We start from the raw sequence: 57,671 nt of genomic DNA on the forward strand, positions 1-57,671 counted from the left end.
ACCCAGCGCTGCCTGCATCTTCTCGAAAGCCTGGCCGTCGATCAGCGGTCCGACCAGCGTACCGCTTTCCAACGGATTGCCGATGGTGACGGAGCCATAGGCCTTCTGCAGACGCGGCACCAGCTGGTCGTAGACGCTGTCATGGACGAAGAGACGGCGCAGCGTCGTGCAGCGCTGTCCGGCCGTGCCCATGGCGGAGAACGCGACGCCGCGCAGCGTCAGGTCGAGGTCGGCCGACGGGCAGACGATCGCCGCGTTGTTGCCGCCGAGTTCGAGAATGGCGCGGGCAAAACGCTGCGACAGGCGCGGACCGACGGCGCGGCCCATGGCCGTCGAGCCGGTGGCGGAAACCAGCGGGATCTTCGGATGATCGACCAGCACTTCGCCGACCTCGCGGCCGCCGATGATCAGCGTCGACAGATTGGCCGGTGCGGTACCGCCCTCGGCGACGAAACGCTTCAGCGCCTTTTCGAACAGTGCCTGTACGGCAAGCGCCGTCAACGGCGTCTTTTCCGAAGGCTTCCAGACGGTGGAATTGCCGCAGACCATCGCCAGCGCGGCATTCCACGACCAGACGGCAACCGGGAAGTTGAAGGCCGAGATGATGCCGATCACCCCGAGCGGATGCCAGCTTTCCATCATCCGGTGCTCGGAGCGTTCGGTGGCGATCGTCAGGCCGTAGAGCTGACGGGAAAGGCCGACCGCGAAATCGCAGATGTCGATCATCTCCTGCACTTCGCCCAGACCTTCCGAAGTGATCTTGCCGACCTCGATCGAAACGAGACGGCCGAGCGCCGCCTTGGAGGCGCGCAGTTCCTCGCCGAGCAGGCGGACCAGTTCGCCGCGCTTCGGCGCCGGCACGGCACGCCATTCGAGGAAGGCCTGGTGCGCCGCTTCGATCGCCGCCTTCGTTTCGGAAACGGAATGTTCCCTGAGTTTGCCGATTTCCTTGCCGGTGACCGGCGAGGTGACGGAAAGCGTGCCGCCGTGATAGCGGCCGGCATCGACGCCGAGTTCGGCAAGCAGCTTGGCGGTTTCGGTGGCGAGATCGAGGACGGCGATGGTCATTGTCGTGTTTCCAATCTTATAATTCTCAGAAGCGGGCATCGGCGAAATGGGCGACCTGAGCGCCGGCTTCGTACCATATTTCCTTGAGTGCACGAAAGCTCGGCTCGGTGGGCGACGTCAGCGGCAGCGGCAGATCGGCTTCCGGAAGCCGGCCGAGGATATGCTCCGCCAGCGTACGGCCGAAGACCGTACCGGGGGCAATGCCGCGGCCATTGTAGCCCGAAAAGCCGATGACACCAGGCGCGAATTTGTGGAAGCGCGGCAGCGCATTGTCGGTCATGCCGATCTGGCCATACCATTCACACTCGAATTCGACATCACCGATAATGGGGAAGAGCCGCTTCAATGCGCGCTTGGCCCAGCCCTTGTGTACGGCAAGTCCGGTATTGCGTAGCGCCCCGACACTGCCGAAAACGAGGCGGCCGGCCTGGTCCATGCGGAAGGAGGAGAGGATTTCCTTGGTATCCCATGCGCCTTCCCGCCCGGGCAGGATCGACTGGCGCAGATTATGGCCGAGCGGCACGGTGGCGAAATTGAAATAGGGCAGATGCACCTGTTCGTTGCGCACCTGCTCCCATGGGCCGGTGCTGTAGGCATCCGTCGCGACGATGATCCATTCGGCGCTGACTTCGCCGCTTGCCGTCTTCACGGTCCAGCTTCTGCCATTGCGTTCCGTTGAAACGACCGGGCTGGACGTATGAACGGCGACGCCAGCCTTGACGGCGGCATGGGCAAGGCCGCGTGCATAGGCAAGCGGCTGCAGGGTACCGGCGCGTTTGTCGAGCAGCGAACCGGTATAGGCATCGCTGCCGATGCGTTTGGCCGTTTCCGCCGCATCGAGCAGCGTCACGGCTGCGCCGCGGGCGGCCCATTGCGCGGCGCGATTCTCGATCTCCTTCAGCCCGTTTTCGCCGACCGCGCAATGCAGCGTGCCATTGCGTTCGAGTTCGCAGGCAATCTGATGCTTGTCGATCAACTCCATGACGAGCTTCGGCGCGTTGCCGAGCAGATCGAGCAGACGTTCGCCATGCACCGGACCGAGCACGCCGGGCAGATCGTTGGGCATCACCCACATGCCGGCATTGATCAGGCCGACATTGCGGCCGGCGCCGCCGAAGCCGATCTCCTTCGCCTCCAGCAGCACCACCTTCGACCCGGCTTCGGCAAGATGCAGCGCGGAAGAGAGGCCGGTGTAGCCGCCGCCGACGATGACGACATCGGCCGATACGGCGCCTTCGAGCGACGAGGTCGCCGGCGGTTCGGGTGCGGTCTTTTCCCAAAGTCCGTGGGAGCGCGGATCATTCAGCATGGCTCAGTCCGATCGGATCGAAATCGCGCTACTTTAGTGCATAAAACCAAGACTTGAAGCGGCCCTTTCAGGCAACGGTCTTCAGCAGCAAGCCGGCGAGACCGAGCGCCTCCATCGCTGCATCCAGCGATGCCGCCTGACGTTCGGCATAAAGCGCCAGCTCGTCCTGAACGGTCGCACCCAGGGCCGCCTCGAAGGCGTCGCGGTTCGAGCGGGTTGCGTAGTTCTGCTGCTGATCGGTGCCGAGGTTAGACTGGAAGATTCCGGCTGCGCTGACGGGCAGGAAGTCTTCATAGACGATCGGGGCAAAGGCGAGATAACCCTTGGCGATCAGCGCCTCCGGATCATTCGGCAGCGTGCCGCCGGCCGCGGCGGCAATGCCCGCAGGCGTCGCGGAATAGCGGAAGAAGGCCAGACCTTGCCCGCGCAACTCGTCCCAGCTGTCCGGCAGCGCCTTGAAACGCTCGGCAAGTTCCTGGTCGTAGGCACCGGCCTTGGCGCCACCGGCGCCCACCTGCACCTCGCCGCGAACCGAGGCGAGCAGCCGGTCGTAGAGCGCCCGGCCCTTCGCCGTCAGCGCCGCGCCGCGCTGTTCGATCTCGCCGAAACGCGCGGTATGCGTTCCTCGAACCGCGCCGTCGTCATCACCGGAAAAGGCGATCGTTTCTTCGAGCGCCTTGAAGCTCGTTTGCCGCAGCAGGATATCGCAATTGCGGCGCGGCGGCCCTTCGATGACGGCCTTCGGCGTGATGCCGCGCTCCGGCATGCGGGCCTGGACCGCGTCGATATCGAGCGTGCGCGGCGTCAGGTGGTTGATATGCGGTCCCTTGAAGCTGACGACGTCGGCGATCAGCCGATGGGCGTCATGCAGCCGCTTGTAGGTTTCGGCGCTGACCGTCGCTTCGCCATGCCAGCGGAAGGTTTCAAGCGCCTCGGCGACGAACTCCGTCGCTTCCGCCTCGGTCAAGCCGCCGTTTCGCTCGTGGCGCTCGATCAGCGCGACGGCGCGCGGCGTATAGATCCGCCGCTGAGCCAGGATGGTTTCGGCTTCGCCACGCAGCTTCTCGTCCTCGATCAGCTCCAATCGCAGCAACGAGGTGAAGACCCGGAATGGATTGACGTTGAGCGCCGCCTCGTCGATCGGCCGAAAGCTGGTGGAATGAACCGGCACGCCGGCGACCGAGAGATCGTAGTAGCCGACCGGCTGCATGCCCATGACCGCAAACAGCCGGCGGATGGTGAAAAGCTCCTCTGCCGTGCCGAGCCGGATGGCGCCGTGGCGCTCGACATCGATGCGCTCCAGCTCGCCGGCTTGGGCCAGGCGCTGGCGCAGATCGGGATCGTTTTCGAGGCAGCCGGCATTCACGTCCGCCACCAGTTCGATCAACGTGCCGTATTGCGGCACCTCGGCCCGGTACATCTGCGACATCGCCTCGGTGAACAGCGATCGGATGCGGTCTGTGGAAACGAAGGCTTGCGGCATCGGGAAACTCCGGATCATTCCGTTTTTGCAGGATGAGTCTCTTTACACGCGTGACAAAGCCGAAAATATCGCTATTTCGGAAATAGCCCATTCTGAAATGGAATGACCATGCTGACATCTCGACGTTTTCTGCCATCGATTTCGCATCTTGCCGCCTTCGAGGCGGTTGCCCGCACCGGCAGCGTGACGGCAGCGGCGCGCGAACTCGATCTGACGCAGAGCGCCGTCAGCCGCCAGGTGAGCGCGCTGGAGGAGCAGCTTGGCGTCGAGCTCTTCCTGCGCGAACGCCAGACCATGCGGCTGACGCTTGCCGGCGACGGATATGCCCGCGAAATCCGCGAAGCGCTGCGGCGCATATCGAGCGCTTCGCTGAATCTGCGCGCCAATCCGCATGGCGGCACGCTCAATCTCGCCATCCTGCCGACCTTCGGCACGCGTTGGCTGGCGCCGCGCCTCGGGCGCTTCCTCGCCGCCAATCCCGGCGTGACCATCAATCTGGTGACCCGGCTTTCGCCCTTCGATTTCCGCCTCGATTCAATCGACGCCGCCATCCATTTCGGCCATCCCCACTGGCCGGGCGCCGAACTCGTCTTCCTGATGTCCGAGCACACAGTGCCGGCCTGCAGCCATGATTTTCTGGAGCGATACGCGATCAAGACGCCGGAGGATCTGCTTGCCGTTCCGCTTCTGCATTTGACGACGCGCCCTGACGCCTGGGAGCAATGGTTTGCCGGCAACGGCGTTTCCTTCGAAAACGTCCACGGTATGCTCTTCGACCAATTCGCCACCGCCGCGCAGGCGGCGATCGCCGGCCTCGGCATCGCCCTGCTGCCGACATTCCTGATGCAGGAGGAGGTCAGGCGCGGCGATCTCGTCGCCGCTGTCGACCGTGAAATGGAAAGCCGCGAGCGCTATTATCTCGCCTTTCCCAGAGAGCGCGCCGACTATGCGCCGCTTGCGGCCTTTCGCGACTGGATCGTCGCGGAAGCCGCCGCCAATCCGGCCGCGTGACGAACGGGTTGCATCGGCATGGCGCTTTCGACCATTATGCCGGCCAAACAACTTTGCAGGAAATCTCCATGAAGCCGATCTTCGTCCAACTCCAATGCGCACCCGGCAAGACCTATGATGTCGCCGACGCCATCTACCAGACCGAACTGGTCTCGGAGCTCTATTCCACAAGCGGCGACTACGACCTGCTGCTGAAGGTCTATATCGAGGAAGGCCAGGATATCGGCAAGTTCATCAACGACAACATCGCCAATATTCCCGGCATCGTCCGTTCGCTGACGACACTGACGTTCAAGGCCTTCTGAAAGCCCATCAGATACGGTTAACCTTTTTCGCGAAGAATCGCCCTCTCAACAGGCCGCTTAAACCGCGCCTTAACGCCGGGCATATCTGGTCGTTGCTAGTGTAAGCCCGCGTCAACACGGGCCGGCGGGCAGCGATAGGTGAAAAATGGCGATCGTCGAGGCAGATAGGGTGCGCGAGAACCCGCAGTTGGGAGAGGCCCCGCTGATCGTCCATGTCGTGCGCCAGTTCCTGCCCAATCGCGGCGGTCTGGAAGACGTGGTCGCCAATCTCGGCCGCCAGACCGTGCGCCGCGGCTATCGCGTCCGCGTCGTCACGCTCGATTCGCTCTTCACTGCGCCGCAGGACAAGCTGCCGCCTCGCGAAAATATCGACGGCATCGAGGTGGTGCGCATCCCCTGGTCGGGCAGCAGCCGTTATCCGCTGGCGCCTGAGGTTTTCCGCCATCTCGGCGATGCCGATCTCGTGCATGTCCATGCCATCGACTTCTTCTTCGATGCGCTCGCCTGGGGCCGGCTGCTGCATCGCAAGCCGATGATCGTCACCACCCATGGCGGCTTCTTCCACACGCAGAAATACGCGGCGATCAAGAAGATCTGGTTCCGGACGCTGACCCGCGCTTCGGCGATGGCCTACCGCCGCGTCGTCTGCTGCAGCGCCTCCGACCTCAGGCAATTTTCCGAGATCGTGCCCGATAGCCTGCTGATCGAAAACGGCGCCGATATCGGTAAGTTCGCCGACATCGCTTCGCGCCGGCCAAAGCGCCGGATCGTCACGATCGGCCGCTTCTCGGTGAACAAGCGGCTCGACCATCTGCTCGATGCGATGGCCGCGCTGACGACCCGCGACCCCGAATGGCATCTAGACATCGTCGGGGCCGAATCCGACCTGAACCGGGCCGATGTCGAAGCCGCGATCGAAGGCCGCAGCCTTTCCGGCCGCGTTACCCTGCATGTATCACCCGACAACGGCGCCATCCGGCGTATCATCACCGAGGCCTCGCTCTTTGCCTCCGCCTCGGAATATGAAGGTTTCGGCCTGGTGGCGCTGGAGGCGATGAGCGCCGGTCTCCTCCCGGTGCTGAACGCCAACGATGCCTTTGCGACGCTTGCCGACCGGCATCCTGTTATCGCGCTTGCCGACTTCACCAATGCCCAGACCGCGGCGACAGTGATCGAAACGGCCTATGAAGACCTTTCGCGCCAATCGGACATAGTGCGCGCCGAGCTTCTCGACGCCGCACGCGGTTATTCCTGGGACATCGTTGCCGGGCGTTACATCGGTCTCTATCGGTCGCTGAACGTCGCCGCCGAGCAGAACTGATCCTGCTGAACGGTTGACAAAGAACTATTCTCGCTCTCGAATGGTTCGGGGTTGAAATGGTCAAAGGCCTCTTTACTGCAGAGACGCCGTCTCCTATGCGCGTTGGTCCTCAGGACGACAAGCCACTGGCAGTTCCCTTGAGCGGCAGACGCAACGCGCCCGTGAGTATTGCGCGAAAGCGGAGCGGCGACTGCGCCCTTTTGAAACGGATGATTGCTAGCGTCGTGCGCTCGATCCACCTTCAGCTCTTTGCACGTTGGGACTTGAATGTCGCACAGGTGGAATTGCGGAGCGGAGCGGTAACCAACATGGTTTTTGAAGAGAGCGCATTCGAATAGGTGTCGGCCAACCACAGCCTGATACGTGCACTTTCGGGCAACCCCAGAGCCAATCCGGGAGACCTCCAATCGTTGCAGTTGCTTTACCCGCCGATTGCGGTCCATAACGCACAAAACCAAACAAGGTCATCATGATCGTCGGTTTTATCGTGGCTACCGCGCTTTTGTCGCGAGACTAGCAGAATGTCTCTAACCTTTAAAAATGATTGCGCAGCTCTCGGTTGCATGCTCTCTACGTGGTGATGGAGGGACGAAATGCGCAATTCATTTTCCGGATTTTATCCATTGACCGAAGGTGACTTCGATAAGCTTTGGGAAGAGGCGCTTATTGTTCTCGATGCCAACGCCATCCTGGATCTTTACCGTTTGCCGCCGATGGCTAGGGACGATTTCTTCTCCGTTCTAGAGCATTATAGGCAACGCCTTTGGATACCATACCAAGTCGGGATAGAGGTTCAGCGTAACCGATTCAGCGTGATCGCTGATCGTCAAAAAAACACCGACAGCGCAATGAAACAAGCGAGCGCAGCTTTTGAAAATCTAAAGGAGACGGTCCAGAGGCTTAAGCTCGACCGTTATAGGACTGATCTGAACCCCTTGGAAACGGTAGCCAAATTGGAGGGACCTTTCGAGGAATTGCTTCAGGCTATACGTGAAGCAAAAAAGGACGAGCTGCAAATCTCCTCTAACGATCCTGTGCGCGACCGCATCGATAAAATCTTTGAAAATCGGATCGGTGCTGAACCTGTTTCACAGGACGAAATAGACACGTTCTGCAAGGATGGCGACAAGCGATACGAGGACGCAATACCTCCGGGCTTTCAGGATTCCGTCAAGAAGGATCAATTCTTTATCCATAACGGCATTCGTTATCTTTCGAAGTTCGGAGATCTGATACTGTGGCGTCAACTTCTCAAACACCTAAAAGAACAAGGCGGGATAACTTCAGTCATGCTAATCACCAGCGACAAGAAGTCTGATTGGTGGTGGAAAGTTACGGAAGGGGGCAACAGGACTATCGGCCCTCATCCCGAACTAAAAAGTGAGATAAAGCGGGAAGCGAAAGTTGACCTATTTTGGATGTACACCGCTGACGACTTCCTGGAGCGCTCCGCCGAATATCGAAACGAAAAAGTGGCTGAAACCTCGGTGCAAGAGCTGCGAGATATTGTGAACCGAGATGACGGCGTCGTCAGCGGCGGAACCTATGACCTAGATATTTACGCGGAACCCGAGGAGCCGGTCTTAAGCGGACGAGCGCCTGACTGGGCACTCGCTCGCACGAATCCGCTGATTGGCATGTGGCTACAGATAAATCGGGGCGACGTAACCAACTCACTTTACGGGCCTGATTTCGCGGTGAGCACGCCTGATGGCATGGATATAGGTTACATGGTGATGCGTATTCCGCACTTCACTAGAGACGGACATATTCCTCAGTCGATGGTTGAGCGAATTTTGACCGTTAAGCGGTCGATTAATATGCGACAGCAAGCGCACCTAGCACTCATATTGCTGATCGATGGCAAGCCCCTAAATCTGGTTGAGGGCTCGAAGCGGCGGAGCCAAATCAAGTCTGCTCTGAAGACATGGGCAAGCGCAATAGGACTACATGAAATCATTGTCGGTACGATAACGGACCACCGTTTTCATTTCGTCATGGAATATCCCGAAGTTGGAGATACACCCACGTCAGGCCCTTCCATTTTCGATTAGCGCTCAAAGCTTGACCTCCCTCTGGACATCCCGCGTTCCAACTGCCGATTTGGCGAAATTGATAGACGAAGAGCGGCGCCAGACAAAAGACAAAGATGATCGTGGACCGGCCCCCGATTACCATCAATGATCGTTGGCGCGGCGGATGAAAGCAACCAATTCATCGACTCTTTGTCTCAAGTCCAATGGGGAGAAGTCAGTACCTCGGCTGCACACGAGTTTTGCCACTTTCACCTTATCAACGTCAGCATGTAAGAGTTTTTCCTCCGACCGTGCATTTGCTCTCCTGATTTTCTTCGGTGTCTTTCTCCAAAAATGTAGCGCATGGTCGTAGGCGCCATCCTTGTCGGGGCGGTCGTACACCTCGCCGTAAACCTCAGAAACCGCAGATTGGAGTTTATTGTAGTCCACGTAATTTTCGATCTCACGTCCTTTGGTCAGCCAGCACAAGCCGCTTCCCTTCTGAAATTCACCTTGCAGTCTCTGCTTTGTATCGTTGATGGTGTCGCGAGCACTTGTTTTGTCGCTATCCATAATAAGCGCAAGGTTCTGATTGAGGGATCGGAGCGCGATGAACTCGCCAATCTCGTCTGCATCAGCGCTCAAGTGGCTGAGTAAACGACCGCCATAAAACATGATTGAAAAGTGAATGCCCTCGCTTAGGTCAGGTGCGGCCTTGACGAGCCAGTGTTTCAGATAGATGCGATCGGATGGTCCTTCGACCCATATGACCGCGTTAGCCTGCACTATGTCGGACGCCCGATATCCTAGGTCCGCGCATATTTGATATCGCTCGCTGCGTAGAATACTCTCAGATATCTTGGTCTGCGTCCCATCGTTCGATACGTGGAAAATCGCCGCGCCCGGGGTGTCGATGAAACTCGCGGAGTGGGTGGCGATAAAGTATTGGTTTGAAGTGTATTCCTTCAAATACTTAATAAGCTTCCGCTGGAGAATGGGATGGAGATGTATCTCTGGTTCCTCAATGCATATTATCTGTCTGTCAAAGAGCGTGCAGAAAGATGCCAACAGTACAACTTCATGAATTCCCGTGCCCAACGAAGAAAGCGGCAGAACCTTATTGTCCATATGAACGAGAATGTGCTGCCTATTATGCGGGATCTCAATTAGTGCATCGTCGCGGTCTGTGACGCTCTGTAGAAATCGGTTTATGTTGTCGAAAACAACTCTGTCTGCCCGTTTGTCGTGATCCGGACTTTGTACTTCCATCAATCGGTCGATTAACCCAGCGCCGCTAAGATCGCTTAAAGTTGCACCTGCTGGCCCGATTTGGCGCTTAGCGGGAATTAGCCTGGTTGCCGGAAGTTTCAGGCTTATCACTTGCTGCAGCCGCGTAAGGATTTCGGGGATCCAGTGCTGATCCAAGCTGCCATTTGTCTGACCGGTCAACGCATTCCAAAGGTAATACCACTCCTCGCGGATGAGCACGGTTGCAATTCGCTCTTGGAGGCCGGCTTCCGCAAAAACCGGTTCGGTTACCTTCCCGTTTCGGCCCATCCAGATAATGTTTCTGTCTGGCAAAGCTTCAATAAGTTTAACTAGCACTGGCCATTGGGAAGACTTTAAAGTTGAAAATTTTCTGCGAGCCGAGTCCACGAAGATGTCTAGCGGAAAGCCAATCAAAGCTTGAATCTCACCGGTTTTTGCTCCCCGGTAGCGCTCTATTGACGCAGTAATTTCGCTGTCCACGACATTATCCGCACGAAAAGGCAAATACTTTGACACGAAATTGAGGACGGTCGATTTCCCCGAATTGTTTACGCCGATGAAGAAGTTGAAATCTCGAAATTCGCGAAGCTTTTGTTCTTCTGCGCCTATTCCTCGGTAAAACTGTAGGGAAAGCGCGTGGAGGAATACTGTCATCTTAATGCCCAATTGATGCGTCTTTAAATCGTATCTTCCACACGAGACAACGCGAATCCACGCCTATCATGCAGTCGGACGCAGAAACTGGTTGATTTCGTTTACCGTTCGCTAGGGCTGATCCTACCCGCCTCACGCCCTCGCTAAGCGAATGATCTCGTCGAGCACGAATTTGCGCGATTGCGGCGGCGTCAGATTGTGATCGGCATCCGGCAGCATCAGCAACCGCACGTTCGGATAGCGCGAAAGCCGGGCGCCGCGCGGCCCGAAGTGGAAATAGACGTGGTCGAGCCCGACATCGCCCTCGCTGTAAATCAGCGTCAGCGGCACCTTGCGCTTGCCGAACAGCGCAAAGGAGTGCCGGACCTCGCGGGCGATATGGCGCCGGTCGGGAAGCAGCTCGAGCAGCGGTGCGATCCACGGCGATAGCCGGCGGCCGGCGGCGATGACGATATTCTGCAGCGCCGCAACGACGTCCACCTGGCCGCGCAGCAGCCGCTTCAGCGTGTCGAGCCGCGCCATGCGCTGGCCGTAGTCGTCAAGGCTGCGCGGAACGGAGACGACATGCTCCCTACGCACCGGTATCTTCGGATCCCAGTAATAGACGAAGGGATTGATCGATACGACAGCCTTCAAGCGGTCGTCGGCGACACCGGCGCGGAAGGCGACGTAACCGCCGCTGCATCGGCCGGCGACCATGACGGGACCGGCGACGACGCTTTCGAGCAGATCGAGCGAGGCGACCGCATCCGCGGTCTGGGTATCCGAATAAAGCACCTGTTCCGGCGCGTCCGGCCGCGGCGGGCTGTCACCGACATTGGCGGAATCGAAGCGCAGCGAAACGACGCCCTGGCGGGCAAGTGCGCGCGCCATATCGACCGTCGTCCGTCCCCAGCCGGCATGCCGGTCATAGGCTGTCGACAGAAAGAGCACGGCATTGCCCTTGATCTCACCGAGTGGCCGGCTGACGACGCCGATCAGATGATTGTGGCTGCCGAAACGCACCGGCGTTTCGGCAAAACCCTCGCCGGCAAGCGGCGGATTCTCGATCACATCAGGCGAATGCGCCGCGGATGTCTCCGTCGTCGTCGCCTCCAGCCAGGTCGTCAGCAGTTCGACGACGGCCATCGGCGTCTTGGCAAACAGCGGATTGGTGGCGAGCTCGTCATAGCCTTCGAAAGCCTTCTGCTCGACATCGGCGCCAAGCGCCTTCAGTGCATCGGCAAAACCGGTATCCTCGGCCTTCGCGGGACGTTCGAGGATCAGATAGCGGGAGGCTGCGAGCCCCTGTGGCGAGGCGATGGTAAGCTTGCCGAGCTCGGCGGCAATCTCTTCGGGCATGACGAGCCCGGCAATCTGCACCTTCGCGGTCTGGACATGTTCCTTGCCGAGGCCGAGATCGGCATCGATGATCTTCGACCACATGTTGAGTTCGCGCAGATAGGCCCGGCCGCTCAGCACCGGCGCCAGCATGACGAGGCTGTCGACGCCTTCGATCGAGGAACCGATGCGATGGGCAAGCGTTGCGCCGAGGCCCTGTGCGATGAGGATGATACGGTCGCAGCCGCTCAGCGATTTCAGCTTGACGGCGGCGGCGCGGATCGAATTTTCCCAGGTTTCCAGCCTTGCCGGCAGCGCATCGAAATCGAGCGCATCGCCGGTGCCGCGATAGTCGAAGCGCAGGCTCGGCACGCCGATATCGGCGAAATGCTCGGCCGCGACGCGGAAGAATTTGCGGCTGCACATCTCCTCGAACCCCCAGGGGCTGACGAAAAGCACGGCGGCCGAACGTTTCTTCACGAGACGATTCTCCGGCATGAACAGCCCGATCGTGCCGTCGAAGACAACCGGCAGGGCAGCACTGCGTCCCGCGCCCTCGGCTGGTTCGAGCGAGAATTCGCCGGGCGCGACCTTGGCGCGATCGGGATCGCCGGGAAGCCGCGGCGCGATGAAATTGATCGCGTGGCCGACCGGCCGGCGCAGCAGGGACGGCATCTTGTCGAGAATGGAGTGCATGACGTCGACATCCTCGCCCGGCACGGCGCGCAGCACGCGCAGTGCCGCGAAATAACAGAACGCACCGGCAATGATCGCGCCGATGAGACCGGCCGGACCCCCGACGAATTCCAGCACCGAAATCGCTCCGCAAGCACACAGCACGGAGGCGAGCGTCACCTTCGTCAGGCTTGCGTAGAGACCCGATAGTTGGGATCCGAATCCTGTCTGTCTGATCATCATCACCGACATCGCAACGAAGACGAGGATGCGCACGAGTGCGGCACCCTCGGCGGCAAGCCTAGGTACGATCAGTAAACAACCCGCTACCATCAGTAGGCCACCTATGACACTGATATTCAGGCGGGAGCGGGCCCTGTCCATCGACAGCAAATAGAGGCTGAGGATCTGCATGAACGTATAGGCGGGCGCGACCAGCGCAAGCAGCGCCACCACCGTCCCACTGCGGCGGAACGCTTCGCCGAACACCACGATCACCAGTTCGCTGGAGATCGCCGCAAGCCCGAGGCTCATCGGCAGCACGATATAGGCCATGGAGCGGGTGACGGCGGCGAAGACCTCGACCGGCAATGTCGAGTCGTCGCTGTTATGCCGCCGCTCGGAATAATAGGGCAGCAGGCTGCCGGTCATCTGGATCGGCAACTGCAGCGCGATATTGGCGATCGACAGGCCGACGGCATAATAGCCGACCATCTCCACCGACCAGAACTGCTGCAGGAAGAGCAGTTCGAGCCGGTTGAGGAAGATGGAATCGATGATGAACTGGATCGACAGGATGGCGGAGGAGGAGGCGAGATATTTGAGCGAGACCCCGCACCAGTCGCGCCGCGCAAGAAGGATCGGCAGCGTGGCGAAAAACAGCACGAGCTGGCCGAGCGCATAACCGACGAGGACGCCTTCGACGCCATAGAGAACGGCGCCGACGGCAACGCCGGCAAGCTGCACAATCGAAACGGCGACCGTCAGCCGAAAGAAGGCGCCGAGTTTCTTTTCGCCGATCAGGTAGAATTTGACGAAGGAACCGATCGCCTGGACGAAAAACAGCACGCCCGTGACCAAAGCGACGGATGGCGCGGTCTCCGCCCAGTGCATCTTTTCCGAAGTCAGGAAGAACAGCGCATAGAGCGCCAGCAGCGCGACGGTCGAGAACATCATGAAGCTGACGAGGATCGCGGCAAAACCCCGCCGGCGGCGTGTATCGTAGCCCTCCGCCGAAAGCTGCGGCAAGGTCTTCAGCAGCGTGATGCTGGAGCCGAGTTCGGCGATCGAGGCGCCCGTGACCACCAGCCAGAGCGAGAAAGCGACGATGCCGTTGGCTTCCGGCCCGAGCAGCCGCGCAGTTATGATCGAGGAAACGAAGCCCGTCAGAAGCAGCAGCATGCCTGCCGCCGCATTCATCACCGAGTTTGCGATAATACCCTTCGACATCTATCCATCCGTCAGCATCGGCCTAAAGCGCGTCACGATCTTCAGATCGCTTCTCGCACTTTAGGTTTTTGTTTTTACCCATGTCGTTATCGCAAAACCGCTGCACACTTTTGCGCGCCATGCTCTAAAGCCGCATACCCGCCATCTCTAATGCGAAAATGTTAAAATAAAGCGGAGTGACGACCTCACCTTAGCTGGCTTGCATCGCCGACAGCCTCTGGAGCGCCTTCTCATAGCTGTTCTCTGCGAGGTATTTCAGCAGGAACTCCCGCGCCTTCTCGGCCTTCTCTCGTGCACGCTGGGGCGCGAGGAAGATGTCCCGCAAGTGCGCAGCCGCCGCCTCTGGAGAAGGGTCAGCCCAGACCGCGCCCGCGAGCCCGGCAAATTCGGGATGGGTATCGATGACCCGAATGAGCGGAGAGGCGACCATCCAGCTATTGTCGGGATCGCAGAAATCCACCGTGCCCGACCAGGCGGTAGAAATCACCGGCGTGCGCTGCATGATCGCCTCGGCCACCGTCAGCCCGAAACCCTCGGAACGATGCAGCGAAAGATAGGCGTCTGAACAGCGGATGAGGCCGTTGATATCGGCGTCCGACAGCCTGTCGGTGACGATCTTGATCCGGGGGTTGCCGGCGACCGAAGCGATCAGTTCGCGCAGGCCTTCATCCCTATCGATATTGCCACTGGCCTTCATCAACAGGAAGGCGCTTGGGGCTTCGGCGACGAAGATCCTGAAGGCCTCGATGATGGCCTTCGGATTCTTCCGGTTGATCGAGGAGCCGGCACTGAAGATGAAGCTGACGAGAAAGGCGTCTTCCTCGATGCCGAATTTCTGGCGCATGCCTTCCGTCGCCGGCTTCTCCGTGACGGGATGCGGAACCACGATGACGGGTGCCGCGGTCAGCGGCGCAATCGTCCGCCGGGTGAATTCCGACGGCACGAAGACCGCATTCATGTAATGCATCGCATTGCGCCATTCCGCCGGCACAACTTCGAGCTCCCAGGCGAAATAGCCGATGTTGAAGGCGCGGGTGAAATTTCCAACGCCCTTCTTCAGGATGGCGCGCGGCAGCATCGGCGGATTGAGATGCCAGATCCGGCTTCCCGCGGGTTCGGTGGAAAGGTGCGACGGCATCCATCCGGCGAAGGCATTCTCGTCGGGATGCGTGCTGACGTCGGAAAGCGCAATCGCCCGCCCCGCCTCCGACAACGCGCCGGCGCAGAGCCTTGCCGATTCGCCGACGCCGACCGCCATCGAGAGATAGCCGACGATCTCCACCGGCTTGCGCGGATTGAAGGCAAGACGCGCGCGTGGAATCAGCCGCTGCAGGACATGGGCGCGCAGAAAGCGGTATATCGTTCTCAAATCACGGTCTTTCCAAATGGATCGGCATCAGCCCCAGAGCATGATGCCGAAAAGTGTGCGCGGTTTTCGGACGGCAGCATGCTCTATCTCTTTTCTAGAACGCGACACGATGCGAACTGCCTAAACTTCTGATCTCACCCGTAGGCGGAACATCGCTTTCCGCGCTCAGGAGCGCATGCAGCTTCACGCGCCACGCCACGCCGGGAGCGAGATGGAACCAGTCGTCGTCGGCCCGATAGCCTTCGACGTCGATATGCACCGATTGCGCCAGCCGGTCGGTCCTCAAATCGACGAACCAGTCGTCGCCATCTCTGCCGAGTGACGCTTCGATCCCTGCGTCATGGAGCGCCTTCCCCCGGCCGCACGGGAAGTGGAAGCTTTCGGCGAGAATGGCGCCATCTGCCAGCGAGCGCAGACGCGCCACGCTTGCGTCGTGCGATGGTGGTCCAAAACGGAAGGCATAGGTCGTATCGAAGAAGGCGCCGAACAGCGTTGTGCAGGCAAAACGCTCCGTGCTCCTTGCCGCCAGCTTGAAGGCCATGCTGCCGCTGACGACCTGTTGCTTGCCGTCCCGCAGGCAGACGACCTCGAGCTCCACGTCGAGCGCGGCGTCCGCCTCGTTGACGACATGCACGTCGAGACCGTTGGTTCCCTCGTCGGTGAAGACCACTTGCACCGGCCGGAAGGCACGGCGCATCGCATACCAGACGGGCTTCGGCTCTCCGGTGGAATCGATCACCCCCAGCCGGGACCGGGCAACAGGTCTTGCAGCGTCCAGACGAGCGCGCCGTTGCAGCCGGAGCCCTTGCGCCGCCATTCGGCAAAAGCCTCCTCGATCACCTCGCCGGTGACGGCGCGGGAGAGATCGAGATAGTGTTCCGGATCCTCACGGCGCAATTGGGCCGGATCGAAACCGTAGAGAAGGTGCAGATAGAAGTCGCGAACATCCTCGAAATCCCACGATGCGCTGCGGTCGCGCGGCACGCGGGCCTTCCAGAGCGGGCTATGGACGGCGGGCACGTCGAGATGACGCTGCAGCGTCCTTTGCTGCGGCACATGCGCGAAGGCGAGGCCTTCGGAGGCAAACCGCACATCGGCGCGGCGCGCATCGGCAATCGGCCGCATATAGGCGCCGACGCCGTAATAATGTGCAATTCCGGCATTGGGCGAAAAAGGCATGGCCCCGCCATAGGGCGAATTCGGGACATAGGGCACGTCGGGACGCATGCGCGCGACGACCGCCGGGATGATCTCGTCGGTGACCGGCCCGCTCCAGAATTCCGCCGGCAGGCCGAGCATCGCCGCCTGCTGGTGGATTTCACTGCCGCCGCAAAGCACAGCGAGGGAGGGCGACGCCTGGACACCGTGCAGAAATTCCTCGACCTCCGCATGCACATGGCCAAGAAAGGCCTTGTCGTTGCGCGGATAATCGAAATTGGCGAACATGAAATCCTGCCAGACGAGCAGGCCGAGTTCATCGCAGAGCGCGAAGAAATCCGGCGTCTCATAGGCCATGGTGCCGCCGATGCGGATCATGTTCATCCCGGCCTCCGCGGCAAGCCGCAGGAACGGTTCGTAATCCGCCCGGCCGCCCGGCAATCGCACGATATCGGCCGTCGTCCACACCGCGCCGCGGCAGAAGATGCGTTCGCCGTTGACGGTGAGCGCGAAGTTATCACCATCGGCACCGCGGTCGACATCGATCCGGCGGAAGCCAGTCGTGCCGAGCGGATATTCGACGCCGTCGGAAACCAGTGTCAGCTCGTAGAGACGCGGAGCGCCGTGGGTGTGCGGCCACCATGGCTCGATGTCGGGAAGCTTGAGAATAGCCGAGTAATGACTGTCGCCGACCTTCTCGAAAGGCTGCTCCATTCCGCCGCAGCGCAGCAGCATGGCGGGATCCTCGGCATTGCTATGCAGCGATACGCTGAGACGGCCGGCGCCGCTCTCCGCCAAGAGGGCGCGGATGGAGACGTTGTCGATCGAGACGGGATTGCGCCGCACCATGGAAATCGGTCGCCACGGCCCGATAGCATGAATATCGGGGCACCAGCCCGGCATATGGCCGAGCAGCGTCGTGCGAAAATTCTTCAGGCCCGCCGGCGTGATCATCTGCGGCCGCCAGCGCGCGCGCGGGCCGGGCTCCGACAGACGGGGGCCGAGCGCCCGGAAGCAGAGCGCCAGTTCGTCGCCGCCCGACAGCGTCACCGGAATCTCGTGCGCCGTGAACATGCTCTCGGAAAACAGGATTTCCTGGCCGTTCAGGAAGACATGGCAGAGCGTCGCGAGCCCTTGGAAATGCAGGATCGCTTCGCCGGGCTCGGCATCGAAAAGCCGGCAGAGATACCAGGCATCCCGCGTGTTCAGCGGCTCGGGATTTTCACGGTCGAAGAGCCCAGCCTTTTCGAGCGCCGCGGCGACAGTGCCGGGAACGGGCGCGGGAATGAACTGGGCGGAAAGGTGAATGTCGTGCGGCACGGCGCAGGCGCCCGGCTCCGTCAGGATCAGGTTCCAGCCTTCGGAAAGCAGGCTTTCCTCGGCACCGATGCTTGCCAAACGCCCCCGCATGGTCAGATCTCCGGCTTCAGATTCGCCCCGCAAGCGACGCCATCATGGAATCCCATGCATCGGCGGCCGGATCAAGTGCTGCCTGCAACGGCTCGAACTTCCTGCGGGTGACGGCGCGGGCAAGCTGGAACTGCACCGATTTCGCCACCTCGGAAATGCGCCTGGCATGCTCGGCGGCAGCCGCGAATTCACCGGCGGAAAGCCAGGTGAGGTAATCGGCCGCCAGCTCGAAATTGGCGCCTACCTGGCGAAGCGTGTTGAAGGCGTATTTGTGGAAGAAGCCGAACGGCCGTTCCGCTACCGCTTCGACCTGCTGCGGAAAGACGCTTGCAAAGGCGCGGATCGGGTTTTCGCGGGGACGCCTGATGAAATGAAAGCCGGCAAGCTGCCGCGCGGTCTTCCGCAGATGCGTTTCATCAGCCGGCTTTTCCGGAAACCGCGCAAATTCCGTATAGGGCAGGAACGGCGGATCGTTCTCCGTCAGATGCAGCTGGAACAGCCCGTCGAAATCCTCGCCTTCCAGGCGGAAATAACCGGCATTGTGAAAATAATCGACGCGCTTGGCCGCAACATCCAGCCGGTTGATCGCCACCGTCGTCTTGCCGTGCTCCTGCCGGTAGGCGGTGCCGCGCGTGTCCGGCATGTAGAAGGAATCCATCTCGATCAGGCAGAGACGGGCACGGGCGATCTGAACCTCGACATGGCGTTCGACACGGTCGTAGATGGCAAGCTCGGTGGCGCGAATACCGTAGAGCGCTTCGAGATCCTGGAGCGGCACCTTGAAGAAGGTGAACTGGTCGCCCTCGAAATCCTGCGTCAGGGTAAAACCCAGCATCGCCTCGGGCGCGACACCGGATGATGCCAGCACCTCGATCCAGAGATCGACATAGCAATTGGTTTCCGGCCAGGCGCGCTCACTGGAATGCAGCGCATGCGCCCGGTAGGTTTCCGGGTCGATTCCCGAAAATACCGATGTCATGGATGTGCTCAGCCCCACAGCGCTTTCCGTACGCTGGCCGGCCATTGCTTCACATCGAGCCCGTGATGGTGGAAGAGGGCAAGCGCGATGCGCTCCAGCCCGAAGCCGACGCAGGCGGTGTGCGCGACGCTGCCGTCTTCGAGATTGAGACCCCATTTCGTGCCGAAGGCATCCTGATGGTAGTTGAAGCTCATGCAGGCGGTCGGATTGGCAGCCGAGGTGATCGGGATCAGCAGCTCGAATTTCAGGTTCTGGTCGCGCTGATTGTTGGCGAGCATCTTGCCGGCGCGGCCGAAGAACGGATCGTTGGCGACGTCGATCGTCACGTCGAGACCGACGGCCTTCATCATCTCGACGCCGCGATCCATCCAGCGCTGGCGGAAATCGGTGACGTGCTGTTCAGTGCCCATGCAGATATATTCGCGCATGCGGAACAGCTGCTGGCGGGCAGGATCCTTCGACGGCTCATGGCGGAAGCAATAGGATTGCAGGTCGAAGAGGCCGCCCGTCTTTGGCAGATTGCCGCGCTTGGCGATCGTCGGATAGAGCGGATAGCAGGCAGCCGGCGTCAGCACGATGTCGGTCGCCTCCTGCCCCTTGGTCCAGTCCTCGCCGACTTCCATGCATTGCAGCAGGCTGACATGATCGAGTTCGCTGCCGCAGAAACTGTGCACCGTGCCAGCCAGTTGCGGGAAGCTCTTCATGTAACCGCTCTTTTCGAAAAAGGCGCGGTTCATGCCCGGCGGGAAGCGCATCGCCTCCGCGCCGTCGGCGCCGCCGAACCTGTCGATCAGCCGCTCGAAGGCAGCGATCACGTCTTCGAACTGGCCGCTGCGGCCATAGAGCCCGTCGATGCCGGTATCGATCAGCAGGCCGGATTCGAAAAGCCGGTCCAGAAACGAGGTCTGCATATCCATGACTGTCACCCCAGTAGGCTAGTGTCCTGCTTATGGACAAGAAGCATGCTCGACGTATTGCCGAGGATGCGGTCGTTCGAGATCATCAGCTGTGCGGAATGCGCGTCGCGCAGATGGCGTCCGAGGCTGAACGGCGTGCCGTTCTTGTAGCCCATGATGCCGCAGATCAGCATGGCATGGTTGACGATCTCCAGGATCGTCTCGGACGAGGCGATCTTGACGTTGTTCATCGCCACCGCAAAGCCCATCGAGGACAGCCTGTCGACATCGGCCTTGGCATCCTCGTAGGCCTTGAGGCCGGCAACCACATTGGATTTCACCATCTGCAGCAGGTTCGAAACCTCGGCGAGGCGCAACGCGCCCGGCGGCTGGGCATCCGGCGCCTTGCGGGCGGCGGCGCGCACGAAGGCCTGGGCACGTGCGACGGCATCGACTGCGATGCCGTACCAGACGCCACTCCACAACAGGTGCGAGGAGGCGAGCATGGATTGCGCCGCGATCTCGGCGAAAGGCTTCGGCAGGATCTGATGCGCCGGCGCCTCGCCCTTGAACAGGAAGCCGTCGGAGCAGGTGCCGCGCATGCCCAGCGTATTCCAGACATGGGTCTTCTCGAGCGTGTACTGATCCTTGAGGAAGGCCGTCAGCACCTGATCGGAGGAAGCCGCCTGCGCGTGGGCACGCGACGTGATGAGGATCGCGTCGGCATGCGAGCCGTAGGAAATGACGGTCGCATCCTTTTCGAGGCGGCAAGTATCGCCATCGACCTCGACCGCGCAGATGCTGTTGCGCAGGTTTCCGCCGATGCCGCCTTCGGTGGTGGCGGAAGCAATCAGCAGCTGCTCTGCGGCGATGCGGCGCATGAAGCTGCGATGCCATTCGCTGTCGGCGCCGTGTTCAACGAGGCTCGACAGCTTGATGTGATGCATGGCGAAGACCATGGCGCTTGCCGCGCAGGCCTGGCCGAGCATCGAGCACAATTCGGCGATCTCGGTGATCGAGGCGGATTCACCGCCGAGATGGCGCGGCACCTGGATGCCGAGCAGCCTTTCGGCCTTCATCGCCTCCACGGCTTCGCGGGGAAAGCGGCCTTCGACATCGACGGCATCGGCGTGCTTTGCCGCGATTTCGGCGACGCGGGCCACTCTTGCGACAAGACCGTCCTGCATGATCTTGACGGGGAAATTCATCAGGCGACCTTCCGGCTGTCCCGGATGAGATCGACGGTCCTGGCGATGGCCGAGATGCTCGCGAAGGATTTGCGGTTCAGGAGATTGTCGGGAAATTCGATGTCGAAGGCCTCTTCGATGCCAAGCATCAGCTGCACGGAAGCAAAGGACGTCAAACCTGCCGCATAAAGATCGGCATCGTCGCCAACCTGGTCGATCGACACAGGAAGCTTGCCGAATTTGGCTACGAGGTCGCGGATTGTCGTATTCATCCCATCACTCCAAGATTCTCATGATCCCGAACCGGCGTTCATCGCCTTGTCATGAGCGTTCTTTTAGTGCGGAAAACAGAACATTCCGCTAATTTGTTGGGTTAAATATGACTAAGGCTCACAGTTAGGATTTTAGCGATCATTCCGGCATTGTCGTAAACAACGATTTTCTATCAACGACTTAGGACAATCTTGCCGCTGCGACACACAATAGGTTCTGGCGTGACGAGTACAGAAATGACACGCAAACGCGCCGCTTTTTGTCTCAATCGGCCGGCGGATAGGAATGCTCGCCGCCGCGATAATCGGTGATGGAATAACATCCGTCGCCTGTCGCCCGGATAGCGCTCCCACTGATGACGGCCTTGCCGTGACCGCCTGGAATATCGAGAATGTAAGTCGGCTGGCAGAGACCGGAAATCCGCCCGCGCAACGCCGCGACGATCTCCTGCCCCTCCTCGATCGTCACTCTGAAATGACCGGTGCCGGGCGCCAGATCCGGATGATGCAGGTAATAGGGTTTGACGCGGATTTCGACGAAGGCCTTCATCAGCGCCGCAAGCACGTCGGGATCGTCGTTGACGCCCTTGAGCAGCACCGACTGGCTGAGCATGGCGATGCCGGCATCGACAAGGCGGGCGCAGGCTGCGCGCGCTTCCATCGTCAGTTCCCTGACATGGTTGGCGTGCAGCGCCACATAGACCGTCTTGCCGCCTGCTTTCAGCGCGGCGACCAGCGCCGCATCGATCCTTTCCGGATCGACGACCGGAACACGCGTGTGGAAACGCACGATCTTCACATGGGCGATCCCGGCGAGCGTCTCCATGATGTCGTGGAGACGGCGCGGAGAAAGCACCAGCGGATCGCCACCGGTGAGGATGACCTCCCAGATCTCCTCATGACCTCGGATATAGTCGAAAGCGGCCTGCATCGCCGTGGCATCGAGCGTGCCGAGGCCCTGCGGTCCGACCATTTCGCGCCGGAAGCAAAAACGGCAATAGACCGGGCAGACATGCACGGCCTTGAGCAACACACGATCGGGATAGCGGTGAACGATGCCTTCGACGGGGCTGTGGGCATGATCGCCGATCGGATCGGCGCGTTCCTCGCTGGCGATCGTGAGTTCGGCGATATCGGGCACGAACTGCCGGGCGATCGGATCATCGGGATCGGTGCGGTCGATGAGCTTGCTGATCACCGGCGTCAGCGCGATCGCATAGCGCGCAGCAACCTCTTCGAGCGTTGCACGATCGGCAGACGCGGCGAGCCCTGCCTTCACAAGATCGTCGACGCTCTTGATCGGTTTGACGACATTCATCTTCCATACTCCGCAACCGGCGCCCAGAGCACCTGGTCGATGCGCGATGCTCCCGTTGCCAGCATTACCAGCCGGTCGAAACCGAGCGCGATGCCGCTTGCCTCTGGCATCAGCGCCAGCGCGGCGAGGAAATCCTCGTCGATCGGATAGGTCTCGCCGTAGACCCGCGCCTTCTCGGCCATCTCGATCTCGAACCGTCGCCGCTGTTCGGCAGCGTTGGTGAGCTCGCCGAAGCCGTTCGCAAGCTCGACGCCGCAGGCATAGAGCTCGAAACGTTCCGCGACCCTGGGGTCGCGTGCCGAGGGACGCGCAAGTGCCGCCTCCGAGACCGGATATTCGTCGAGGATGGTGATGCGGCCGAAGCCGAGATGCGGTTCGATCTTCTCGACCAGCACCCGGCTGAAGAGATCGGCCCAGCCGTCGTCATCGGCAACCCGCATGCCGACGCGCCTGAGTTCGGCTGCCAGATGGTTGCGATCGGTCGAACCATCGGCGGCGACCGAGGCAAGAAGATCGATGCCGGCATGCCGCTCGAAGGCTTCGGCAACGCTGAGCCGCTCCGGCCCGGCGAAGGGATCGCTCGCGACGCCGCGATAGGCAAGCGTCCCCGCCTTTACCGTTTCTGCCGCCAGCGCCAGGATCCGCACGCAATCCATCATCAGGCTCTCATAGCTTTCGCCCGCCCGATACCATTCGAGCATGGTGAATTCGGGATGATGCAGCGGCCCGCGCTCGCGATTGCGATAGACATGGGCAAAACACGAGATCCGTTCCTCGCCCGCCGCAAGCAGCTTCTTGCAGGCGAATTCCGGCGAGGTGTGCAGGTAAAATGGAGCCCTTTGCCCGTCCGTCGTCAGCGCTTCCGTCGCGAAGGCATGCAGATGCGCCTCATTGCCCGGAGAGACCTGCAGCACCGCCGTATCCACCTCGATGAAATCCTCGCGCGCGAAAAACCCGCGCAACGCCGCCTGGATCGCATTGCGCCCGATCAGGAACGGACGGCGATCGGCATGTACGGACGAGGTCCACCAGGGGGACGCTTTGGCCGAAGAGTTCATTCCAAGCTTTCTTCGCCGGAGAAGCCGGTATGGGGTGGCTATTTCCCGGATTTTAGGTTAGTTGCGCCCCCAAAGAAAAACATTTGCGTCTTCGGGGCGTCTCGACAGTCCTCTACGACGCCGAAAGCCGAGTTACAAGGAAGTCTTATGGTCAAGGTCATCGCCTCTTCGGTCCGCAAGGGCAACGTTCTCGACGTCGACGGCAAGCTCTACGTCGTCCTCACCGCCCAGAACTTTCATCCGGGCAAAGGCACGCCGGTCACCCAGGTCGACATGCGCCGCATCGTCGACGGCGTGAAGGTTTCCGAGCGTTGGCGCACCACCGAACAGGTCGAGCGCGCCTTCGTCGAAGACGTGAACCATCAGTTCCTCTACGAGGACGGCGAAGGCTTTCACTTCATGAACCCTGGAAACTACGATCAGGTCGTCGTCGATGTCGAGACGATGGGTGACGACAAGGCTTATCTGCAGGAAGGCATGACCTGCGTTCTGTCAATGCATGAAGGCATTGCTCTGGCGATCCAGATGCCGCGTCACGTCACGCTCGAAATCACCGAGACGGAACCGGTCGTCAAGGGCCAGACGGCGTCGTCTTCCTACAAGCCGGCCATGCTGTCGAACGGCGTGCGCACCATGGTGCCGCCGCACATCAATGCCGGCACCCGCGTCGTCATCGCCACGGAAGACAATTCCTACGTCGAACGCGCCAAGGATTGATCCTGAGTGACAAACTCTTGAAGAGGCCGGCTTATGCCGGCCTTTTTGTATCCGCCTTCTTTGCAGCATGATGTTGTCCGAAAACCGCTCACACTTTTCGGCATCATGCTCTAGAGATGCGGGTTGCGCGGCCGGTATTTCTTGACGAGCTTCTGGTTGATCTCGGCCGCACCCGGCATGTTGGCGCTGAGATAAATTGGCGCATCGCCGGATTTCGAAAGCTGCGAGGCGACTTCGGCGAAGACCGCATTGATCACCGTTACCCCGACCGCCGTCGAGACTGGCCCAACCCGAAGCCCCGTGCCTTCGAGATCGACAACGGCATCACCCGGTGGCAGCCCGTTGTCGAGCACCACATCGGCCACGTCGGCGAGCCGCCGGCGGCCATTGGCGATCGCTGACGAATAGGCGATCGACGTGATGGCAATCACCTTTGCGCCGATTTCGCGCGCATAGTCGGCCGCCTCGATCGGCGCGGCGTTCACGCCCGAATTGGAAGCGATGATGATGACATCGCCCGGCTGCATGCCGTAGCGCTCCAGCATCGGCCGCACCAGGCCCTGCGTGCGCTCATAGACCGAACTGATGACCGCACCCTCATGCAGCATGGCCGAGCCGACCAGCACCGGCACGGTGAAGGCGAGCCCGCCGGCACGATAGTGCACCTCTTCCGCCAGCATATGCGAATGGCCGGTGCCGAAGACATAGACGCGCTTGTCGCCGTGGGCAGCATCGAGGATGACGGCCGCGGCCTGCGCCATCGGCTCGGCAAGCGCCTGCTTCAGCTCTTCCAGCCGGCCGATGAGGTTGGCGAAATAGGCATCGGTAATGTCGGTCATCCCACGTCTCCTTGATGTCAGGCCGCTTCGCCGCCGAGCCAGGTGGCGGTGACGGCAAGCGCATCGGTGAGATGCACGAGATCGGCGCGCATGCCCGGCGAGAGATGACCGCGATCGGCAAGCCTGAGGAAGCGGGCGGGATATAGGGTCGCCATGCGCAGGGCCTCGGCGAGCGTCAGGTCGAGATAGGTGACACCGTACCGGATCGTCGAGATCATATCGACGTCGGAACCGGCGAGCGTGCCGTCGGAAAGCACCAGCTTCGAGCAGAAGCCACCCCTTTCTCGCCGGACGGTGCGCCCGTTCAGCGTGAACGAGTCTTTCTCCGAGCCGACGAGCGACATCGCGTCGGTGACGAAGAACAGCTTGCCTTCGCCGCGCTTGGCGCGCAGGGCCGTGCGCAAGGCCTTCGGATCGACGTGATGGCCATCGGCGATGATGCCGCACCAGGTCGAGGGATGGTCGATTGCCGCGCCGACGAGGCCGGGTGTGCGGTGTCCCAGCTGGCTCATGGCGTTAAAGAGATGCGTGACGCCGCGTGCGCCGGCATCGAAGCGTTCTTCCGCCGCCTCGCTCGAACAATCGGAATGCCCGATGCTGACCGTGACGCCGGCTTCCGCAAGCTCGCGCACCTGGGCAACCGTCACCTGCTCGGCCGCCATGGTGACGAGCAACGTGCCGATCTCCTCGCGTGCTCGGATGAAGGTCTTGACGTCACGTTCCTCCACCGGCCGCATCAGCTCGGCCAGATGCGCGCCTTTTCTCGCCGGCGCCAGATGCGGGCCTTCGAGATGCAGGCCAGCGACGCCGCGGCTCGCCTTGACCGCCTCCTTGGCCGCCTCGATCGCGGCAATGGAGGCTTCCGATGTATCGGTGATCAGCGTCGGCAGCAACGACGTCGTGCCATAGGGCCGGTGTCCTCCGGCGATGATGTCCATCGAAGCGGCGGAAGGCTCGTCGTTCAGCATTCGCCCGCCGCCGCCATTGACCTGCGCATCGATGAAACCGGCCGACAGAACCCCGCCCGCAAGTGTCACGACCTCGCCGTCCGGCAGATCGTTTCTTGCGACGATCGCTTCGACTCGGCCGCCGGCAGTGATGAGCGCCTTGTCGTCATGGAAGCGTTCGCCGTCGAAGATGCGGGCGCCAAGGAAGATCTTGCGGGCCATCAGACCGTCTCCGTCACCTTGAGCAGGTTTGCCGGTCTGTCGGGATCGAAGCCCTTGCGGCGCGTCACCGACTCGATCAGCCGGTAATAGACGAGCAGCGACACCAGCGGATCGACGAGGCCGTTGCCCGTGGTCGGTACGCGGAGATGGACGCCGGACAGCGGCTGCGCCGAGAAGCCGACGGTGGTGGCGCCGAGTTTCTGCAGGCGCTCGAGTGCCTGGACGTTGTTGGCGAAGGCGGCATCGTCGGGCGTAAAGGCGACGATCGGAAAGCCCGGCTGCACCAGGCGCATCGGACCATGCATCAGTTCCGCCAGCGAGAAGGCCTCGGCATGCAAGCCGGAGGTCTCCTTAGCCTTCAGCGCCGCTTCGAGCGCGATCGCGAAAGCTGGGCCGCGGCCGGCCGTATAGAGCGAGGTTGCGTTGAAGAGCACCTCCTCGGCCGCCGCCGTGTCGATCCCGGCAGTTGCCGACAGCGCCTCCGGCAGCTTGTCGAGCGCAGTCTGCAGATCGGATGCGCCGCCGATCGCAGCCGTCACCCCGGAAAGGGCGGCGACCGAGGCAATGAAGGATTTCGTCGCCGCGACACTCTTTTCGGCACCGGCATTGAGGCCGAGAACGATATCGGCCTGTTTCGCAAGCGGGCTGTCGGTGACGTTGACGACGGCGATCGTCGTCGCTCCGCCCTTCTTCGCCGCATCCTGCAGCGCAACGATATCGGGGCTGGCGCCCGACTGCGAGACGGTGAAATGGACGCCGCCCTTCAGATGCAGCGCGGCACCATAGACGGAAGCGATTGACGGACCGACCGAGGCGACCGGAACGCCGCAGGTGATCTCGAAGAGATACTTGAAGAAGGTGGCGGCATGGTCGGAGGAGCCGCGCGCCGCCGTGGTCACCACGCTCGGGCGGGCGGACGAAAACAGCCGGGCGATCTCGGCAAAGACCGGCTTTTCCTTTTCGAGAAGCGTGGCCACCACCTCTGGCGACTGGCCGGCTTCCTGCAGCATCAGCGACTGGTTCTCACTCATAGGTCATCTCCAATTCTCAATTCGGCAACAAAATCATAGGCATCGCCGCGATAATGCGAGCGGGTGTATTCGACGACGCGCTGGTCTTCCAGGCGCGAGACACGTTCGATCAGAAGCGCCGGCGCGCCTGATTTGACGTTCAGGATCGCCGCAGAAGACGGGTCGAGCGTAACCGCAGTGAGCCGCTGCAGCGCGCGCACGGGCCTGTGGCCGCTGGCCGTCAGCGCATCGTAGAGCGATCCCTCGCCACCGGCATCGTGCCCAAGGAACTTGATCGGCACCACGGCGCGTTCAATCGCCAGCGGCAGGCCATCGGCAAGGCGCAAGCGGTCGAGTCTCAGCACCGGCTCGTCGCCGCCGAGGCCGAGCAGGAAGGATTCCTCCGGCGACGGCGTATTGACCGCCCGCGACAATACCCGCGCAGCCGGCAGACGCCCGCGCGAGCGCATGTCGGCGGAGAAGGAGGAAAGCCGCCAGAGCGACTGCTCCATGCGTTCCACTCTGCTCGAGACGAAAGTACCGCTTCCGTGGCGCGATTCCAGCGCCCCTGAAGCCATCAGATCGCGATAGGCGGTGCGCACGGTGACGCGTCCGAGCTTCAGTGCCTCGGCAAGGTCGCGCTCGCCCGGCAGCGCAGTGCCCGGCTTCAGCAATCCTTCCTGAATAAGACCGGTCAGCGTCTGCGCCAGCTGCTTGTAGAGCGGCCCGGTCAGCGCCTCGTCACGCAGGCCGCGGTTCTTCAGTTCCGCTATCAGACTGGTTCTATCCATGGGCGCATAATAGAACCTATCTAGAACCAATCGGCAAGACGGAATCGAGCATAGAAAGAAAAAACCCTCACCGCTGGACCGGCAAGGGTTTCATAGCAATCAAATTTGACAGCCGTGCGTGCGCAGAAACTCAGTTCTTGGTGAAGATATAATCCGTCTCCTGGCGAAGCACCTCGCCGGGACGCAGGACGGCATTCGGAAAACCTTGGTGATTGATGGCATCCGGCCAGACCTGCGTCTCCAGGCAGAACCCGGCGAATGGACCATATTTGCGCCCGCCGATGCCGAGCGCCTCGGTATTAAGCTTGAAACCGGCATAGAACTGCACGCCCGGCTCAGTGCTGCGCACTTCCAGCGACACCCCGGAATAGAGGCTGCGGGCAAGCGCGACGCTCCGCTTGGCGGTGCGCTCGGCGGACAGGCAGAAATTATGATCGTACAACACTTGTTCGCTGCCGACGAAACGCTTCATCGGCGCCATCTCGCGGAAATCGAATTCCGTGCCGTCGACGGAACGGATCTCCCCGGTCGGCACCTGCTTCTCATCGGTCGGCAGATAGTGATCGGCGGCAATCATGATGTCGTGGCCAAGCGCATCTTCGCGACCGTCGAGATTGAAATAGGCGTGCTGGCAGACATTGGCGAGCGTCGGCTGGTCGCTGGTCGATTCGTAGGTGATCGACAGTTCGCCGTTGCCATGCACCCGGAAAGTCGCCTGGATGGTGCAATTGCCGGGATAGCCCGCACGGCCATCGGGATCGACGATCTTCAGCACCACGCGGTCGACGTCATGCTCGACGATCGTCCAGTTGCGTTTGGCGATATTGTCGCTGCCGCCATGCAGATGCGTCACGCCATTTTCGTTCAGCTCGAGCTGATGGTCCTTTTCGTCAAGCGTGAATTTGCCGCCGCCGACACGGTTGGCGCAGCGGCCGGGGGTCGCGCCGAAGTAGGCCGAATAAAGGGGATAGCTGTCGAAATCGTCAAAGCCGAGCTGCAGCGGAGCGTCATGTCCCTCAAGGCGCAGATCCTGGATGACCGCACCCCAGGTCATAATCTTGGCCGTCAGCCCGCCGCCCTTGATCTCGACGCGATAGACGGTCTCGCCCGCCTTCGTCTGCCCGAAAACATCCCGCTTCAACTTATCCGACATCATCGACCGTCCATTCTATCCCGGCTGCCTATTCCTCATCGAAATCGATTTAGGAATTTCAGCGATTCAAACTGTTGCAGCGTCCTTGCACGGCTGACAAAGACGCGCGGGCGCTGTGGTGTTCCGGACCGGAACCTGCCCGCATTTGTTCCAAACCGCAACCGGGCGGAGTAGAAAGAAATGCCGCAGCAGCGATGCGGCATCGGCTCAAGGCGCGATGGTGCCCTCAGAGGTCCATGCCGATCTCTTCCACGTCATAGGGCGTCGTCTGGTAGATTTCGTTGATCCAGTTGCCGAACAGCAAATGCGCATGGCTGCGCCAGCGATTCTGCGGCGCAAGCGCCGGATCGTTATGCGGGAAGTAGTTGTGCGGCATCTTGATCGGCACGCCGGCATCGACGTCACGGAAATACTCGTCGGAGAGCGAGGTGGAATCATATTCGACATGGTTGAACATGTAGAGCCGCCGGCCCTTCTTCTCGTGCACGAGGCACACGCCCATCTCGGCTGATTCCATCAGGATCTCCAGATCTTCGGATTTCTCGATATCGGCGCGGCGCACTTCGGTCCAGCGCGACACCGGCACTTCGAAATTGTCGGAAAAGCCGTTGAGATAGATGGAGGAAGGCTTCAGGTTCCGGTGGCGATAAACCCCGAAGGCCTTCTCCTTCAACTCGTATTTCGGAACGCCGTGGAAATGATAGATCGCAGCCATCGCGCCCCAGCAGACGTTCATCGTCGAATGGACATTCGTTTCCGTCCAGTCGAGGATATGCTGCATTTCCGCCCAATAGGTGACGTCCTCATAGGGCAAAAGCTCGATCGGCGCCCCGGTGATGATGAAGCCGTCGAACTTGCGCTGCTTCACCTCTTCCCAGGTCTGATAGAAGGAAAGCAGATGGTCTTCGGAGGTATTCTTCGCCTTGTGGCCGCCGATGCGGATCAGCGACAGCTCCACCTGCAGCGGCGAGGCGCCGACGAGGCGGGCCATCTGCAGCTCGGTCTTGATCTTGTTCGGCATGAGGTTGAGCAGCCCGATCTGCAACGGACGGATATCCTGACGGATCGCCATCGTCTCGGTCATCACCCGCACACCTTCCTGAACCAGGGTTTCGAAGGCGGGCAACGTATCGGGGATCTTGATGGGCATTGCGGTCACTCGATCAAAAACAAAAAACCGGCGGCGAAAAAAATCGCTACCGGTCCGCACGCGGCCCTTTAGCGACTTTTTTAACGTGGCTGCAAGCCGGCCGGCCAAATCACCACGGAGCACTTTAATTAGCCCCAGTCGGACCGCGAATCAATGGCGAAAGCATGCAGGCACGGCCCATGCAAGCATCATCACACTTTAATGACTGATAGAATCTGTTGATAGACCGGTAACGCCACCATGTTAATAATGGGGGCATGGGCGGTGTGGAAAAGTGTAATGGCAGATAAGATCGAGAGGAGGCCGGGAATCCGGAGGCAGGATAGGGTAGGGTATGATCTCAGCCTGACATATCGCCTCGGGGTGATGTTCTCAGCATTCTGGAATTCGGAAGTGCGTGGCAAGGTGCTGTTTCTGGCGACCGTGCTGATTCTCGTCATCTTGGCGACGTCCTACGGCCAGGTCATCCTCAATGAATGGAATGCTCCGTTCTACGACTCGCTGGAGCGCCGCGACCTCGGCGAATTCTTCCACCAGCTTGAAATCTTCGCGATGATCGCCGGCACGCTGCTGCTGCTCAACGTGCTGCAGGCGTGGCTGAACCAGATGACCGCGCTCTATATGCGCGAAGGTCTGTCGCGTGATCTCGTCGACCAGTGGTTGAAGCGCAAGCGGGCGCTGCGGCTTGCTTCCAGTGGCCTGATCGGCGTCAATCCGGACCAGCGCCTGCACGAGGATTCCCGCAATCTCGCCGAAAGCACGACAGGGCTCGTTCTCGGCCTGCTGCAGTCGACCATTCTTCTGGTGAGCTTCATCGGCGTGCTCTGGGAGCTTTCGAGCGGATTCATCTTCCGCATCAGCGGCCATAGCTTCTCCATTCCGGGCTACATGGTCTGGGCGGCGATCTTCTATGCCGCTTCCGCCTCGGTGCTGAGCCAGGTCGTCGGCCGCAAGCTGGTGAAGCTCAATGCCGACCGGTTCTCGAAGGAAGCCGAGCTTCGCTTCACGCTGATGCATGCCAATGAGAACATGCCGGCGATCACCGTCGCCCGCGGCGAGGAAAACGAGCGTCGGCGCATCAACACCGATATCAGCTCGGTACTGAGGGTCGTCAAGCGGCTCGCCATGGCCAATACCAACCTCACCTGGGTTTCGGCCGGCTACGGCTGGCTGGTGATCGTCATCCCGATCATCGTCGCCGCCCCCGCCTATTTCTCCGGCGGCCTCACCCTTGGCCAGCTGATGATGTCCGTCGGCGCCTTCAATCAGGTCAACACGGCATTGCGCTGGTACGTCGCCAATTTCGGCCCGATCGCCGAATGGCGCGCCACGCTGATGCGCGTCACCGATTTCCGTCAGGCGCTGCTCGACATGGACGAGGACTTCGACCTGAAGGACAGCATCGCCTATGAAAGCACCGCGCCCGATACGCTGACACTGAAGGATGTGGTGATCGTCGCCAAGATCGGCGAAGACATCGACGAATGCGGCGGTTTCCGCCTGCGTGAAACCAATGTCGTGATCAAGGCCGGCGAAAAAGTCATGATCAACGGCGATCACAGCGTCAATCGTAAGCTGCTGTTCCAGGCGATGGCCGGCCTCTGGCCGTGCGGCAGCGGCACGATGGGGCTGCCGCCGGTCGACGACATGCTGTTCGTGCCGCAGATCGCCTATGTTCCCGGCGGCACACTGCGCGAGGCGCTGGCCTTTCCCGAAAGTCCTGATGCCTACGAGAAAGCCGCCGTCGAGGCTGCCCTCGAGAAGGCCGGCCTGCATTCGCTGATCGCCAGGCTCGATACCCGCGCCCGCTGGGACAAGCTGCTCGACAGCGACGAGCAGAAGGCGATCGGCTTCGCCCGCCTGCTGCTCGTACGCCCGCGCTGGATCATTTTCGACGAGGTGCTGGAAGGCATGGAGCCGGAATGGCAGGAAACCATGGCCAAACTGCTCACCACCCTGCCCGAAAGCGGCATGATCTATATCGGCCGTTCCGAAGCCTATCTCGAGGTGCTGAAGCCGCGCGTGCTGCATCTGCAGGCGCTGCCGTCAAGATCCGAGGAACCGCCTGTCGCCCAGACTGGCGCCAGCGCCAGTGCAGGCGCTGCCGCCGTGCCCGCGCCGGCGCTTTGATGCGTGCCGCCCCAAAGTGTAGAGCGGTTTTGGCATAACGGAATGCGTTAAGATAAAGATATGAGCCGGCCGCTCACATCGGCGGCGTGATGCCGTTGAGGCCGACAGCCACCTGGCTGGCCGAGATACTGCCGTCAGCCGCCTTCTCGCCGGTGACGATAACGCCGGCGCCAGTCTTCAAATCATCCTTGGTCGCCGGCGCCAGTGTCACGATCGGTGTCGCATCGGCAATCGTGATGGTCTTTTCCTTGCCCTGATAGGTCAGCGTGATCGTGTGGCCTTCGACGGATTTGACGGCGTTGCTGACGGTCGCGTTGGTCATCTGGCTGTTCGGCTGCGCATCCCAGGGACGGTTGCCCTCGCCGGTGCCTTTCATCGACGCCGGAAAGATCAGCACTTCGATCGCCCCATCCGGGCCGTTGCCCTTCGGAAGTGAGGCAACGCCGACGAAATCGCCGGGCTTGATATCCTCGACCGAGGCTTTCCGGATACCGCCGACTTTCCAGCTGGCTTTCAGCGTGATCGTCGCATCGCTGCCTTCGCGCGTCTTGACAACGAGTTGATCACCGCTGAGGCTTTCGATGGCGCCGCGAATGCGGACGCGCTGGCTATCCTGCGCCTCGACGGCCTGCGATAGGGCAAGCGCGACAATGCCGCCGGCGGCAAGGGTTGTGAAAATTTTGGAATTGGGCTTGCGAGACATATGACTTTTCCTTGTCGCCATTGCGATCGGCAATATCCCCGGCTGCCGGGCGGCACTCTATGCCGCACGACGATCAACTGGCGAATCAAGGAAAGGTGAGCCGGCGCGTTTGGGAAGCCTCAGCCTTCCAGCTCTTCGCGTAGCATTTCGAGCTCCAGCCACTCCTCCTCCATTTTGGTCAGGCTGGAGCGCAGTTTTTCCATCTCGGCGGCAAGCCGGTTGAAGGCCGCGGCATCGCGCGTAAACAGATTGGGATCGGCCATCGCCTGTTCGCGCTTGGCGATCTCGGCTTCGGCTTTCGCCATCTCCTTCGGCAGATTGTCAAGCGCGAATTTCTGCTTGAAGGAAAGCTTGGTCTTGGCACTTCCTGCGGACGGCGCTGCCTCTTGCGTCTTCGGCTTCTCCGCCGCTTTCTCCGCCCTCTTGCGCTCCTCAAGCGCGCCCTTGCGCTGCGCAAGCATGTCGGAATAGCCGCCGGCATATTCGATCCAGCGACCGTCAGGCGCATCCGGCACGGCAGGCGCGATCGTCGAGGTCACGGTGCGGTCGAGGAAATCGCGGTCGTGGCTGACGAGAATGACGGTGCCGGGAAAGCCGGCGACGATTTCCTGCAGCAGATCGAGCGTTTCGATATCGAGATCATTGGTCGGCTCGTCGAGGATCAGGAGGTTCGCCGGACGCGAGAGGATACGTGCCAGCATCAGCCGGGCGCGCTCGCCGCCGGAGAGGCTTTTGATCGGCGTCCGCGCCTGTTCCGGTTGGAACAGGAACTCTTTCATATAGCCGGTAACATGACGCTGCTCGCGGTTGACGAGCAGGTTTTCGCCGCGCCCGTCCGTCAGGTAGTTGGCAAGCGTATTCTCGGGATCGAGATCCTCGCGCTTCTGGTCGAGCGTCGCGATCTCCAGATTGGTGCCAAGCTTTATCGTGCCGCTATCCGGGGAAAGCTGCCCGGTCAGCATCTTCAACAGCGTCGTCTTGCCGGCGCCGTTCGGCCCGACCAGACCGATGCAGTCACCGCGATGCACGCGGATCGAGAAGGGCATGACGATTGTCCGGTCGCCGAAGCTCTTGGTGATCTTGTCGGCCTCGATCACCAGCTTGCCGGATTCCTGCGCGTCCGAAACGGTCGCCTGCACGGTACCTTGTGGCCCTTTGTGGCCACGATATTGCGAGCGCATCGTCTGCAGTTCACCGAGGCGGCGCATGTTGCGCTTGCGTCGCGCCGTGACGCCATAGCGCAACCAGTGCTCCTCGCGCTCGATCGCCTTGCCGAGCTTGTGCTGCTCCAGCTCCTCGGCCTCCAGCACCTGGTCGCGCCAGGCTTCGAAATGCGCAAAGCCCCTGTCGAGCCGGCGTGAGGTGCCGCGGTCGAGCCAGACGGTTGCGGTCGAGACCTTTTCGAGAAAACGCCGGTCGTGCGAGATCAGCACCAAAGCGCTGCGGGTCTTCTGCAACTCGCCTTCCAGCCATTCGATTGTGGGAAGGTCGAGATGGTTGGTCGGTTCGTCGAGCAGGAGAATGTCGGGCTCCGGCGCCAGGACGCGGGCAAGGGCGGCCCGGCGCGATTCGCCGCCGGAAAGGGTCTTCGGATCTTCCTCGCCGGTCAGCCCGAGATGGGAGAGCAAATAGGTGACGCGGTAAGGATCATCGCCCGGCCCGAGACCGGCCTCGGCATAGGCCTGAACCGTGTTGAAGCCGGCAAAATCCGGCGCCTGTTCGAGATAACGCACCGTCGAGGACGGATGGCGGAAGACCTCGCCGGACTGTGCCTCGACCAGGCCGGCGGCGATCTTCAGCAGCGTCGATTTTCCCGAGCCGTTGCGGCCGACGAGACAGATCTTGTCACCAGGCTCGATCTGCAGCGCCGCCCCCGCGAGGAGCGGTGCACCGCCGAAGCTCAGGAAGATATCGTCGAGTTTCAGAATGGGAGGGGCCAAAATCAGACTCCGGAAAGATCATAGGGCCTGGCGAGCACGATCGCCTGGCCGCTGCGGAGCGAAAAGCGAACCTTGCCTTCCGCGACGTTGGAAATGGTGCGCGACGAGCCGAAAGGCAGATGAAAATCGGCCAGCGGATAACGCGCATTCTCGATGGAAAGCCCGATCAGCTCGCTGAACCCGGGCACGGAAAACAGGCTGCCCTTGGGAAGGTCCAGTTCGATCGTCCCGGCAATCAACGGCACGGCCTCTTCCTTGCCCGAGGTCAGCAGCACGTCGAAGCCCTCTTCCGCCAGGCTGACGGCCGACAGCAGATGCTGAAGCGCATGGTCCGAGCGTTCGCCGCCGAGCGCACCGGCCAGAATCAGCCGCCGCGCACCGCGCGCGATCGCTTCCGACACTGCGATTTCGCCATCGGTCGCCGCCTTCGCTGCGGGATAAGGCTGTTTCGGCACATCGGGAAATGCATCCTCGAGATCGGCGGGCGTCGAATCGAAATCGCCGACCCAGAGCTCGGGCATAATGCCGAGTGCTGCCGCATGCCGCATCCCGCCATCGGCCGCAATGAAGCGGCTGTCGCCGATGGCATGCCGCAGGCGCTCCGTCAGGCTGAGTTCGCCGCCAAGGAGAATGGTGAAGGTGGATTGGCTCATGGGCACTGCCCTTAGCGCAAACGGGGGGTCGAGGGGAAGGGGCGCCGAACGACGTGCCTCGCCTCAGCCCGGCGTATCCTTGTCGCGCGACAGGAAGACCGCCTCGTAACCGCCGATGAAACGCTCGAAAAGTATCGCGAAGCGATCGATATCTTCCTGCGGCCAGTCGGCGACGATCTCGGAGATGATCGCGAGCTTCTGCGCGACGATCTCGGCAAGCAGAGCCTGGCCGACCTCGGTCATGACGACAACGATCCGCCGCGCGTCGGCCTGCGAGGCCTCGCGGCGCAGGACGTTGCGCCCGACCATGTCGGCCACCACGCGGCTTGCCCGTGACGGATCGATGCGCAGCATCTCCGCGATCATGCCGACCGTGACCTCGCCGGCAGGCTGCGCCCTCCGCACGGCATCGAGCACATCGAGATGCGAAAGTTCAAGGCCCGGTGCGGCACTCTGGATCGCCAGCCGACCGATCAGCCGCCGACCGGTCATCAATCGCATGCGCGCCATGCTGCGGCCGATACGAGGCACGTTTTCCTCATTCGGCGTGGCGGATTGCGCGGAAATGGTCTTGGTCAGCACGTCACTCATGACGAGACCATAACAGAGCCGATGCGGAATTTGAACATGCTGATGTCAATAATGTGCTGTTGACAATTATATGCTGTTAGCACATAAAAGCTCATCAAACCCGGAATGACGCTCCCATGGACATGCAATTCGTGCCTGCGCCGCTCGTGACCGATCCTCGTCGCCGGCTTATCCTGTTCTTCTTCCTGATGACGGCCATGTTCATGGCGACGCTGGATAATCAGATCGTTTCCACGGCGCTGCCGACGATCGTCGGCGAATTCGGCCATCTCGAGCGCTTCGGCTGGATCGGTTCGGCCTATCTCCTGTCGCTGAGCGCCGTCATGCCGCTTTACGGCAAGCTCGGCGATCTCTTCGGCCGCAAATATGTGATGATGACGGCGATCACGATCTTCACCGTCGGCTCAGCGGTCTGCGGCCTTGCGGTCTCGATGGACACGCTGATCGCCGCCCGTGTGCTGCAGGGCCTTGGCGGCGGCGGCATCATGGTGTCGATCTTCGCCGTCAACGCCGATCTGTTCGAGCCGCGCGAGCGGGCGCGCTATCAAAGCTATTCCAGCCTCGTGCTGATGGCATCTGGTGCGATCGGCCCGGTGCTCGGCGGTACGATGAGCGATCTCTTCGGCTGGCGCTCGATCTTCCTCGTCAATGTGCCGATCGGCTTCATCGTACTTGCCGGCCTTGCTTTCATGTTGCCGTACCGAAAACCGCATCGCCGACCGAAGATCGACTATGCAGGTGCACTTCTGCTTGCCATGACGACGACAAGCATCGTGCTTGCCACCGACAGCAGCGAACTGTTCGGCGCATTGATCTCACCCCAGAGCGTCGGCATCGTCGCCTTCGGTGTGATCTGTGCCGTCATCTGGGTTTTCACGGAGCGCCGCGCGCCGGAGCCGATCGTTCCCCTGCAGCTCTTTCGCAATTCGACCTTCAGCCTGCTCCTGGTGATCTCGATCATGGGCGGCGCCATCGCCATCGGCATGGTCAATTATCTCGCCCTCTTCCTGCAGACCACCACAGGCCTTTCACCGTCCGCCGCCGGCCTGCTCTTCATCCTCCTGACCGGCGGCCTCGTCTGCGGATCGTTGACGGCAGGCCGCATCATCTCGAGGACGGGGCGCTACAAGCCCTTCGCCATCGCAAGCCTCACCTGCAGCGCCACCGCCTTTGCGCTATTGTCGCAGGTCCATGCGGGAACGCCGATCGCCTTCATCGGCGCGATCATGATGCTGCACGGTATCGGCATCGGCCTTGCCCAGCAGGTTCCCATCATCGGCGTGCAGAATGCAGCACCGGCCCGCGACGTCGGTGCGGCCACCGGCTCGGTGACGCTGTCGCGCATGGGAGGCGCTTCGATCGCCATCTCGATCTACGGCGCGATCATTGCCTCTGGGCTCGGCACGGTCGGCATTTCCATTCCCGGCGTCACCGATATCGAGCAACTGACGCCAAAGATGATGGCTGCCCTTCCCGAGCCAAGCCGCCAGGCCGTGGCCGATATCTATGCTGCCGCTTTCTCGCCGCTCTTCATGACCTCCTGCGCCATTGCGCTGATCGGCCTTGTGGCTGCCATCATGCTGAAGCCAGTGCAATTGCCCCGCGCCGGCGAGACGGAGAAGCCGCAAGCGGCGACGGCGGAAGCTGCCGAATAGTCGAATCGCCCCGCGGAAATGCCTCACCAAGAGGCGCTCCCTCACAAAGAACATATTTCTGGTTGCGCTTTTCGCGCATGGCTGTCGCGGCCGCGCCGGTTAATTCAATCGGCCCGTTCTTTTTCCGCGCCGTTGACGAATCTCCCCTCTGTGACGGAACTTTCGCCATAATTTCATCCGAGCGAAGGGAGGCCTCAATGCCCGAGGCTTGCCAAAATGCAACGGCGCCACATTTAAACAGAGTCTCGCTATGCAACCGATGCGTAAATCAGCTACAGCAAGGACTTGTATCGGCCGATTGTGCAGCGCGAGATCAGGGGTGCGCACCTGTTGAATTCCCCTTGCCACGGTCGGTTTGAATCTGCGGCAAACCGGCAAAACAGCGACATGATGCGGAGAAACAGACTGGACAGCTTGACGACGTGGAAATCGCCCGCGCTTTCCAGTGATGCCATCTCCACGCCGCGGCGCTTCCCGCGTCGCCTAATGCTGCTTTCAGCCCTCGCAATGGCGCTGAATGGCTGTCAATCGCTGATTGACCAATCCTATCAGCCGAGTGTTTCGCCTTCTTCCAATCCGCAGATCGTCGACGAGGTGCAGAAGAACGACCCGCGCGCGGCGATGGGCGCCCGTGAGCATCCGCGCATCGTGGCAAGCTACGGCGGCGAATACAAGGATGCCAAGACCGAACGCCTCGTTGCCCGCATCGCCGGCGCGCTGACGGCGGTGTCGGAAAATCCGAGCCAGTCCTACCGCATCACCATCCTGAATTCGCCGGCGATCAACGCCTTTGCGCTGCCGGGCGGTTATCTCTATGTCACCCGCGGCCTGCTCGCCCTTGCCAACGACGCCTCGGAAGTCGCCGCCGTGCTGTCGCACGAGATGGGCCATGTGACGGCGAACCACGGCATCGAGCGGCAGAAGCGCGAAGAGGCTGAGGTCATCGCCAGCCGCGTCGTCGCCGAGGTGCTTTCCAGCGACATCGCAGGCAAGCAGGCGCTGGCCCGCGGCAAGCTGCGGCTCGCCGCCTTCTCCCGCCAGCAGGAGCTGCAAGCCGATGTCATCGGCGTGCGCATGCTCGGCGAAGCCGGCTACGATCCCTATGCCGCAGCCCGTTTCCTCGATTCGATGGCGGCATACAGCCGCTTCATGTCGGTCGATCCCGAAGCCGACCAGAGCCTCGACTTCCTGTCGAGCCACCCGAACTCCGCCCAGCGCATCGAGCTTGCCCGCACCCACGCCCGCGCTTTCGGCCAGGAAGGTTCCGTCGGCGACAAGGGCCGCGATTATTATCTCGATGGCATAGATGGACTGCTCTACGGCGATAGCCCGGAGGAAGGCTATGTGCGCGGCCAGACCTTCCTGCATGGCGGTCTCGGGATCCGCTTCGACGTGCCACCGGATTTCCACATCGACAACAAGGTCGAAGCCGTGATGGCCACCGGCCCGAACGACATCGCCGTCCGCTTCGACGGCGTCGCCGACAATCAGAACCAGAGCCTCACCAACTATATCTCCAGCGGCTGGGTGACCGGTCTCGACCCCTCGACCATCCAGCCGATCACCATCAACGGCATGGAAGCAGCCACCGCGCGCGCAAGCGCCGACCGCTGGGATTTCGATGTCACCGTGATCCGCAACAATTCGCAAATCTTCCGCTTCCTGACCGCCGTGCCGAAAGGCAGTGACGCCCTTGAGCCGACGGCCAATGTCCTGCGTGCGAGTTTCCGGCGTATGACGCCGGCAGAGGCAGCCTCGCTGAAGCCGCTGCGCATCCGCGTCGTCACCGTCCGGCCGGGGGAGAACATCTCGACGCTCGCCGCCCGCATGATGGGCACCGACCGCAAGCTCGATCTCTTCAAGCTCATCAACGCCCTGCCCACGGGCGCAGCCGTTTCACCGGGCGACCGCGTCAAGATCATCGCCGAATAAAAGAGGCCCGGCTTACGCCGGGCCAGTCTGTGCTGCTGGAGGGGACAAAGCATGTCGCGCAAAACTGTGCAGCGGTTTTACGATAACGACATGCGTAAAACAAAGACCTGAAGCGCGAGGAGCGAATCTGAAGGATCGCGACGCGCTTTGGGTTCAAGCATAGGCGGCCATATGCGGATCGGCGCTGACGAGCGCGCTGCGAAGCTTCTCCATCGCCCGGCTTTCGATCTGACGCACGCGTTCCTTGGAAATGCCGAGGTCGGCGCCGAGTTCTTCGAGCGTGGCTCCGTCCTCCGCCAGACGCCGGGCACTGATGATCTTCATCTCGCGTTCGTTGAGATGTTTCAGCGCCGAGGCGAGCCAGACGCGGCGGCGCTCGCCGTCGATCATGTTGGAAACCTGCTCATCCGGCAGGGGATCGTCACTGACGAGGAAATCCATCTTCTCCGCACTCTCGGCATCGCCGGAAACCGAAGGCGCCTGCAGCGAGGCATCGTTGCCAGAAAGCCTGGCATCCATGGTCTGTACATCGGCGAGGCTGACCCCGAGGGCAGCGGCGATTTCCTGGTGAATGGATTGCAGCGTCAGCTGCGTGTCACCCTTGGCGAGCTTGGCGCGCAGGCGACGCAGATTGAAGAACAGCGCCTTCTGCGCCGAACTCGTGCCGCCGCGCACGATCGACCAGTTGCGCAGGATATAATCCTGGATCGAAGCCCTGATCCACCAGCTTGCATAGGTCGAAAAGCGCACGTCGCGTTCCGGTTCGAAGCGGGCGGCGGCCTCCAGCAGCCCGACATAGCCCTCCTGCACGAGATCGCTCATCGGCAGGCCGAAGTTGCGGAACTTGCCGGCCATAGAGATGACCAGGCGCATATGGGCCATGGCGATCTGGTTGCGGGCACCGCGATCGTCGTGATCCTTCCAACGAGTGGCAAGATCGTGCTCTTCCTGACGGGCGAGATAGGGGGCGGCCATCGCGATTTTGATCATGCGCCGATCTGCAGACATGTTCTTCATTTCGATCTCCTGAAACAGGCCTCTCGCCCTAAAATGAACAATAAAACGCACCTTCCGGAACATCGCTGTTCCAGACTGAATGGGGTTCTGAATGCATAAAGGCCCCGCCCCTGGACTTTTCAGGGGGAGGCCCTATTTCTCATCATGTGCCGCTAAGACGGCCGGGCTGGACCTGTTTCTTCACGTTGCCGGATGGGCAATATTGAAAAGGCATGATCCGCTCCTCATCGAACATTGACGGAATAGCAGTTCGCCCGTCGAGGCCATTGCCCGCGAGCAGTCCGCAATTACGTGTGTTAAACGCGGCAGTCGGGAAAAAGTTCCAATAAAAAAACCCGGCGCGAAGGCCGGGTTTTTTGACAGGAAAACAGGCTCGCCTTATGCGGCTTCGTCCTGCGAATCGTCTTCTTCGATTGCCTTTCCGCGCTTCGGACCCTTGTTGAGATTGGTCTCGACGAGACGGACGGCTTCGGTTTCCGACATCTTGTTGACGGCGGCGATTTCGCGCGCCATGCGATCGAGCGCAGCCTCATAAAGCTGACGCTCGGAATAGGACTGTTCGGGCTGGTTCTCGGCACGATAGAGATCACGCACGACCTCAGCGATGGAAATCAGGTCGCCGGAATTGATCTTGGCATCATATTCCTGGGCGCGACGGGACCACATGGTGCGCTTGACGCGCGCCTTGCCCTGCACGACCTTCAAAGCACGCTCGACGAAATCCGTTTCCGAAAGCTTGCGCATACCGATGCTCATGGCCTTCGCGACCGGAACCTTCAGACGCATCTTGTCCTTCTCGAAATCGATAACGAAAAGTTCGAGCTTCATGCCGGCAACTTCTTGCTCTTCGATAGCGGTGATGGTACCGACGCCATGAGCGGGGTAGACGATCGATTCACCGGTCTTGAAGCCGTGACGTGCTGTAGAAGGCTTTTTCTGCTGAGTCGTCATTCTATTCAAAAACTCCCTGTTACGCATCCGGCGGCGGCCGGAGCCGGGTCAGTCAGGCCCGGGTGAGACGGTAGTATCCGTCGGGTGACTTCACTCTGGTCCTATCGGGCAAAAGCAAAGACTTTTTGCGCACGATCTTGGGACCCGGCGCTCAAAGCGTTGATATGTCACGGAAACCGCGTACGGATTTGTTTTGCTTTCGTGATGGTTTTGGGCATGCGTCATGCCACAAATGGAACAGTAGACGAAACCTATCATAAAAATATGAGGAAATCAATAATTTGCTTCGCTTGAGTCATGCGGGCAACACATGTCACCCATATGCCTCACGCAGCTTTTAAAACGTTTCGCCCCGCAGCCGCCCGAATTCGGAGGCCGAATGTGGGCGCTGTCTCAATCGCCGGAACCGGGCTTCTCGGAGAAATACTTCTCGAATTTTCCGGTCTCGCCATCCATTTCCTTGGCCTCAGGCAACGGCTCCTTCTTGACCGTGATATTCGGCCAGATCGTCGCATATTCGGTATTGATCTTCAGCCATTTGTCGAGACCCGGCTCGGTATCGGGCTTGATCGCCTCGGCGGGACATTCGGGTTCGCAGACGCCGCAATCGATGCATTCGTCGGGATGAATGACGAGAAAGTTCTCGCCCTCATAGAAGCAGTCGACAGGGCAGACTTCCACGCAATCGGTGTATTTGCACTTGATGCAATTGTCGGTCACGACATAGGTCATGAAGAACTCCAGGATTTCCATGCGGTGGGGCCGGGCAACCTGGAACGTCGCGCCTATCCCCGTGCCGGAGGAAAAGCGTGGGCAGGCTTGGGCGGCAAGCACGCTTCCGGCAGGTTGACAGTGACCTATCGGCTTTGGCGCCGGATTTCAAGGATAAACGATCTGCAAAAGCCGCCAGCGCAGACAGAGTTTTCTAATCCTCGTCCGACATCAGCCTGTCGATTGCACGTCTTTCCTTTTTGGTCGGACGGCCGGTACCGGTCGCCCGGATCGCCTGTTCGTAGGGCGTGAGACGTTTTGCCTCATCAGGCGGCGGCGATTGGTCGTCATACAGCAGGCGCGCCTCCTCGTAAGGTCCCCGCCGCTCACCGGCGAGGCGCACCACGAGAACGACGTCGCGCCGTTCCAGCGTCATCTCGATACGGTCACCCGGCTTGACCATCTGGCTCGGATGGCTGCAGCGTTCGCCGTTGATGCGCACATGGCCGGATTGGATTTGGCTCTGCGCCAATGAACGCGACTTCACCATGCGCGCGAAGAACAGCCACTTGTCGATGCGCTGGCGCGAACCGCTTGTCGGCTGTGTCTCCGCGCTCATGATTACTTCTTCATCTGCTCCTTGAGAGCCGCGAGCTTGGCGAAAGGCGAATCCGGATCGATCGGCTTCTCCTTGCGCGGCGGCTTGGCCTCGAAGCGCAGCGGCTGCGAGCCGCCGCGATTGTTGTTGCGGTCGTTACGATCGTTGCGGTCACCACGATCCTTGCGGTCACCACGGTCCTGCCGGTCGCCGCGCGGCTGATCGCCCCGTGGCTGATTGTTGCGATCGCCCCTTGCCTGCTGCGGCCGGCCGCCATCACGACCGCCGCCGTCCTTGCCGCGATTGTTGCGATTGTTGTCACGGCCTTCGCCGCGATTGCCCTCGCCGCCTTCACCGCCGCCCGGCCGACGATTGCGGTCGCCGCGTTCCTGGTTCTGACCGCGCTCCTGACCCTGGCCGCCACGGCGTTCGCCATGCCCGCCGCGCGCCTGGCGCTGATTGTCGTTGCGGCCGCCGAGACGCCACAGAAGAACCGGCTTCGGTTCGACCGGCTCGCCGGCGTCCTCAGCAGCGGATACCGCCGTCTCGGCAGACGCTTCCACCGAAGCGGCTGTCTCGGCTGCTTCGACAGGAGCAGGGGTTTGGACCGTTTCGGCCACGGGCGCGTCGGCAGCCACGGGCACCGCCTCGGTTGCGGGCGCTTCGGCAGCAGTCTCTTCCGCCGCCCCGTCGGCATCGTCGTGATCGGCCTTTTCGGCTGTCTCATCCGCCGACGTTTCCGCGGTGGCGGCGGGCACTGAGGCCGCATCCTGCGCCGCAAGATGTGCCGATGCCTCTTCCGCCTTCACGGCATCGGCGCGATAGCCGAGACCCTTGAGGATTTCTTCCATGTCCTCGAGCGTCGCACCAAGAATCGACAGCATAGCCGTCGTCGTCGTGAAACGGCGGCCGTCATAGGCGCCCTCCGGACGATTATTCTGACCGGGCTTCCACTGCAGCAGCGGACGGATGATGTCGGCAAGCCGTTCCAGGATGTCGATTCGCACGGCACGCTTGCCGAGGAACCGGAAGCCGGCGAGCTTATAGAACATCCGCTCGAAGCTCGGGTCGGTGACGACGGAGGTGCGGCCGGCGGCAAGCACGGGAATGAGATCGCCGTAGCCCGGTTTGTCGAGACCGTCGTTCTTCAGCGCCCAGAGCAGCGTGATGAGCTCGGCCGGCGCCGGCTTCAGAAGTGCCGGAACGAAGATATGATAGGCGCCGAAACGCACGCCGTAGCGGCGCATGGAGGCGCGGGCATCCTGGTCCAGCGACTTCACCTCCTCGGTCACGTCGCGTCGGAACAGCACGCCGAGATTTTCGACGAGCTGGAAGGCAAGCCCCTTGGCAAGACCCTGCAGATCCTCGGCGCGCGACAGATCATCGAGCGGTTTCAGCACCGTGCTGATATGATGGTTGACGAAGCGTTCGATGCGGGCCGCAACGTGATCCCGGGCATTGCCCGTCAACTGCTCGTCGGCCAGCAGAAGCACGCGCGGACGCATGACGTGATCACTGCCCGAAAGCCGCGCCACCGGGTCGCCCAGCCAACGAATCAACCCATCCGAGCCGATCGCCAGATCACTATTGCCGGCGGCATGCATCCGCGCCGCGCGGGCTTCGAATTCGAGCGCGAGCGCCTTCTGCGACGCAGCCTGAACCGCCTTGGCATCCGGTCCGTCCGTTCCCGCCACCGGCGTGAAACGGAATCCGCTCAATTGCCCTACATGATGTCCTTCAACGAAGACATCACCATTCACACTGATTTCAGCTTCCAGCATCGCATTCTCTCTCAGGCGCTTCATGAGCACAGATGTCCTGCGATCAACAAAGCGTTTCGTCAACCTTTCATGTAACGCGTCGGACAATCGATCTTCGATTTCCCGCGTCTTTTCCTGCCAGTGTGTCGGATCGGCAAGCCAGCCAGGCCGATTCGAAACGTAGGTCCAGGTCCTTATCTGCGCGATTCGCGCCGAAAGCGTGTCAATTTCCCCATCTGTCCGATCGGAGCGATGCACCTGCTCCGCGAGAAACTGCTCATTCACCGTGCCATAGCGGACGAGATCGGAAAAGAGGGTCGAGATAAGATCGGCGTGTTGCGCAGGAGTGATACGCCGGTAATCGGGAAGCGCGCAAGCCTCCCAGAGTTTTTCGACGCGCGCCGGCCTGTCGGCGAGATCGATGACCTCTGGATAACGCGAAAGCTGTTCCAGCGCCTGCTGGTCGACAGCAGGCAGCGCTCGCGTCAGTCCCGGCACGCGCGGTCCCGCCTCAAGGCTTGTCCGCAAGGATTGAATCGAGGAGAAGTCCATCTCAGTCGTGCGCCATTGCAAAACCTTGACGTTGTCGAATTCGTGCCCCTCGATACGTTGCACCAATTCATCGTCGAAGGGCGAGACCTGTCCGGTGACGCCGAAGGTCCCGTCCCGCACGTGCCGCCCGGCGCGCCCGGCGACCTGGCCGAGTTCGCCCGGATTGAGATTGCGGAACTGGTAACCGTCGAATTTCCGGTCTTGGGCAAAGGCGACGTGATCGACATCGAGGTTGAGGCCCATGCCGATCGCATCGGTCGCCACCAGATATTCGACGTCGCCCGCCTGATAGAGTGCGACCTGCGCATTGCGGGTGCGCGGGCTGAGCGCGCCGAGCACGACAGCCGCGCCGCCACGCTGGCGGCGGATGAGCTCGGCGATGGCATAGACCTCGTCGGCCGAAAACGCGACGATGGCAGAACGCTGCGGCAGCCGGGTGATCTTCTTCTGGCCGGCATAGAAAAGATGCGAAAGCCGCGGCCGCTCGACGACAGTGATGCCCGGCAGGAGCTGCTGCAGGATCGGCCGCATCGTCGCCGCGCCAAGCAGCAGCGTTTCCTCACGGCCGCGAAGATGCAGGATGCGGTCGGTGAAGATATGACCGCGCTCGAGATCGCCGGCGAGCTGAACCTCGTCGATGGCAACGAAGGCGGCCTTGGTCTCACGCGGCATCGCCTCGACGGTACAGACGGAAAAACGCGCATTGGGCGGCGAAATCTTTTCCTCACCGGTGACCAGCGCCACATTCTGCACGCCGACCTTCTCCACCACCCGCGTATAGACCTCGCGCGCCAGCAGCCTGAGCGGCAAGCCGATCACGCCGGTCCCGTGCGCGACCATGCGCTCGATGGCATAATGGGTCTTGCCGGTATTGGTCGGTCCGAGCACCGCGGTCACACCGCGTCCACTCAGAATCATCGGCTGCGAAGTCAGAGTCATGGGTCCATGCAAATGAGGCGGGTGGCCCCAGGAAAATCTCAGCCCCACGAGGGAAGCTAAAGAACACATGGACAGCTGCCGCCGCAAACGCAAGGGCAGATTTCAAAATGCACCGGGGATTACGACCTTTGCGAGTCTTGTGGAACGTCTGAATTCACGATTCGGAACAGCGTGAGAACGAATCAGCGACGAATCGCTGACTCCAGCTGATTCAGCTTTTGTTCACGGCTAAGTATTGATTTTGAATCACTTTTTCCCACTAGATGCTGAATCGCGAGACTCCCTCCCATTCGCATTTTCGCCGTCGTGAGCGACGATTCCCGCGCCGATTTTGAACAGGCGAGAGCGTCCCGAAATTAACCTCTCGACCAAAGCCGGAACGAATCGGAGACGAATCGCTGACTCCGCGGTTTTCGCCTTTCGTTCACGACCAAATCTGGTGGCATCACCAGGTCCGGACGCTAGATGCGGAATCGGCAGCGGAACTCTTCGCCCGCCTCCTGGCATAGGCATTAATCTTTTTGAAGCCGGATTCAGACAGCGTTAAGTCAAGGCGGCCAATCGCGATGGGTCGATCAAAAGCGGAACGAATCGCTGACGAATCGGCGACACCGCGGCTTTCCCTCTTTGTTCACCGCAACATATTGTATTTAAATGTAATTTTAACCATAGCGGCAATTTTCCGAGATGACGGAAATTAACCGTGAATCACGCCCTTGTCACATTTCCAAGCTTAACCGGGAACAAAAATCGCCAATGCGTGTTTCTGGTCCATCCAAATTGCGGATGAAATGAAGGAAACACACCATGCTTGGCACGATACTTCTAATTATCCTCATTCTGCTCTTGATCGGAGCCTTGCCGAATTGGGGTTACAGCCGTGGCTGGGGCTATGGACCTTCTGGCGGTTTGGGGCTAGTTCTCGTGATTATCATTATCCTTGTACTAATGGGCCGCATCTAAAGGCCAACGAACCTGGGGAGTTACGACATGATGAAGAAGATTGTTCTTATTGGTGCGCTGGTCGGCGCTCTGGCATCCTGCACAGCAACCGAGCAAGGTACGGCGATCGGCGCCGGCACCGGTGCGGTCATCGGCGGTGTCGTCACCAACAGCTGGGGCGGTGCCGCCGTCGGCGCCGTGGCCGGCGGTCTAACCGGCGCTCTCATCGGCCACTCGGTCGAACGCCGCGGCTACTGCGTCTATCGCGACCGCTACGGCCGCCGCTACGAGGCTCGTTGCCGCTAATCGGCAAAACCATATCGGACTCCCAACGGGCGCTTCTGCGCCCGTTTTTTTGGCCTGCCGCATCCGTCAACGAGACGTTGACAATCGGTTATGAAAGCCACACCTACTGCTACCCAACAGGCAGGCACATATTTCCTTCACCAGCGCAACGGACAGGCACAGCCGCCCGGCGCACCGGAAAGGAACGCTTTCATGATCCAGATTTTCCTGAATTCCCTTGTCGCCGTTCTCATCGCATCGGCCTTTCTGACGAATGCGATAACAGCCCTTAGCAGCCAGGATCGCTCGCTGCGGAAAGTACCGGTCAAGGTTCGGACAGAGCGGCAACCGAATGCCGACCGCCGCTCTTAATCCCGTAAATGATCAAAGCGATGGCGCGTCCTGCCGGACGCGCCATCGCTTTGAATCTGCGTATAACCGTTTAAAGGAATAATTAGGCGAAGAACTGTCCGCCATTGGCCGTCAGCGTCGAACCGGTGATGAAGCCGGCATCGTCGGAGACGAGGAAGGTGACGCAGCGCGCGATCTCTTCCGGCTCGCCGAGACGGCCGACGGGGATCTGCGGAATGATGCGTTCGTTCAGCACCTTCTCCGGCACGGCAAGCACCATTTCCGTGCCGATGTAACCGGGGCAGATGGCGTTGACGGTGATGTTCTTGGCTGCCCCTTCCTGGGCCAGCGCCTTGGTGAAGCCGAGATCGCCCGCCTTGGCCGCCGAATAATTCACCTGGCCCATCTGGCCCTTCTGGCCGTTGATCGACGAGATATTGACGATGCGGCCGAAGCCGCGATCGCGCATGCCGGTCCAGACCTGATGCGTCATGTTGAACAGGCCGGTGAGGTTGGTATTGATCACCTCGTGCCACTGCTGCGGCGTCATCTTGTGGAACATCGCGTCGCGGGTGATGCCGGCATTGTTGACGAGGATTTCGACCGGCCCGATCTCGCTTTCGATCCTGGCGATCCCTTCGCCGCAGGCAGCGTAGTCGGAAACATCCCATTTGAACACCGGAACGCCGGTGACATCGTGAAAGGCTTTGGCCTTCTCGTCGTTGCCGGCATAGCTGGCCGCGACCCTGTATCCGGCATTTTTCAGTGCCATGGATATTGCCGCGCCGATGCCGCGTGTACCCCCGGTGACCACAGCCACTCTGCTCATGCTTCGCTCCCCTTTTGTTTTTCGCCCCGCCGCATGGCGGGATTTTCAATCAATCCTGGATCGTATGCTATTTAAAGTGCTTCAAAGCACATGGCCACACCCATGCCGCCTCCGATGCAGAGCGTGGCGAGACCCTTCTTGGCGCCGCGGCGCTTCATTTCGAACAGCAGTGTGTTGAGAACGCGCGCGCCGGACGCGCCGATCGGATGGCCGATCGCGATCGCGCCGCCATTGACGTTGACGATCGCCGGGTCCCATCCGAGATCCTTGGTGACAGCGCAGGCTTGCGCCGCGAAAGCTTCGTTCGCTTCGACGAGATCGAGATCGTTCACCGACCAGCCGGCCTTTTCGAGCGCCTTGCGCGAAGCCGGGATCGGCCCGGTGCCCATAATGGAAGGATCGACGCCCGCCGTTGCCCAGGAAACGATGCGGGCGAGCGGCTGGATGCCGCGCCGGACGGCTTCCGCTTCGCTCATCAGCACCGCCGCAGCGGCGCCGTCGTTAAGGCCGGATGCATTCGCGGCCGTCACAGTGCCGTCCTTGTCGAAGGCCGGGCGCAATTTCCCCATCGCTTCCAGTGTGGCGCCGTGACGGATATATTCGTCGGCATCGACCGTAACGTCGCCCTTACGTGTCTTGATGACGTAGGGGATGATCTCGTCGGCAAAACGGCCGGCCTTTTGCGCCGCTTCCGCCTTGTTCTGCGAAGCCACGGCGAACTGATCCTGGTCGTCGCGCGACAGCTGCCACTGACGCGCGACATTTTCGGCGGTGATGCCCATGTGATAACCATGGAAGGCGTCGGTCAAACCGTCCTTGATCATCGTGTCGACCATCTTCATGTCGCCCATCTTGACGCCGCTGCGTAAGTGCGCGGCATGCGGGGCCATCGACATGGATTCCTGGCCGCCGGCAACGATGATCTTGGCGTCGCCGGTGGCGATCTGCTGCATGCCGAGCGCGACCGCGCGCAGGCCCGAGCCGCAGAGCTGGTTGACGCCCCAGGCAGTCGCCTCCTTCGGAATGCCGGCCTTTATCGCCGCCTGGCGGGCCGGGTTCTGGCCCTCGCCGGCGGCAAGCACCTGGCCGAGGATCACCTCATCCACCTCGCCGGCATCGACGCCGGCGCGCTCGAGCGCCCCCTTTATGACCGCCGCCCCGAGCTCATGCGCGAGGACCGTCGCGAAAGCGCCGTTGAACGAGCCGACTGCTGTTCGCCCTGCACTGGCGATGACGATGGATGAATTGCTCATGGGGACGCTCCTCGTTTTCGTCTCACTTACATAAGGAGAAACTGGCAAAGCTTGGAGCACAAGTCAAACGCGAAGACCGGCTGCCGCCATTTTTCAGCCGAAGCGCTCCCAAGCCCGATTCATCTGCTCTGTTAAAGGTTTGCCGCATCGCACAAAGAGATTGTCACCGGCCTTCTTTTGCGTTTACAGTCTCAAGTGGAGGAAGATCCATAAATCAGACGGGGGTTCAGGAGACTGATATGGCGAAGCATGAGGGTCAGATCGTTATCAAGAAATACGCCAATCGCCGCCTATACAACACCGGCACCAGCACCTATGTGACGCTGGAAGACTTGGCGGAGATGGTGAAGAAAGGCGAAGACTTCACCGTACAGGATGCAAAAAGCGGAGATGACATCACCCATTCGGTGCTGACCCAGATCATTTTCGAACAGGAATCGAAGACCGGCAACACGTTGCTCCCGATCTCCTTCCTGCGCCAGCTCATCACCTATTACGGCGACCAGATGCAGATGGTCGTTCCGAGCTTTCTCGAACATTCGATGCGCGCTTTCACCGAACAGCAGTCCCAGATGCGCGAGCAGGTGAACCGCGCCTTCGGCGAGACGCCGCTTGGCAAGAACCTGCAATTGCCGATGCAGATGGTCGAGGATCAGGTTCGCCGCAACACCGAGTTGTTTCAGCAGGCGATGCAGATGTTCTCGCCCTTCATGACGCCGCCCGCCAAGGAAAGCCGCAAGGCCGAAGCCAAGGATATCGATGAGTTGAAGGAACAGCTCCGCGCCCTTCAGAACAAACTCGACAACCTATAATCCGATCGAGACATCACGCCCGGCGCTCCGGATCGAGACGGCAAAACCGCCGATCACATCGATCAGGGCGATCGTCATCAAAATGAAGAATACCTGCGTCGCAGCATCCCGGACGAGCAGAAACTCGACCAGGAAGGCGATGAACACCAGCATCGACAGCATGTGGTTGGCGAGATTGCCGGGCCCGGTTCTGGTCGCCCTGAGGATTTCGAAGAACAGCACGACGAGGGCGATAACGATGAACAGATCGCCGAGCGCCATGCTCCAGATCGCGCCCGAGATCATCGACAGCACGATGATATCATGCTGCAGGGCCGGAATGCCGCCATCGCCCATCAGGCCCAGCATTGCCAGATTGTAAAGAATAAACGGGATAATCATCAGGGGCATGGCGGCAATCATCGGCAATCTCCTCAGCAGGAGAAGAATACTGCCGCAAACCGCTGCCAGACCGCAAGTCATTGCAAATATTATATCGTCGAAACAGAAAAGGCCGGCTTGAGGCCGGCCTTGAAACTTTCGATCGGACAAGCCGGATCGCGAAATTATGCGCTTTCCTTCGGCGTCAGAACCTGACGGCCGCGATACATACCGGTCTTCAGATCGATATGGTGCGGGCGGCGCAGTTCGCCGGAGTTCTTGTCTTCGACGTAGGTCGGAGCCTTCAGTGCGTCGGCCGAACGGCGCATACCGCGCTTGGACGGGCTTGTTTTTCTCTTCGGTACAGCCATTTCTCTTACTCCACTTGCGGGCAAAACATTCCCACGGCCAGACTGGCGGCCGAAACGGACATGTCGCGATTTCGGAATTTGGCGCGCTTATACATGCAAGGGGTGGCCTTGACCAGTCCCCATGCGTATTTTTTGCGAAGCCGATGATTCCGGGCTCAGACTTCGTCTTCCGGCACGATCCAAGGCTCCGCGCGGGCCGCCTCTTCCCATTTTCGCCAGGCCGGATGCGCCTTCATGGTCTCCATATAGGCCAGCGTATCGTTTCGGCTGACGAGATCATAAATGTCGAAGCGGTTGACGACAGGCGCAAACATCGCATCCGCCCCGCTGAACGCACCAAAGAGAAACGGTCCGCCGGATTGCTGCAACAGGTCGCGCCAGATTGTCTCGATGCGGCTGATATCGGCGTCGACACCATCCGGCAATGCGATCTTGGCCTTCGGCCGGCGGATATTCATCGGGCAGGCGTTGCGCAGCGCCCGAAAGCTCGAGAGCATTTCCATCGAAACCGAACGGGCAAGCGCCCGCTCGGCCCGATCCCCAGGCAGAAGGCCGGCCTCCGGATAAAGCTCGGCGGCGTATTCGATGATCGCCAGCGATTCCCAGATCTTCAACGCGCCGTGCTTGAGAAGCGGCACTCGCCCGGTCGGCGAAACCGCCTTGATATTGGGATTACCGGCCGCATCGTCGAAGGGGATCAGGACCTCCTCGAAATCGATGCCGACGCCGGTCAGCGCCATCCAGGGCCGAAACGACCAGGAGGAATAGTTCTTGTTGGCGATATAGAGCGTCGGTTTGTCCATGGGCCTCCTCCGTTCAGGCTTCGAAATCAAAGATCAGCAATTCGTGGAAATGGTTCATGTCCTCGAACACGCAGAATGCCGGCGGGGTAAGCTCGAAAACGGGAGCCTTGCGGCGGATATCCTCGGCCACGTCATCGAGCATCGCCTGCCAGCGCGGCAAGGCTCCGTCCTCAAGCCGTTCGACCGCATAGGCGAAGGTCATGTGGAACTTATAATCCTCGTGGTTCGGCTGGCGATAGCCGAGAAGATCGGCCAGCGCGTTGCGCCAGGCGCGCATGACCTTGCGGTCCGTCTCCGTCGCCCCGTCGACGAGCAGGCCCGACGGGCGAGCTTCGACGATCGCGACCCTGAAGGGGTCAGCCATCGAGAAACCTTCGAGCCTGGCCGCCATCAACTCGGTCATGTCTTCGATCGGCGTATCGAGCGGCAGATCGCCCGGCCAGCAATCCTGCCGGCGCCGGGTTTCGATGACGCCTTCGAAAAGTGTCATGTGAAGACTTGATATCGGCGTAAAGAGGAACTGCGGAGCCTCGGGCATGGCCAGATATGTCTCGCGCGCCTCGATCAGCGCCATCTGCGTCTGCGAACCCTTCTCGATATGGCAGACGATGGTGTTGCCGGCTTCCGGGAGAAAGCCGCCGATTTTGCGATAGCGGCTGCCGAGATGGGCGGGCGGGTTCGGATTGTGCGTCTTCGAATAAGAGAGAAGCTCGGGCGAAAATGTCGTGATGGTCATGGGCGAATCAGGGCTCTGGTTGGACTGCATCCGTCCATATGGCAGAACCAAGAATGTCAGATGACGCTTACCGCCTCTAGAGCATGATGCCGAAAAGTGTGCGCGGTTTTCTCATGACATCACGCTCTCACAATATAATTTAGAACAGGATTCAGATTTCAGGCCGCCCCCGGGCTAAAATCATCCTGTTCTGACGACAAGTTCTGATGTCAATCTCTGATGTCAATCATAGATGCACTTGATGTAATCGCCCGAACCTTGCGCACGCCTCTCGATCACGCCGGCAAGCCGGCGAAGGCCGCGTCCGGGCTTGCCGGCATTGCGGTCGATCGGGTTCGGCAGCGAGACGGCTAGCAGCGATGCCTGGCGCCGCGTCAGCTTCGAGGCCGGCACCTTGAAATGATGCTGGGCGGCCGCCTCGATGCCGTAGATGCCGGGGCCCCATTCGGCGATATTGAGATAGATTTCCATCAGCCGCCGTTTCGACAGGACGAAATCCGTGGCGACCGCAAGTGGAAGCTCCAGCGCCTTGCGCACAAAGGAGCGGCTGTTCCAGAGGAAGAGGTTTTTCGCCGTCTGCATCGGGATGGTGCTGCCGCCGCGCGTCGCCTGGCCTTTCAGCGTATCCTCGACCAGCATGCGCATTTCAGCCCAGTCGACGCCGCCGTGAAAGCAATATTGCCCGTCCTCCGACATCATCACCGACTGCACCACGACCGGGGCGATGTCATCCAGCGACACCCATTGCCTGTCGTAACCGCGCAGCAGAAGAAGATCGCGCAGCATCAGCGTCGAGACGGGGTGAATGAAGGGCAGCAGATAGAAAAAGATCAACGCGTAGGGAAGGATCAGAAAGACCAGGACGGCAAGAACAATGCGTTTCAACACGCGCCGATCTCCGAACCGCCGATCTCCGAACCATTGCCGACGAACCGGCATGTCGACGCTGTCCTCTCTCTCCGGCGCTATATCCAATGTTCCCCAGTCCGATTTCGCTCCTCTCGTTCTCATAGCGCCTGTACAGAGCTTATGCCAGAGTGCGTGGTGAATCTTGCCGCTGTCATCGACAATTCCGTTGCAAGCCCGGGGGCGCTCATGCCAAACAGCGCCCATGGACGCGAACCGGGACACTTTCGAAACGAGGCTGAAGAACAACGCCCACGAGATCGAGGCGCTGCTCGACGCATTGCTTTCACCAAGCATCCTTTCCGATGAAATCGCCAGGCCCGAAAGGCTGCGCGATGCCATGCATTATGCCGTGCTGAACGGCGGCAAGCGGCTGCGCCCATTCCTGGTCGTCGAAAGCGCTGCCCTTCTCGGCGGCAACGCTGAGGCAGCACTTCGCGTCGGCGCGGCACTCGAATGCGTCCACTGCTATTCCCTCGTCCATGACGACCTGCCGGCCATGGACGATGACGACCTGCGCCGCGGCAAACCAACGGTACACATTAAATTCGATGAAGCGACCGCGATCCTCGCCGGCGACAGCCTGCTGACCTACGCCTTCGATATCGTCGCCGCGCCGGAAACGGCGCTTCCCGATACCAGCAAGGCATCGCTGGTGCTGGCCCTTGCCCGCGCCGCCGGTCTTGGCGGCATGGCCGGCGGCCAGGCCCTCGATCTGGCAGCGGAAAAACAAGCCCCTGACGAGGCCGGCATCATCCGCCTGCAGGCGATGAAAACGGGCGCGTTGATCCGCTTCGCCTGCGAAGCCGGCGCCATCATCTCGGCAAGTGCGCCGGAAGACCGCCGCCGCCTGCGCGCCTTCGGCGAAAAGATCGGCCTTGCCTTCCAGCTGGCCGACGACATTCTTGACCTGACTTCGGACACCGAGACCATGGGCAAGGCGACCGGCAAGGACGCAGCCCGGGGCAAGGGAACGCTCGTCGCCCTGCGCGGTATGGAATGGGCCGAGCGCCAGCTCCACCAGCATGTCCGCGATGCCGAGGCGCTGCTTACCCCTTACGGCGCCCGTGCCTCGACCCTTACCGCTGCGGCGCATTTCATCGCCGACCGGAAGAGCTAGAGCAATTCCAGGAAAAGTGCGAAGCGGTTTTCCCAGGCAAAGCGCGACGCGTTTTTACCGGGAATTACGTAAAACAAAGGAATAGAGTGGTTCTGCGCTTCCGTTAAAAGCTGAACCGCTCTATCCCTTTCCAGGTCAGGCTGCCAATATTTCCGTGAGAGCCGAAACCAGGCGGGCACATTCCTCGTCCGTGCCGATGCTGATCCGCAGGAAGTCCGAAATACGCGGCTTGGCAAAAAGCCGGACGAGAATGTTCCGCTCGCGCAGGGCGGTGAGAAGCGCTGCACCCGACTGACTTTGGTGCCTTGCGAAAACGAAATTCGCCTGGGACGGCAAGACCTCGAAATCCAGCGCTTGGAGTTCGGAGACGAGGTTTTCCCGGCTGGCGATAAGCTTCCTCCGGCATGTCTCGAACCACGCCTCGTCCTTGATCGCCGCCGTCGCGGCGACCTGCGCCAGGCGATCGAGCGGATAGGAATTGAAACTGTCCTTGACGCGCACCAGCGCCTCGATCAGTTCCCGCTGCCCCAGCGCGAAGCCGACGCGCAGGCCTGCGAACGAGCGGGATTTCGACAGGGTCTGAATGACAAGCAGATTGGGATATTTTGAAATGAGCGGGACGGCGCTTTCGCCGCCGAAATCGACATAGGCCTCGTCGATCACGACGACCGCATCCGGGTGAGCGGCGACAAGCGCCTCTATGTCGGCACGCGGCAGGCCGATCCCGGTCGGTGCATTCGGATTGGGGATGATGATCGCGCCGCACGGCCTGTCGTAATCCGCCAGTCGGATCTGGAACCCGTGATCGACAGGCACTTCGATCGCTTCGACATCGTATAGCAGGCTATATGTCGGGTAGAAGCTATAGGTCACATCGGGATAGAGAAGCGGCCGTTCGTGTTTCAACAGCGCCTGAAACGCGAGGGCGAGGACCTCGTCGGAGCCGTTGCCAACGAATACTTCTTCTGCCATCAGGCCGAAACGGGCGGCGATCGTCTCGCGCAATTCCGTCGCCGCGGGATCGGGATAGAGCCGCAGACGATCGTCCGTCGCTTGCCGGATTGCCTCGAGTGCCTTCGGAGACGGCCCGTAGGGATTCTCGTTGGTGTTGAGCTTGACCAAGCCGGCGATACGCGGCTGCTCTCCGGCGACATAGGGCCGAAGCTTGCTGACGATATCAGACCAGTACCGGCTCATTCGAACTCGCGGGCGTTCATTCCGCCGCCGTCCGCTGGCCGAAACGCTTCTCGATATAATCGACGACAAGCGCCTCGAAGTCGGCGGCGATATTGGGGCCGCGCAGCGTCAGCGCCTTACGGCCATCGATGAAAACAGGGGCGGCCGGCGTCTCGCCGGTGCCTGGAAGCGAAATGCCGATATCGGCATGTTTGCTTTCACCCGGCCCGTTGACGATGCAGCCCATGACGGCGACGTTCAGCGCCTCGACTCCGGGATACTTTTCGCGCCAGACCGGCATGTTCTTGCGAATGTCGTTCTGGATGTTCTGGGCAAGCTCCTGGAACACCGTCGAGGTCGTGCGTCCGCAGCCCGGACAGGCGGCAACGACCGGTATGAACTGGCGGAAGCCCATGACCTGCAGGATCTCCTGCGCCACCTGGACTTCGCGGGTGCGGTCGCCATTCGGCTCGGGCGTCAGCGACACGCGGATCGTATCGCCGATGCCATGCTGCAACACGAAGCCCATGGCCGCCGACGAGGCGACGATGCCCTTGGTGCCCATGCCGGCTTCGGTCAGACCGAGATGCAGCGCGTGATTGGAGCGTTCGGCGAGCATCGAATTGACGGCGATCAGATCCTGCACCTGGCTGACCTTGGCCGACAGGATGATGCGGTTGCGCGGCAGGCCGATCTCCTCGGCAAGGGCTGCCGAAAGCAGCGCCGACTGCACGATCGCCTCACGCGTCACCTGCCGGGCCGAAAGCGGCGAACCGGCCGCGGCATTCTGGTCCATCAGCGCCGTCAGCAGATCCTGGTCGAGCGAACCCCAGTTGACGCCGATACGCACCGGCTTGTCATGGCGGATCGCCATCTCGATGATCTCGGCGAACTGCTTGTCCTTCTTGTCCTTGAAGCCGACATTGCCGGGGTTGATGCGGTATTTCGCCAGCGCCGCGGCACAATCGGGATGATCGGCGAGCAGCTTGTGGCCGATATAGTGGAAGTCGCCGATCAATGGCACGTCCATGCCGAGCCGCAGCAGCCGCTCGCGGATCTTCGGCACGGCAGCCGCACTCTCGTCACGGTCGACGGTGATACGCACAAGCTCCGAGCCAGCCCGGAACAGGGCGGCGACCTGCGCGACGGTCGAGTCGATATCGGCCGTATCGGTATTCGTCATGGATTGCACGACGACCGGCGCCCCGCCGCCGACGATGACGCCGCCGACATCGACGGC

The 57,671-nt window shown here is 61.0% G+C and carries 49 protein-coding genes, 1 pseudogene and 1 riboswitch (2 of these 51 cut by a window edge); of the genes and pseudogenes, 13 read left to right on the forward strand and 37 right to left on the reverse strand.

Annotation, left to right across the window (positions count from 1 at the left end; translation table 11 throughout):
• The 3 genes from amaB to hglS form a co-directional block, all read right to left on the reverse strand.
• Positions 1-1,068, reverse strand: the 5' portion of a protein-coding gene (gene amaB, locus NE851_RS08980; RefSeq protein WP_028757755.1) for an L-piperidine-6-carboxylate dehydrogenase. 471 nt of this gene lie to the left of the window's left edge; the window shows 1,068 of its 1,539 coding nt (coding positions 1-1,068); its start codon is at positions 1,066-1,068; the stop codon falls past the left edge of the window.
• A gap of 25 nt (positions 1,069-1,093) precedes the next feature.
• Complete coding sequence (locus tag NE851_RS08985) at positions 1,094-2,377, reverse strand: NAD(P)/FAD-dependent oxidoreductase (RefSeq protein WP_063473830.1); 1,284 nt, start codon at positions 2,375-2,377, stop codon at positions 1,094-1,096.
• Between the two features lie 67 nt (positions 2,378-2,444).
• Positions 2,445-3,878, reverse strand: coding sequence for a 2-oxoadipate dioxygenase/decarboxylase HglS (gene hglS, locus NE851_RS08990; protein ID WP_097543570.1), 1,434 nt, complete (start codon positions 3,876-3,878; stop codon positions 2,445-2,447).
• An 84-nt stretch (positions 3,879-3,962) separates the two neighbouring features.
• Between hglS and NE851_RS08995 the strand changes: the two genes are divergently transcribed.
• The 4 genes from NE851_RS08995 to NE851_RS09010 all read left to right on the forward strand — a co-directional run bounded on the left by NE851_RS08995 (position 3,963) and on the right by NE851_RS09010 (position 8,551).
• Complete coding sequence (locus NE851_RS08995) at positions 3,963-4,871, forward strand: LysR family transcriptional regulator (RefSeq protein WP_127431331.1); 909 nt, start codon at positions 3,963-3,965, stop codon at positions 4,869-4,871.
• Positions 4,872-4,939: 68 nt separating this feature from the next.
• Positions 4,940-5,176, forward strand: a complete 237-nt coding sequence (locus tag NE851_RS09000) for an Lrp/AsnC ligand binding domain-containing protein (RefSeq protein ID WP_003543721.1) — start codon at positions 4,940-4,942, stop codon at positions 5,174-5,176.
• A 145-nt stretch (positions 5,177-5,321) separates the two neighbouring features.
• On the forward strand, positions 5,322-6,497 hold the full coding sequence (locus tag NE851_RS09005) for a glycosyltransferase family 4 protein (protein WP_127431332.1): 1,176 nt from the start codon (positions 5,322-5,324) through the stop codon (positions 6,495-6,497).
• A 593-nt stretch (positions 6,498-7,090) separates the two neighbouring features.
• On the forward strand, positions 7,091-8,551 hold the full coding sequence (locus NE851_RS09010) for a PIN-like domain-containing protein (protein ID WP_097543567.1): 1,461 nt from the start codon (positions 7,091-7,093) through the stop codon (positions 8,549-8,551).
• A 123-nt stretch (positions 8,552-8,674) separates the two neighbouring features.
• Here the strand turns inward: NE851_RS09010 and NE851_RS09015 are convergent, their stop codons facing one another.
• The 10 genes and pseudogenes from NE851_RS09015 to epmA form a co-directional block, all read right to left on the reverse strand.
• Positions 8,675-10,435: an AAA family ATPase gene (locus NE851_RS09015; RefSeq protein WP_097661275.1), complete on the reverse strand. Its 1,761-nt coding sequence runs from the start codon at positions 10,433-10,435 to the stop codon at positions 8,675-8,677.
• A 132-nt stretch (positions 10,436-10,567) separates the two neighbouring features.
• Positions 10,568-13,879: an oligosaccharide flippase family protein gene (locus tag NE851_RS09020; RefSeq protein ID WP_127431115.1), complete on the reverse strand. Its 3,312-nt coding sequence runs from the start codon at positions 13,877-13,879 to the stop codon at positions 10,568-10,570.
• Positions 13,880-14,069: 190 nt separating this feature from the next.
• On the reverse strand, positions 14,070-15,248 hold the full coding sequence (locus NE851_RS09025; RefSeq protein ID WP_127431116.1) for a glycosyltransferase family 4 protein: 1,179 nt from the start codon (positions 15,246-15,248) through the stop codon (positions 14,070-14,072).
• 94 nt (positions 15,249-15,342) lie between these two features.
• Positions 15,343-17,816, reverse strand: a pseudogene (locus NE851_RS09030) (glycoside hydrolase family 2 protein).
• A gap of 16 nt (positions 17,817-17,832) precedes the next feature.
• Entirely contained in the window at positions 17,833-18,813 is a 981-nt protein-coding gene (locus tag NE851_RS09035; RefSeq protein ID WP_174824484.1) for a DUF1839 family protein, read from the reverse strand.
• The gene (locus NE851_RS09040) at positions 18,804-19,712 is read right to left on the reverse strand and encodes an amino acid--[acyl-carrier-protein] ligase (RefSeq protein ID WP_047615705.1); all 909 of its coding nucleotides are present in this window, start codon (positions 19,710-19,712) and stop codon (positions 18,804-18,806) included. Before NE851_RS09040 ends, NE851_RS09035 begins: the two co-directional genes overlap by 10 nt.
• A gap of 5 nt (positions 19,713-19,717) precedes the next feature.
• Complete coding sequence (locus NE851_RS09045; protein WP_047615710.1) at positions 19,718-20,899, reverse strand: acyl-CoA dehydrogenase family protein; 1,182 nt, start codon at positions 20,897-20,899, stop codon at positions 19,718-19,720.
• Complete coding sequence (locus NE851_RS09050) at positions 20,899-21,150, reverse strand: acyl carrier protein (RefSeq protein WP_028757744.1); 252 nt, start codon at positions 21,148-21,150, stop codon at positions 20,899-20,901. Before NE851_RS09050 ends, NE851_RS09045 begins: the two co-directional genes overlap by 1 nt.
• Positions 21,151-21,415: 265 nt before the next feature.
• Positions 21,416-22,468 carry a lysine-2,3-aminomutase-like protein gene (locus NE851_RS09055; protein WP_127431119.1) on the reverse strand — a complete coding sequence of 351 codons (1,053 nt, stop codon included), beginning with the start codon at positions 22,466-22,468 and terminating at the stop codon, positions 21,416-21,418.
• Complete coding sequence (epmA, locus tag NE851_RS09060) at positions 22,465-23,526, reverse strand: EF-P lysine aminoacylase EpmA (protein WP_047615719.1); 1,062 nt, start codon at positions 23,524-23,526, stop codon at positions 22,465-22,467. The genes NE851_RS09055 and epmA overlap by 4 nt, the downstream gene beginning before the upstream one ends.
• A 147-nt stretch (positions 23,527-23,673) precedes the next feature.
• Here epmA and efp point away from each other — a divergent pair, with 147 nt between their 5' ends.
• The gene (efp, locus tag NE851_RS09065) at positions 23,674-24,243 is read left to right on the forward strand and encodes an elongation factor P (protein WP_028758989.1); all 570 of its coding nucleotides are present in this window, start codon (positions 23,674-23,676) and stop codon (positions 24,241-24,243) included.
• Positions 24,244-24,353: 110 nt separating this feature from the next.
• Here the strand turns inward: efp and NE851_RS09070 are convergent, their stop codons facing one another.
• The 6 genes from NE851_RS09070 to metA form a co-directional block, all read right to left on the reverse strand.
• Positions 24,354-25,082 carry an SIS domain-containing protein gene (locus tag NE851_RS09070; protein WP_127431120.1) on the reverse strand — a complete coding sequence of 243 codons (729 nt, stop codon included), beginning with the start codon at positions 25,080-25,082 and terminating at the stop codon, positions 24,354-24,356.
• Between the two features lie 17 nt (positions 25,083-25,099).
• Positions 25,100-26,251 carry an N-acetylglucosamine-6-phosphate deacetylase gene (gene nagA / locus NE851_RS09075; protein WP_097543560.1) on the reverse strand — a complete coding sequence of 384 codons (1,152 nt, stop codon included), beginning with the start codon at positions 26,249-26,251 and terminating at the stop codon, positions 25,100-25,102.
• Complete coding sequence (locus NE851_RS09080) at positions 26,251-27,282, reverse strand: SIS domain-containing protein (protein ID WP_127431121.1); 1,032 nt, start codon at positions 27,280-27,282, stop codon at positions 26,251-26,253. The genes nagA and NE851_RS09080 overlap by 1 nt, the downstream gene beginning before the upstream one ends.
• Entirely contained in the window at positions 27,279-28,052 is a 774-nt protein-coding gene (locus NE851_RS09085) for a GntR family transcriptional regulator (protein WP_254959934.1), read from the reverse strand. Before NE851_RS09085 ends, NE851_RS09080 begins: the two co-directional genes overlap by 4 nt.
• Before the next feature lie 130 nt (positions 28,053-28,182).
• Positions 28,183-29,205, reverse strand: a complete 1,023-nt coding sequence (locus tag NE851_RS09090; protein ID WP_028759059.1) for an aldose epimerase family protein — start codon at positions 29,203-29,205, stop codon at positions 28,183-28,185.
• Between the two features lie 226 nt (positions 29,206-29,431).
• Positions 29,432-30,355: a homoserine O-acetyltransferase MetA gene (metA, locus tag NE851_RS09095; RefSeq protein WP_127431122.1), complete on the reverse strand. Its 924-nt coding sequence runs from the start codon at positions 30,353-30,355 to the stop codon at positions 29,432-29,434.
• A gap of 48 nt (positions 30,356-30,403) precedes the next feature.
• Positions 30,404-30,481: riboswitch (SAM riboswitch) on the reverse strand.
• A 114-nt stretch (positions 30,482-30,595) separates the two neighbouring features.
• Here metA and NE851_RS09100 point away from each other — a divergent pair.
• Positions 30,596-32,485, forward strand: a complete 1,890-nt coding sequence (locus tag NE851_RS09100; RefSeq protein ID WP_174824485.1) for an ABC transporter ATP-binding protein/permease — start codon at positions 30,596-30,598, stop codon at positions 32,483-32,485.
• 73 nt (positions 32,486-32,558) lie between these two features.
• Here NE851_RS09100 and NE851_RS09105 read toward each other — a convergent pair whose 3' ends face one another.
• The 4 genes from NE851_RS09105 to NE851_RS09120 form a co-directional block, all read right to left on the reverse strand.
• The gene (locus tag NE851_RS09105; RefSeq protein ID WP_127431123.1) at positions 32,559-33,188 is read right to left on the reverse strand and encodes a DUF5666 domain-containing protein; all 630 of its coding nucleotides are present in this window, start codon (positions 33,186-33,188) and stop codon (positions 32,559-32,561) included.
• Between the two features lie 119 nt (positions 33,189-33,307).
• On the reverse strand, positions 33,308-35,128 hold the full coding sequence (locus NE851_RS09110) for an ABC-F family ATP-binding cassette domain-containing protein (RefSeq protein ID WP_127431124.1): 1,821 nt from the start codon (positions 35,126-35,128) through the stop codon (positions 33,308-33,310).
• A 2-nt stretch (positions 35,129-35,130) separates the two neighbouring features.
• A complete protein-coding gene (locus NE851_RS09115; protein WP_028756520.1) occupies positions 35,131-35,781 on the reverse strand; it encodes a thiamine diphosphokinase in 651 nt (216 codons plus the stop codon).
• Positions 35,782-35,844: 63 nt separating this feature from the next.
• Positions 35,845-36,372, reverse strand: a complete 528-nt coding sequence (locus NE851_RS09120; RefSeq protein ID WP_028756521.1) for a MarR family winged helix-turn-helix transcriptional regulator — start codon at positions 36,370-36,372, stop codon at positions 35,845-35,847.
• Between the two features lie 116 nt (positions 36,373-36,488).
• Here NE851_RS09120 and NE851_RS09125 point away from each other — a divergent pair, with 116 nt between their 5' ends.
• Together NE851_RS09125 and NE851_RS09130 are read left to right on the forward strand one after the other, a co-directional pair.
• The gene (locus tag NE851_RS09125; RefSeq protein ID WP_028756522.1) at positions 36,489-38,027 is read left to right on the forward strand and encodes an MDR family MFS transporter; all 1,539 of its coding nucleotides are present in this window, start codon (positions 36,489-36,491) and stop codon (positions 38,025-38,027) included.
• Between the two features lie 387 nt (positions 38,028-38,414).
• Positions 38,415-39,959 (forward strand): M48 family metalloprotease, encoded by a 1,545-nt coding sequence (locus NE851_RS09130; protein ID WP_097543555.1) that lies wholly within the window; start codon positions 38,415-38,417, stop codon positions 39,957-39,959.
• Between the two features lie 153 nt (positions 39,960-40,112).
• On the opposite strand, the gene NE851_RS09135 is transcribed toward NE851_RS09130, so the two are convergent.
• The 5 genes from NE851_RS09135 to NE851_RS09155 form a co-directional block, all read right to left on the reverse strand.
• Positions 40,113-40,976 (reverse strand): RNA polymerase factor sigma-32, encoded by an 864-nt coding sequence (locus NE851_RS09135; protein ID WP_018244054.1) that lies wholly within the window; start codon positions 40,974-40,976, stop codon positions 40,113-40,115.
• Positions 40,977-41,354: 378 nt separating this feature from the next.
• Positions 41,355-41,927: a CarD family transcriptional regulator gene (locus tag NE851_RS09140; RefSeq protein WP_003543775.1), complete on the reverse strand. Its 573-nt coding sequence runs from the start codon at positions 41,925-41,927 to the stop codon at positions 41,355-41,357.
• A gap of 393 nt (positions 41,928-42,320) precedes the next feature.
• On the reverse strand, positions 42,321-42,659 hold the full coding sequence (gene fdxA / locus NE851_RS09145; RefSeq protein WP_007632346.1) for a ferredoxin FdxA: 339 nt from the start codon (positions 42,657-42,659) through the stop codon (positions 42,321-42,323).
• 193 nt (positions 42,660-42,852) lie between these two features.
• Positions 42,853-43,257: an RNA-binding S4 domain-containing protein gene (locus tag NE851_RS09150; RefSeq protein WP_028756524.1), complete on the reverse strand. Its 405-nt coding sequence runs from the start codon at positions 43,255-43,257 to the stop codon at positions 42,853-42,855.
• Between the two features lie 2 nt (positions 43,258-43,259).
• The gene (locus NE851_RS09155) at positions 43,260-46,487 is read right to left on the reverse strand and encodes a helicase-related protein (RefSeq protein WP_254959972.1); all 3,228 of its coding nucleotides are present in this window, start codon (positions 46,485-46,487) and stop codon (positions 43,260-43,262) included.
• Positions 46,488-47,294: 807 nt separating this feature from the next.
• Between NE851_RS09155 and NE851_RS09160 the strand changes: the two genes are divergently transcribed.
• The 3 genes from NE851_RS09160 (at position 47,295) to NE851_RS09170 (ending at position 48,086) form a co-directional block, all read left to right on the forward strand.
• On the forward strand, positions 47,295-47,450 hold the full coding sequence (locus NE851_RS09160; protein WP_017962528.1) for a DUF3309 family protein: 156 nt from the start codon (positions 47,295-47,297) through the stop codon (positions 47,448-47,450).
• Between the two features lie 27 nt (positions 47,451-47,477).
• Positions 47,478-47,735 (forward strand): YMGG-like glycine zipper-containing protein, encoded by a 258-nt coding sequence (locus tag NE851_RS09165; protein WP_018244057.1) that lies wholly within the window; start codon positions 47,478-47,480, stop codon positions 47,733-47,735.
• Between the two features lie 192 nt (positions 47,736-47,927).
• Positions 47,928-48,086: a hypothetical protein gene (locus NE851_RS09170; protein WP_164735953.1), complete on the forward strand. Its 159-nt coding sequence runs from the start codon at positions 47,928-47,930 to the stop codon at positions 48,084-48,086.
• 82 nt (positions 48,087-48,168) lie between these two features.
• On the opposite strand, the gene NE851_RS09175 is transcribed toward NE851_RS09170, so the two are convergent.
• Positions 48,169-48,894: a beta-ketoacyl-ACP reductase gene (locus NE851_RS09175; RefSeq protein ID WP_028756526.1), complete on the reverse strand. Its 726-nt coding sequence runs from the start codon at positions 48,892-48,894 to the stop codon at positions 48,169-48,171.
• A 71-nt stretch (positions 48,895-48,965) separates the two neighbouring features.
• Positions 48,966-50,147: an acetyl-CoA C-acetyltransferase gene (locus NE851_RS09180; protein WP_028756527.1), complete on the reverse strand. Its 1,182-nt coding sequence runs from the start codon at positions 50,145-50,147 to the stop codon at positions 48,966-48,968.
• 239 nt (positions 50,148-50,386) lie between these two features.
• Here NE851_RS09180 and phaR point away from each other — a divergent pair, with 239 nt between their 5' ends.
• Positions 50,387-50,959, forward strand: coding sequence for a polyhydroxyalkanoate synthesis repressor PhaR (gene phaR, locus NE851_RS09185; protein ID WP_028756528.1), 573 nt, complete (start codon positions 50,387-50,389; stop codon positions 50,957-50,959).
• Here phaR and NE851_RS09190 read toward each other — a convergent pair.
• The 5 genes from NE851_RS09190 to mtgA form a co-directional block, all read right to left on the reverse strand.
• Entirely contained in the window at positions 50,954-51,361 is a 408-nt protein-coding gene (locus NE851_RS09190) for a hypothetical protein (RefSeq protein ID WP_254959981.1), read from the reverse strand. The genes phaR and NE851_RS09190 overlap by 6 nt on opposite strands.
• 143 nt (positions 51,362-51,504) lie before the next feature.
• Positions 51,505-51,690, reverse strand: a complete 186-nt coding sequence (gene rpmF, locus NE851_RS09195; RefSeq protein WP_003543812.1) for a 50S ribosomal protein L32 — start codon at positions 51,688-51,690, stop codon at positions 51,505-51,507.
• Between the two features lie 155 nt (positions 51,691-51,845).
• Positions 51,846-52,493 (reverse strand): glutathione S-transferase family protein, encoded by a 648-nt coding sequence (locus tag NE851_RS09200; RefSeq protein ID WP_254960003.1) that lies wholly within the window; start codon positions 52,491-52,493, stop codon positions 51,846-51,848.
• Between the two features lie 13 nt (positions 52,494-52,506).
• On the reverse strand, positions 52,507-53,229 hold the full coding sequence (locus NE851_RS09205) for a DUF1868 domain-containing protein (RefSeq protein WP_063473843.1): 723 nt from the start codon (positions 53,227-53,229) through the stop codon (positions 52,507-52,509).
• 222 nt (positions 53,230-53,451) lie between these two features.
• Entirely contained in the window at positions 53,452-54,204 is a 753-nt protein-coding gene (gene mtgA, locus NE851_RS09210) for a monofunctional biosynthetic peptidoglycan transglycosylase (protein ID WP_028756532.1), read from the reverse strand.
• Positions 54,205-54,340: 136 nt separating this feature from the next.
• On the opposite strand from mtgA, the gene NE851_RS09215 reads away from it, so the two are divergent.
• Positions 54,341-55,255: a polyprenyl synthetase family protein gene (locus tag NE851_RS09215; protein ID WP_028756533.1), complete on the forward strand. Its 915-nt coding sequence runs from the start codon at positions 54,341-54,343 to the stop codon at positions 55,253-55,255.
• Positions 55,256-55,390: 135 nt separating this feature from the next.
• Here the strand turns inward: NE851_RS09215 and hisC are convergent, their stop codons facing one another.
• The gene (gene hisC / locus NE851_RS09220; RefSeq protein ID WP_028756534.1) at positions 55,391-56,452 is read right to left on the reverse strand and encodes a histidinol-phosphate transaminase; all 1,062 of its coding nucleotides are present in this window, start codon (positions 56,450-56,452) and stop codon (positions 55,391-55,393) included.
• A gap of 16 nt (positions 56,453-56,468) precedes the next feature.
• Positions 56,469-57,671, reverse strand: the 3' portion of a protein-coding gene (gene ispG, locus NE851_RS09225) for a flavodoxin-dependent (E)-4-hydroxy-3-methylbut-2-enyl-diphosphate synthase (RefSeq protein ID WP_028756535.1). It continues 48 nt past the right edge of the window; 1,203 of the gene's 1,251 nt are visible here — the last part of the coding sequence; the start codon falls outside the window, past its right edge; its stop codon occupies positions 56,469-56,471.

This window comes from Rhizobium anhuiense bv. trifolii (assembly GCF_024346605.1).
GTDB classification, from domain to species: domain Bacteria; phylum Pseudomonadota; class Alphaproteobacteria; order Rhizobiales; family Rhizobiaceae; genus Rhizobium; species Rhizobium anhuiense.

Excerpts from the sequence above, each read along its gene's own strand:
- NE851_RS08985 (WP_063473830.1), bottom strand. The coding sequence starts at position 2,377 with ATGCTGAATGATCCGCGCTCCCACGGACTTTGGGAAAAGACCGCACCC.
- hglS (WP_097543570.1), bottom strand. The coding sequence starts at position 3,878 with ATGATCCGGAGTTTCCCGATGCCGCAAGCCTTCGTTTCCACAGACCGC.
- NE851_RS08995 (WP_127431331.1), top strand. The coding sequence starts at position 3,963 with ATGACCATGCTGACATCTCGACGTTTTCTGCCATCGATTTCGCATCTT.
- NE851_RS09000 (WP_003543721.1), top strand. The coding sequence starts at position 4,940 with ATGAAGCCGATCTTCGTCCAACTCCAATGCGCACCCGGCAAGACCTAT.
- NE851_RS09005 (WP_127431332.1), top strand. The coding sequence starts at position 5,322 with ATGGCGATCGTCGAGGCAGATAGGGTGCGCGAGAACCCGCAGTTGGGA.
- NE851_RS09010 (WP_097543567.1), top strand. The coding sequence starts at position 7,091 with ATGCGCAATTCATTTTCCGGATTTTATCCATTGACCGAAGGTGACTTC.
- NE851_RS09015 (WP_097661275.1), bottom strand. The coding sequence starts at position 10,435 with ATGACAGTATTCCTCCACGCGCTTTCCCTACAGTTTTACCGAGGAATA.
- NE851_RS09020 (WP_127431115.1), bottom strand. The coding sequence starts at position 13,879 with ATGTCGAAGGGTATTATCGCAAACTCGGTGATGAATGCGGCGGCAGGC.
- NE851_RS09040 (WP_047615705.1), bottom strand. The coding sequence starts at position 19,712 with ATGGATATGCAGACCTCGTTTCTGGACCGGCTTTTCGAATCCGGCCTG.
- NE851_RS09045 (WP_047615710.1), bottom strand. The coding sequence starts at position 20,899 with ATGAATTTCCCCGTCAAGATCATGCAGGACGGTCTTGTCGCAAGAGTG.
- NE851_RS09050 (WP_028757744.1), bottom strand. The coding sequence starts at position 21,150 with ATGAATACGACAATCCGCGACCTCGTAGCCAAATTCGGCAAGCTTCCT.
- NE851_RS09055 (WP_127431119.1), bottom strand. The coding sequence starts at position 22,468 with ATGAATGTCGTCAAACCGATCAAGAGCGTCGACGATCTTGTGAAGGCA.
- epmA (WP_047615719.1), bottom strand. The coding sequence starts at position 23,526 with ATGAACTCTTCGGCCAAAGCGTCCCCCTGGTGGACCTCGTCCGTACAT.
- efp (WP_028758989.1), top strand. The coding sequence starts at position 23,674 with ATGGTCAAGGTCATCGCCTCTTCGGTCCGCAAGGGCAACGTTCTCGAC.
- NE851_RS09070 (WP_127431120.1), bottom strand. The coding sequence starts at position 25,082 with ATGACCGACATTACCGATGCCTATTTCGCCAACCTCATCGGCCGGCTG.
- nagA (WP_097543560.1), bottom strand. The coding sequence starts at position 26,251 with ATGGCCCGCAAGATCTTCCTTGGCGCCCGCATCTTCGACGGCGAACGC.
- NE851_RS09080 (WP_127431121.1), bottom strand. The coding sequence starts at position 27,282 with ATGAGTGAGAACCAGTCGCTGATGCTGCAGGAAGCCGGCCAGTCGCCA.
- NE851_RS09085 (WP_254959934.1), bottom strand. The coding sequence starts at position 28,052 with ATGGATAGAACCAGTCTGATAGCGGAACTGAAGAACCGCGGCCTGCGT.
- NE851_RS09090 (WP_028759059.1), bottom strand. The coding sequence starts at position 29,205 with ATGTCGGATAAGTTGAAGCGGGATGTTTTCGGGCAGACGAAGGCGGGC.
- metA (WP_127431122.1), bottom strand. The coding sequence starts at position 30,355 with ATGCCCATCAAGATCCCCGATACGTTGCCCGCCTTCGAAACCCTGGTT.
- NE851_RS09100 (WP_174824485.1), top strand. The coding sequence starts at position 30,596 with ATGTTAATAATGGGGGCATGGGCGGTGTGGAAAAGTGTAATGGCAGAT.
- NE851_RS09105 (WP_127431123.1), bottom strand. The coding sequence starts at position 33,188 with ATGTCTCGCAAGCCCAATTCCAAAATTTTCACAACCCTTGCCGCCGGC.
- NE851_RS09115 (WP_028756520.1), bottom strand. The coding sequence starts at position 35,781 with ATGAGCCAATCCACCTTCACCATTCTCCTTGGCGGCGAACTCAGCCTG.
- NE851_RS09120 (WP_028756521.1), bottom strand. The coding sequence starts at position 36,372 with ATGAGTGACGTGCTGACCAAGACCATTTCCGCGCAATCCGCCACGCCG.
- NE851_RS09125 (WP_028756522.1), top strand. The coding sequence starts at position 36,489 with ATGGACATGCAATTCGTGCCTGCGCCGCTCGTGACCGATCCTCGTCGC.
- NE851_RS09130 (WP_097543555.1), top strand. The coding sequence starts at position 38,415 with ATGATGCGGAGAAACAGACTGGACAGCTTGACGACGTGGAAATCGCCC.
- NE851_RS09135 (WP_018244054.1), bottom strand. The coding sequence starts at position 40,976 with ATGAAGAACATGTCTGCAGATCGGCGCATGATCAAAATCGCGATGGCC.
- NE851_RS09140 (WP_003543775.1), bottom strand. The coding sequence starts at position 41,927 with ATGACGACTCAGCAGAAAAAGCCTTCTACAGCACGTCACGGCTTCAAG.
- fdxA (WP_007632346.1), bottom strand. The coding sequence starts at position 42,659 with ATGACCTATGTCGTGACCGACAATTGCATCAAGTGCAAATACACCGAT.
- NE851_RS09150 (WP_028756524.1), bottom strand. The coding sequence starts at position 43,257 with ATGAGCGCGGAGACACAGCCGACAAGCGGTTCGCGCCAGCGCATCGAC.
- NE851_RS09155 (WP_254959972.1), bottom strand. The coding sequence starts at position 46,487 with ATGACTCTGACTTCGCAGCCGATGATTCTGAGTGGACGCGGTGTGACC.
- NE851_RS09160 (WP_017962528.1), top strand. The coding sequence starts at position 47,295 with ATGCTTGGCACGATACTTCTAATTATCCTCATTCTGCTCTTGATCGGA.
- NE851_RS09165 (WP_018244057.1), top strand. The coding sequence starts at position 47,478 with ATGATGAAGAAGATTGTTCTTATTGGTGCGCTGGTCGGCGCTCTGGCA.
- NE851_RS09170 (WP_164735953.1), top strand. The coding sequence starts at position 47,928 with ATGATCCAGATTTTCCTGAATTCCCTTGTCGCCGTTCTCATCGCATCG.
- NE851_RS09175 (WP_028756526.1), bottom strand. The coding sequence starts at position 48,894 with ATGAGCAGAGTGGCTGTGGTCACCGGGGGTACACGCGGCATCGGCGCG.
- NE851_RS09180 (WP_028756527.1), bottom strand. The coding sequence starts at position 50,147 with ATGAGCAATTCATCCATCGTCATCGCCAGTGCAGGGCGAACAGCAGTC.
- phaR (WP_028756528.1), top strand. The coding sequence starts at position 50,387 with ATGGCGAAGCATGAGGGTCAGATCGTTATCAAGAAATACGCCAATCGC.
- NE851_RS09190 (WP_254959981.1), bottom strand. The coding sequence starts at position 51,361 with ATGATTGCCGCCATGCCCCTGATGATTATCCCGTTTATTCTTTACAAT.
- rpmF (WP_003543812.1), bottom strand. The coding sequence starts at position 51,690 with ATGGCTGTACCGAAGAGAAAAACAAGCCCGTCCAAGCGCGGTATGCGC.
- NE851_RS09200 (WP_254960003.1), bottom strand. The coding sequence starts at position 52,493 with ATGGACAAACCGACGCTCTATATCGCCAACAAGAACTATTCCTCCTGG.
- NE851_RS09205 (WP_063473843.1), bottom strand. The coding sequence starts at position 53,229 with ATGACCATCACGACATTTTCGCCCGAGCTTCTCTCTTATTCGAAGACG.
- NE851_RS09215 (WP_028756533.1), top strand. The coding sequence starts at position 54,341 with ATGGACGCGAACCGGGACACTTTCGAAACGAGGCTGAAGAACAACGCC.
- hisC (WP_028756534.1), bottom strand. The coding sequence starts at position 56,452 with ATGAGCCGGTACTGGTCTGATATCGTCAGCAAGCTTCGGCCCTATGTC.